Raw genomic sequence first — 55,951 nt, 5'->3', positions numbered from 1 at the left:
GAGTGCCATTAGCAAGCCGGTGACACGTTGGGCCAGCCAGTCGCGCAGACCGTAGTGCGCGCCAACGACGATGCGCTTGGAGCCGTAGTTAACAGACATGATGTTCAGTTCCTAGGTAGAAAAATGGGGGCAGAAGCAGAGAGTTGTAGCGTTCAATACAGCCCAAACAATTTGGCGCCGAAAACCACGGTCAGACCCAGGCTCAGCGCCAGGGTCCATTGGGCGGTGGAGCGGCCCGCTTCCTTGCTGACGGTGTGGAACAAATCCATGCGGATGTGGCGCAGACCTGCAAAGAAGTGGTGCAGGTAGGACCAGATCAGCAGCAGGGCCGCCAGCTTGACGAAAAAGCCGGGCACAAAGCCAATGCCGTTGTTGAAGGCAGAGGTAAACCGTGCAAAAGAAATCTCGGAGCTGACCGAGGTGTCAAACATCCAGATGATGAAAGGCATCAGCAAAAACATGAACAGCCCGCTGCCGCGGTGCAGTATCGAGACGATGGCAGCTACCGTCATGCGGTAGGTTGGCAAGTCTGTAAATGCGTTGATGTTTCGGAACTCGGGCCGCTTGGCCCGGGGTGTAGGAGTGAGCTCAGACATGGATGGGCTTTCAGTAGGTAACCGTATGTAATTATTGCTGGCGCGGATCAAAATTCTATTGCACTGCAGCAGGCTGACGCTGGACTTGCACCATTAACCTGGTCAATTTAGCGCATTTCGATAGTAATGCTTGCTGGTCAGGTACAAGCCCCGGCGCATTTCCATAGGCGCATCGTTGTAGGTGTAGGCGATGCGTTCCACGCTGAGCAGCGGGGTCTGTGCATCTGTTTTCAGCAGTTCGCATTGCTCGGCATCTGGCAACACGGCCCGGATTTTTTCCTCGGCGCGGACCATGCGGACATCAAATTCAGTCTCAAACAGCGCATACATCGGGCCGTTGTAGTCCCGTAGGCGCTCCGCGGTCAAGCCTTTAAAGGGCGCTGCCGGGAGCCACAGGTCTTCCAGGATGGTTGGCGTGGCGGCAAACGACAGCACGCGACGGACTTGCAACACGGCGTCACCGGTACGGATAGCCAAGGCTTTGGCCACCTCGACCGAGGCACGCGTGCGCTTGCAGTCGATGATGTGGCGCTGCGCCGGGCCCTCACTGCTGGGGTCGCCATTGTCGGGAATCAGCTTCAGAAATCGGTACTGGATCTGGCGCTCGGCATGGGTGGCAACAAAAGTGCCCTTGCCCTGGCGGCGGACCAGTAGGTTCTCGGACGCCAGTTCGTCAATCGCCTTGCGCACCGTGCCCTGGCTGACCTTGAAGCGACCGGCCAGCTCGATCTCGCTCGGGATGGCCGTGCTGGGCTTCCATTCGCCAGCTTGCAGGCTTTGCAGAATCAGCACCTTGATCTGCTGGTACAGCGGGCTGAAGGCCGGCGTGGGTTGTGCCGACGCAATGGATTCACCGCCCGCCGTACCGGGGGCGGCAGCGCTGTCGTTGTGCAAAGAGGGCGTGGCGGACATGGAAATGGCGTGTGGAAGTCAGCTGGGGGTCAGCTTGGATCTTAGTGCAATCATATCTTATATAAGACATAAGACAAATTGACTTCGCGACTATTTCGAGGGTAAACTCGGAGACATTCTGAAGGATTCAGCCTTTTGCTTGGGTCCCCGGACAGTCGCCGTTTTTACAACACTTCCTGGAGTTATCACCATGAGCAAAAAGCCCGTTCGCGTCGCCGTTACCGGAGCCGCCGGTCAAATCGGATACGCCATTCTGTTCCGCATCGCCTCGGGCGAAATGCTGGGCAAAGACCAGCCTGTGGTGCTGAGCCTGTTGGAAGTGCCGGTTGAGAAGGCCCAGCAAGCCCTGCAAGGCGTGATCATGGAGTTGCAAGATTGCGCATTCCCCCTGCTGGTGGGCATTGAAGCGCACAGCGATCCGCTGGCCGCGTTCAAGGATGTGGACTATGCACTGCTGATCGGTTCGCGCCCGCGTGGCCCCGGCATGGAGCGTGCCGAACTGCTGGCCGTCAACGCCGAAATCTTTACCGCCCAAGGCAAGGCCCTGGACAAGGTTGCCAGCCGTAACGTCAAGGTGCTGGTCGTCGGCAACCCCGCCAACACCAATGCCTACATCGCGATGAAGAGCGCGCCCAGCCTGCCACGCAAGAACTTCACCGCCATGCTGCGCCTGGACCACAACCGTGCCCTGAGCCAGATCGCCGCCAAGACCGGCAAGGCCGTGGCCGATATCGAAAAAATGACCGTGTGGGGCAACCACTCGCCGACGATGTACGCCGACTACCGCTTCGCCACCATCAACGGTGAGAGCGTCAAGACCATGATCAACGACGAAGTTTGGAACAAAGACACCTTCCTGCCCACCGTCGGTAAGCGCGGCGCGGCCATCATTGCTGCCCGTGGCGTGTCGTCCGCAGCGTCTGCTGCCAACGCCGCCATCGACCACATGCGCGATTGGGCCTTGGGCACCAATGGCAAGTGGGTCACGATGGGTATCCCATCGGACGGCCAGTACGGCATCCCCAAGGACACCATGTTCGGTTTTGCCGTGACCTGCGAAGGCGGCGAATACAAGCTGGTCGAAGGCCTGGAAGTGGACGCGTTCAGCCAGGAGCGCATCAACGTCACGCTGAAAGAACTGCAAGACGAGCAAGCCGGCGTCGCCCACCTGCTGTGAAATGACCCACCCCCGAAGCGCCTGCGGCGCCTCCCCCTCAAGGGGGCGCCACCAGCAGCCCGGCAAAGCCGGTTCTGCGGTGGCACGCGAGGGTGCCGCACGCGTTAGAGGGCCTGTGTAAATGCATCCGCGGGAAATCCTTCTAGGCGCCCAGGGCGCGACAGGCTTGTTACCTGTTTGCGACCACTACAGCGGTGTCGAAGCGCGGATGGTCAAGAGCCTGCAACTGCAGGCAGAAATGACCCAGGAGTTCGGCGTTTGCGTCTTTGACGTGACGCTGGACTGCGAAGACGGAGCTCCCGTAGGCGGCGAGCGTGATCAGGCAAATCTGGTTGCAGCCCTCGCCAGCCGCGCGCAAGCAGCTCCTGAATTGATAGCAAGAAAGCTGACGCGACGTGTAGGCGTTCGTCTGCATGCGGTGGACCACCCAGCCTTTTCGGCCGATGTGCACATCGTCGTGGGTGGGGCAGCCCAATCCTTGAGTTACATCATGGTTCCCAAGGTGGAATCGCTGGCCGATGTGCAAACTGCCGTCGCCGCCATCGATGCCGCCGTGCGCCCTGGCCAGCGGGACGGCGATTTGCCACTGCACGTGTTGATAGAGTCGCCAGCCGCGGCACACCGCGCGTTTGAGATTGCCGCCCATCCTAGGGTGGAGTCCCTCAGCTTCGGTTTGATGGATTTCGTGTCGGCCCACGCCGGCGCCATTCCCCACACGGCCATGGGCGTGCGCACGGCGGAGGATGGCCAGACGCTGGACCAATTCCACCATCCATTGGTCGTGCGGGCCAAGCTGGACATTGCCAGTGCCTGCCACGCGGCCGGCAAGGTGCCTTCCCACTGCGTGGTGACCGAATTACGCGATGCCAGCGTCGTTGAGCGCGCTGCCCAGACTGCGGCCACGTCCTTTGGCTACACGCGCATGTGGAGCATCCACCCGTCGCAGATCCGGCCCATCCTGCGGGCATTTACGCCGTCGGAAGCCGACATCGGTTTGGCCGCGCGGATCATCGCGCAAGCCAGCGCTGCTGATTGGGCGCCTATTGCGGTTGATGGCAAGTTGCATGACCGTGCCAGCTTCCGGTATTTCTGGCAGGTGCTGGAGCGGGCCTGCCAAACCGGTTGCGCACTGCCTGAGTCTGTGCGCCAGTATTTCCCGTCTCGGGTTCACCATTAAAAAAACGAGGACACATCTACATGACGAAACTATTCACACCTGGCCTGCTTCTGTTGGCAATGGCCGTGGCCTTTCCTGCCGCCGCGGCGGACAAAGCTGCCAGCAAACCGGTAGCAAAGGCCACCCATGCGCCTGCCAAGCACGCCGAGCCCAAGGTCCTGGAGCCGGTGGTCCTATCCGCCGAGCAACTGGCCATTTCCAATCGGGTGCTGGTCGGCAAGATCAACTGCGAACTGGGTGCCGTGGTCACGATGACGAACGATGAACATTCGCCTGGCCGTTTTTTCCTGGACATGGCCAGCAAGCGTTACGTGCTGCTGCCGGTGGTGACCAGCACCGGAGCCGTGCGGCTGGAAGAAGAGTCCAGTGGCGCGGTATGGCTGCAGCTGGGCAACAAGTCCATGTTGATGAACCAGAAAGAGGGCAAGCGCCTGGCCGATGACTGCATGAACCCTGACCAGTTGCTGGTAGCCCAGGCGCTGGAGCGCAACCCCCAGCCAGGTTTGCTGGACGCCCCCAAGGACGCGCTGGTGCCGATCGGCGCCGGTGGACCGGTGCAGGAATTGGTGCCCAACCCGGAGCCACCACCCAAGGCCAAGGGCAAGAAGAAATCAAAATAGATAGCAGGCTACGCCCATTCCACGAGGGCTAGCGAGTAATTTGTGTTGCATAAGAAGGAGTGAATACGATGTTGAAAGCCTACCGTGACCATGTGGCCGAACGTGCTGCCCTGGGCATCCCACCGCTGCCCTTGTCAGCCCAGCAAACCGCCGAGTTGATCGAGCTGTTGAAGGCGCCGCCAGCGGGCGAAGAAGCCTTTTTGGTGGAGCTGATCACCCACCGCGTACCCGCCGGCGTGGACGATGCGGCCAAGGTCAAGGCCAGCTACCTGGCCGCCGTGGCGCACGGCACGGAGATCTGCTCGCTGATCAGCCGCGCACGTGCGACTGAACTGTTGGGCACCATGCTGGGTGGCTACAACATCAGCCCGTTGGTCGATCTGCTGGACGACGTGTCCGTGGGCTCGCAAGCCGCCGAGGGCCTGAAGAAGACCTTGCTGATGTTCGACCAGTTCCACGACGTCAAGGAAAAGGCCGACAAGGGCAACGCCAATGCCCAGGCCGTGCTGCAAAGCTGGGCCGATGCCGAGTGGTTTACCAGCCGCCCGGAAGTGCCAGCCAGCATCACGCTGACAGTATTCAAGGTCGCCGGTGAAATCAATACCGACGATCTGTCGCCCGCGCCCGATGCCTTCAGCCGCCCCGACATTCCGATGCACGCGCTGGCCATGCACAAGAACGCACGCCCCGGCATCGTGCCCGAGGAAGACGGCAAGCGCGGCCCGGTCAAGTTCATTGAAAGCCTGAAGGCCAAGGGCAACCTCGTAGCCTATGTGGGTGACGTGGTGGGCACAGGCTCATCGCGCAAGTCGGCCACCAACTCCGTGCTGTGGTTCACCGGCGAAGACATTCCCTTTGTGCCAAACAAGCGTTTTGGTGGCGTGTGTCTGGGCAGCAAGATTGCTCCGATTTTCTACAACACCATGGAAGACTCCGGCGCATTGCCGATCGAGTTGGACGTGAGCCAGATGGAGATGGGTGACGTCATCGAACTGCGCCCCTACGACGGCAAGGCGTTGAAGGATGGCAAAGTGATTGCCGAGTTCACGGTCAAGAGCGAGGTGTTGTTTGACGAAGTGCGTGCTGGTGGCCGCATTCCGCTGATCATTGGCCGTGGCCTCACCACCAAGGCGCGCGAAGCGCTGGGCCTGCCGGTCAGCACGCTGTTCCGTTTGCCACACAACCCGGCCAATACGCACAAGGGTTTCACTCTGGCGCAAAAAATGGTCGGTCGCGCCTGCGGTCTGCCAGTCGTCAACGGCAACCAGCAAGGTGTGCGTCCTGGCACCTACTGCGAGCCCAAGATGACCAGTGTGGGTTCGCAAGACACAACCGGCCCCATGACCCGCGACGAGTTGAAAGACCTGGCCTGCCTGGGCTTCAGCGCTGATCTGGTCATGCAATCCTTCTGCCACACGGCTGCTTATCCCAAGCCCGTGGACGTGAAGATGCACCACGAGTTGCCTGACTTCATCAGCACCCGTGGCGGCGTGCCCCTGCGTCCCGGTGACGGCATCATCCACAGTTGGTTGAACCGCATGCTGCTGCCCGACACCGTGGGCACCGGCGGCGACAGCCACACCCGTTTCCCCATTGGCATCAGCTTCCCAGCAGGTTCCGGGTTGGTGGCGTTTGGCGCGGCCACGGGTGTTATGCCTTTGGACATGCCCGAGTCCGTGCTGGTCCGTTTCAAGGGCAAGATGCAGCCTGGTGTCACGCTGCGTGATTTGGTCAATGCCATTCCGCTGTACGCCATCAAGGCCGGTCTGCTGACCGTGGCCAAGCAGGGCAAGAAGAACATCTTCTCGGGCCGCATTTTGGAAATCGAAGGTCTGCCAGATCTGAAGGTAGAGCAGGCTTTCGAGTTGAGCGACGCCTCGGCCGAGCGCAGCGCCGGTGGTTGCACCGTGCACCTGAACAAGGAACCCATCATCGAATACATCAACAGCAACATCACGATGTTGAAGTGGATGATCGCGACGGGTTACTCCGATGTGCGCACCATCAACCGCCGCATCAAGGCGATGGAAGCCTGGTTGGCCGATCCCCAGTTGCTCAAGGGCGATGCGGATGCGGAATACGCTGCTGTTATCGAGATCGATCTGGCCGACATCCACGAACCTATCGTGGCTTGCCCCAATGATCCGGACGATGTGAAGACCTTGTCCGAAGTGGCTGGCGCTGCGATTGACGAAGTGTTCATCGGCTCGTGCATGACCAATATAGGCCATTTCCGCGCAGCGTCCAAGCTGTTGGAAAACAAGCGCGACATCCCGGTCAAGCTGTGGATGGCGCCGCCGACCAAGATGGACGCCAAGCAGTTGACCGAAGAAGGCCACTATGGGGTATTGGGCTCTGCAGGCGCGCGTATGGAAATGCCGGGTTGCAGCCTGTGCATGGGTAACCAGGCGCAGGTGAAGGAGGGCGCGACGGTGTTCTCCACCTCTACCCGCAACTTCCCCAACCGTTTGGGCAAGAACAGCAATGTGTACCTGGGTTCCGCCGAGTTGGCCGCCATCTGTTCCAAGCTGGGGCGCATTCCGACCAAGGTTGAGTACATGGCCGACATGGGCGTCTTGACCGCAGCCAGCGACAAGATTTACCAGTACCTGAACTTTGACCAGGTTAAGGATTACACCGATATGGCTAATACGGTGAAGGATGGTGTGCCGGCGTAAGCCTTCCACTTTTCGTTCGATCCCGAAGCCCCGTGGTGCAAGCTGCGGGGCTTTTGTTTTGTGTCACGGTTTTGTTTCCCGCCCGCATCAGGCCAGGGGTGGCCGTTTTGCTCCGTGTCCCCCGCCCTTCGGGCTCCTCCTTTACCTGCGCAAAACGGCCACCCCTGGCCTGATGCTCGAGGGTCGTTGGGGGCCAAGGCTGCGTGTAAAGCCAGTAACGCACTCAAACTCGGAGGATCAGTCGGCCTAGGCGTTTTGCGCAGGTTAAGGAGGAGGGCGAAGCCTGGGGGACACGGAGCAAAACGCCTAGGCCGACTGGTCCGGAGCCAGAGCCAACCGGGGCCGGTTAAACTGCGCCGTCATGAAAATGTCATGAATTTGTTGTTAGGTTGAAGGAATCGCGATGTTGTTTGGAAAACTCCTGCCCCGTGAAGGCAATTTTTTTGAGATGTTCAACCAGCACGCGGACCGCATCGTGGAGGCTGCACATGCGTTTTCCCGGCTGGTGGCCAACTACAACGACCTGGATTTGCGTGCCAAATACAACCAGGAAGTGGACGACGCCGAACGCGCGGCCGACCGTGTCACGCACGAGTGCAACAAAGCCATCCACATCACCTTCATCACGCCCATTGACCGCGAGCAGATCCACTCGCTGATCAACACCATGGACGACGTGGCAGACCTGATCCAGGACTCTGCCGAAACCATGGCCCTGTACGACGTGCGCCACATGACCGAAGAAATCGTGCGCCTGACCGACCTCAGCGTGAAATGTTGCGAGCGCCTGCGCGACGCGGTCAAGCTGCTGGGCCATATCGCCGAGCCCAATACCGCCGAAGCTGCGCTGAAAACCTGCGAAGAAATTGACCGCCTGGAGTCTGACGCTGACCGCGTGATGCGGACCGCGATGAGCAAGCTGTTCCGCGAAGAGCCAGACGTGCGCGAGCTGATCAAGCTCAAGGCGATTTATGAGCTGTTGGAAACCATCACCGACAAGTGTGAAGACGTAGCCAACGTGATCGAGGGCATCATCCTCGAGAACTCCTGATTTGTTACTGACAAGCACCGCTATGGAAATCGTACCAACGGCCCTGTGGGTAGTCGTGATGCTGGTCGTGCTGGCATTGTTGTTTGACTTCATGAACGGCTTCCACGATGCCGCCAATTCGATCGCAACGGTGGTATCCACTGGCGTGCTGAAGCCCGGGCAGGCCATTCTGTTCGCCGCATTTTTTAATGTGGTGGCCATCTTCATATTCCAGCTCAGCGTGGCTGCCACTGTGGGCAAGGGCATCGTGCAGCCCGGTGTTGTTGATACCCATGTCGTGTTTGGTGCGTTGCTGGGTGCCATTACCTGGAATGTGATTACCTGGTACTACGGCATACCCAGCAGTTCGTCGCACGCGCTGATTGGTGGCATTGTTGGTGCGGTGATTGCCAAATCGGGTGCGGGCACCCTGCTGTCTGCCGGTATTTTGAAAACAGTAGTGTTCATTTTCGTGTCGCCACTGCTGGGCTTTTTGCTGGGATCGCTGATGATGGTGGCCGTGGCATGGATATTTCGCCGGACCCGGCCGTCCAAGGTGGACAAATGGTTCCGGCGTTTGCAATTGGTGTCTGCCGGGGCCTATAGCCTAGGACACGGCGGTAACGATGCGCAAAAGACGATTGGCATTATCTGGATGCTGCTCATCGCGACGGGCTACACCGCGGCTGGGGCGACGTCGCCCCCCACCTGGGTCATTCTGTGCTGCTACACGGCCATCGGCGCCGGCACCATGTTCGGTGGCTGGCGCATCGTGAAGACCATGGGCCAGAAGATCACCAAGCTTAAACCGGTGGGCGGTTTCTGTGCGGAGACCGGTGGCGCCATCACGCTGTTCCTGGCGACCGCCATGGGCATCCCGGTGTCTACCACGCACACCATCACCGGTGCGATTGTGGGCGTGGGCTCCACGCAGCGCGCCAGCGCCGTGCGTTGGGGCGTGGCGGGCAACATTGTGTGGGCCTGGATCTTCACGATACCGGCCAGCGCCTTCATGGCTGCGGTAGCTTACTGGATCAGTCTGCAGATTTTTTAGTCAGGTTGGGCTGAGAAATCAGCTTGGCCTCTTCGATCTGGTACTCAAAGTAGCGCTGGAAGCTGAAGGCCAGACTGGCCATCAGCACCGTAGTGCCTAGCAGTAGGGATACGACTAAGGCGCCAATGGTCAGCCAATTGGTTTGCCCTGCAGGAGCCTCGGGCCCCGAGCCGGGGTTGAATCGGGCGTTCCATTTTTCGGCGGCCATCAGGCCGTAGACCAGCGCATTGATGGCGCAGGCAGCAATGGTTAGTCCCAGCAGGGGAATCAGTACCCAGCTCCATTGGTCTTCCAGACCGAATGTGCGGGCGCGGTACACACCGTAGATGCCCAACAGCGTAGGCAGGGGCAGCAGCCACAACAGGCGATCCGCGATTCCAAACAGGTATAGCCGGTGCAGGCCAAGCGGGCCGCCTGCAAAGGTCAGCCAAGTGGCCAGGGTTTTGTTTTTCATGTCCCGGATTGTGCCGGAGCCTGTGTGCTGCCCAGGCCGATGACGCGGTCCATCAACACCACGTCCAGCCAGCGGTCGAACTTCCAACCGCAGTTGGCCAGTACGCCAACCGGCTGAAAGCCGCAGGCCTTGTGCACACCTACCGAGCCCAGGTTCGCAGAGTCGCCGATCACGGCGATGAGTTTACGGACGCCGGCACGCTCGGCCTGCGCCATCAGCTCTTCCAGCAGCAGGCGACCCAGGCCTTTGCCCGCGGCGGCGGGGGCCAGGTAAATGGAGTCTTCAGCTGAGAAACGGTAGGCCGGGCGGGGCTTGAACCAGTTGCAGTAGGCAAAACCCAACACTTCACCCGCGGTCTCTACCACCAGGTAGGGCAGGCCTTTGGACAGCACGTCGGCACGCCGTGATGCCATGTCCTGCTCAGTGGGCGGCGTAGTCTCAAATGTGCCCGTGCCGTGCAGCACGTGGTGCGTGTAAATGGCGGAGATGGCGGCTATGTCGGAATCCCGGCTGGGACGAATCATTGTCATGGGGTGGTATCAGGTTATAATGGAGAGCTATTCAGAGTGTCACTGGCCGGGTGGCCAGTTGCGTGTCTCAACTTTGAATTTAATGGTTGAAATTAAAGAAATTAGTTTCGGCCACCCAAAGGATAAATCATGGTCGTCATTCGACTCGCCCGTGGCGGTGCAAAAGCACGCCCGTTTTTCAATATTGTTGTGGCTGACAAGCGCACACGCCGTGATGGTCGTTTCATCGAGCGCATCGGTTTTTACAACCCCATCGCAACCGCCAGCGAAGAGAGCATCCGCATTGCGCAGGATCGCTTGACTTACTGGAAGGGCGTTGGCGCCCAGGCTTCCCCCACTGTGGAACGCCTGATCAACCAAGCCGCCAAGAAGGCCGCTTAATAAGCCACTGTGCCGTGACGAGGGTCTAGCACCCTCCGACCGGCGCCTTACGCGCATGCTCACCGGACTCGAAGCTGCTGAATTACCAGCAGATGCCATTGAAGTCGGACGGATTGCGGACGCGTGGGGCATCAAGGGTTGGTTCAAAGTCCTGCCCTACAGCGCCGATCCCGAGGCGCTTTTTTCTTCCAAACGTTGGTTCTTGCTGCCCACCGAGCGCGGGGCGCAGACGTTCACGGGCGTCGCCAGCCTGTCCGTCAAGGAGGCCAAGGAACACTCCGATACCGTCGTCGCTACTGCCCATGGCGTGGATGACCGCACGGCGGCCGAGGCTCTGCGTGGCTCCCGTATTTTTGTCTCGCGCTCCAGTTTTCCGACGGCCGCCAAGGATGAGTACTACTGGGTCGATCTGATCGGTCTGGACGTCATCAACCGTGAAGACGTGCCCCTGGGCGTCGTCAAAGAGTTGTTGTCCACCGGCGCACAAACGGTGCTGGTGATGGAATACCAGGAAGACGGCAAAACTGCTGAGCGCATGATCCCGTTTGTCTCCGCCTACGTGGACGATGTGGACCTGAAGGCACGCCGCATCCGCGTGGACTGGCAAGCCGACTACTGAGTTTCCGCGTATGCGCTTCGACGTCATCACGCTGTTCCCGGAACTCTTCGCCCCGTTTCTATCGGTAGGTATCACCCGTCGGGCCTATGAGTCTGGCCAGGTGGATGTGCAATGCACCAACCCCCGTGACTTCGCCACCGGCAACTACCGCCGTGTTGACGACCGTCCCTTTGGCGGCGGCCCCGGCATGGTCATGATAGCGCAGCCGCTGGAGCTGGCCTTGGCCCACATCCGCTCCCAGCGCACCGACAGTGCACCCGTAGTGCTGTTCTCTCCCATAGGCAAACGGCTGGATCACGCTGCCGTACAACGCTGGTCCACCAGCAGTGGTGCCATCCTGGTGTGCGGCCGTTACGAAGGCATTGACCAACGGTTCATTGACACGCAGGTGGACGAGCAAATCAGTCTGGGCGATTTTGTGCTGTCGGGCGGTGAAGTGCCGGCTATCGCCTTGCTGGATGCTGTGGCGCGCTTGCAACCGGGCGTGTTGTCAGACTCTGACAGCCACCACATGGACAGCTTCAATCCCTCTTTGGATGGTCTGCTGGATTGCCCGCACTACACGCGGCCCGAAGAGTGGGCGGGTGTTGGTGTGCCGGATGTTTTGATGTCTGGCCACCATGGGCAGATTGAGCGCTGGCGCCGCGACCAGCGGCTCAAGCTGACGGCCCAGCATCGCCCCGATCTGCTGGACGTTGCCCGCGCTGCCGGGCTGCTCAGCCGCCAAGATGAGGCTGTATTGCGGGACCAGGGCTGAACTTGCTATAATGCAAGGCTAACCAGATCCTCTGTACGGCCAAAGTAGCGTATTTTCTGAATACCCTGACTTCGCGCCATTCGGTGCCGGCGCATGCAAGATCACGAAAGAAAATCATGAACCTGATCCAAATTCTTGAGCAAGAAGAAATTGCTCGCCTCGGCAAGACCATCCCCGAATTCGCACCTGGCGACACTGTTGTTGTCAGCGTGAACGTGGTCGAAGGCAGCCGCAAGCGCGTGCAGGCCTACGAAGGTGTTGTGATCGCCAAGCGCAATCGCGGCCTGAACAGCGGCTTCATCGTTCGCAAGATCTCCAGCGGTGAAGGCGTCGAGCGTACGTTCCAAACTTACAGCCCGCTGATCGCCGGCATCGAAGTCAAGCGCCGCGGTGACGTGCGCCGTGCCAAGCTGTACTACCTGCGTGACCGCAGCGGCAAGTCGGCACGTATCAAGGAAAAGCTGCCAGCCAAGAAGACAGCGGCTGTTTAATACAAGCCTTTGCCTTCAGCAAAACCGCCCGGCGCAAGCTTGTGGCGGTTTTTTTATGACTTCACCACCTTCACCCCCGCTGAACTTTGATCCGCGCCAGGTGCCGATCGTCGGCGTGGACGATCACCTGCCCAAAGTGCCGGCACAGGCCCTGCAGGCGCAGGCGCTGGTGCAGCGCTTCGCCAGCGCGCAGGCTTGGACGCCCGAGCTGTTGGCCGAGCCACGCTTCTCGCAGCGCGCACCCGTTCATGCGTCCGTGCTGATACCTCTGGTCATGCGCGACAGCGGCCTGACCGTGCTGCTGACCGAGCGCACCACGCATTTGTCCAGCCATTCGGGCCAGGTCGCATTCCCTGGCGGCAAGGCCGACCCCGAAGATGCAGACGCCGTGGACACTGCGCTGCGCGAGGCCGAAGAAGAAATCGGCCTGGAGCGCCGTTTCGTGCAGGTGCTGGGCTCCTTGCCCATCTACACCACGGGCAGCGCCTTTCTGGTGACCCCTGTCGTTGCCCTGGTCGATCCTGCCCACCGCGTGACGCCCAATCCGCACGAAGTGGCCGACGTATTCGAAATCCCCTTGAGCTTTCTGATGGACCCTGCCAACCACCGCCGCCACGCCGTGGAATGGGCTGGTGCCACGCGCGAGTGGCTGTCCATGCCCTACGTTGACGCCACCGCAGAGCGATTCGTGTGGGGTGCTACTGCGGGCATGTTGCGCAACCTCTACCGTTTCCTGCTCTCCTGAGCGCCTTGCCGCGCAGACCGTAGCGCAGTTGCATGCTGTCCTCACGCGATTGGGCGCTGTGTGGGTCGCTATCATTGCCCCATGAGTTTTCTCTCCATACTATTTGCGTTGCTGCTGGAGCAGGCGCGGCCCTTGGGGCAGGGCAACCCCGTGCATTTGGGCGTGCGCAGTTGGGTGCGCTGGGTCATTCGCAACCTGGATACCGGCAAGCCCCACCACAGCTGGCTGGCATGGTGGATTGCTGTCGTCATCCCCGCCGCACTGGTGTTCGGCGTGCACTGGCTGCTGGTGTGGTCCATAGGCTGGATTGCCGCTGCCGTGTGGAGCATTGGCATTTTGTATTCGACGCTGGGCTTTCGCCAATTTAGCTACCACTTCACGGCCATCCGCGATGCCCTGTTGGCCGGTGATGAAGAAATGGCCCGCAAGGAGCTGGCGCAGTGGATGCGTATGGACGTCAGCGCATTGCCGCGCAGCCAGATCGTGCGCCACGTCATCGAGCATTCGGTGCTGAACGCGCACCGCCATGTGTTTGGTGTGTTTGCCTGGTATTCACTGTTGGCTGCCCTGGGATTGGGTCCGGCAGGCGCTGTGCTGTACCGCATCGCTGAGTATGTTGCCCGCTACACCAACCGGCCCACCCGCCCGTCCAGCGCACCACTGAGCGATGCGCTCAAGACCACATCCAGCCAGGCCTGGTATGTGATGGACTGGGTGCCCGCGCGCATCACGGCGCTGGGCTTTGCCTTTGTCGGCAGCTTTGAAGAGGCGGTGGACAGCTGGCGCCAGCGCGAGGCGCAGTTCCCCGGCGACAACAACGGCGTAGTGTTGGCTGCAACGGCCGGCGCGTTGAACGTCAAATTGGGTGATGCCGAAAGCCCCGGCGCGGGTGCTACACCGCAACCGGTGCACTTGCGTGCGGTGGTGGGGCTGGTCTGGCGGACTGTCGTGATGTGGATTGTGTTTTTGGCGCTGTTGTCGTTGGCTCGGTTGTTGGGGTAGGGAGTTTTACTGGGTGGTCTTCCTTGCAGGAGGCTTCCTCACACCACCCCCTATCCCCCCCCGCCCCTTTCCACCCTCGCCAGGGCGGAAAGGGGAGCCGAACAGCCATATTTGGCCGCGTCTTCAAAGGTGGCACGTTCAACGTGTGAGATTCCAATAGCGGCCGGTGTTGGCTATCGAGCGTGTACGTCCCACCTTAAAAAACAAGGCCGAATACGGCTGTTAGGCTCCCTCTTTCGCCCCGGCGGGGGCGAGAGAGGGCGGGGGAGAGAGGGGGGGGTGTGAGGAAGCCTCCTGCAAGGCAAACCATCCAGTAAGACCCAAAAAAACTAGTACCGCTTCTCCGACAACTCCGCAAACAACCCGCTATAAATTTTGTAGCGAGTCGTGCTTATTTCATGAGGGCTAGGGGCCGAATGACCATCCGATGCCTTCTGCAGCGCAGCAATCACCCCGCAGCCCGGTTCGTGCAGATGGCTGCAGTTGTAGAACTTGCAGTTCGACGCGTGGGCCTTGATGTCTGGCATCAGGCTGGCCAGGTGCATGGGCTCAATATGGTTCAAGCCGAATTCCTGAAAACCCGGTGAATCGATGACGGCCGTGGTGCGTGCCGCTGCATCCAGCCAGTAAAGCGTGGTGCTGGTGGTCGTGTGCTTGCCGGAGTTCAGCGCGGTGGATATCGCATTGGTCAGCACCTGCGCGTTGGGGATCAAGCGGTTGATCAGCGTGCTCTTGCCCGAGCCCGACGGACCCAGCACCAGCGTTGTCTTGCCGGCCAGCACCGCATCTAGATGGTGCTCAGTCTGCGGGTGTTCGTCGGCCTTGGGTTTGAGCGCCATCGGCAGCACCGTGTAGCCCATGTCGCGGTACACGCCCATGCGTGCCCATGCGCGGCCAAACGGTTCGGCCAGATCGCTCTTGTTCAGCGCGATGATGGGGCGTATGTGCTCGGCCTCAGCCGCGATCAGTGCGCGCGCCAGCTGGCTCTCCGAAAACTCGGGTTCGGCTGCGATCAGTATCAGCACCTGGTCCAGGTTGGCGGCGAACATCTTGGTCCGGATCTCGTCCTGCCGGTAGAACAGGTTGCGCCGCGGCTGCACCTTTTCAATCGTGCCCTCGTCCTCGCTGGCCTGCCACAGCACGCGGTCGCCAACGACGGTCTGGCTCTTCTTGCCACGCGGGTGGCAGATCAGCCGACGCCCGTCGGGCGTTTCCACCCACACGTGGCGGCCGTGGCCTGCAATGACCAGGCCGGGTTCCAAAGGGGAGTGTGTTGTGGTTGCTATCATTAGTGTAGCTGGTTACGCACGCTGCACGAGGGCTACAGCCCGATTTGGCATATGGATTGGTTGCATATCAGGCGACCACAGGCTGGTTCAGAATACGGCCCAGCCGCTCCGTAGCCGGCGGGTGCGAGTAGTAGAACTGCACATAGACCGGGTCGGGTGTCAGCGTCGACGCATTGTCTTCAAACAGCTCGAGCAGTGCGCCTGCCAGCGCCGGGCCGCTGGTCTGTGTCACCGCGTAGGCGTCGGCCTCGAACTCGTGCTTGCGCGACAGCTGCGCGAACAGCGGCGCCATGAAGGTGCTCAGCAAAGGTAACACCATCATGAACAGCAGCAGGGCCAGCGCGTCGTTGGCCCCATTCAGGTTGGGCATTACCCCAAGACCGGTGAAAAACCACACCTGCTGGCTGAGCCAGCCCAGTGCGAAGAAGCCCAGCAGGCTGATCGCAAACATGGAAGCTATGCGCTTGACGATATGGCGGTGCTTGAAGTGGCCCAGCTCGTGGGCCAGCACGGCATCCACCTCAGTTGGGCTCAGCTGCGCCAGCAGCGTGTCGTAGAACACCACCCGTTTGGAGGCCCCGAAGCCGGTGAAGTAGGCATTGGCGTGGGCGCTGCGCTTGCTGCCATCCATGACGAAAAAGCCTTTGGAGGTGAAGCCGCAGCGCGCCATCAACGCCGACACGCGCTCCTTGACCCGCGGGTCTTCCAGCGGCTGGAATTTGTTGAACAGCGGTGCGATCCAGGTCGGGTAGATCAGCAGCGCCAGCAGGTTGAAGCCCATCCACACGCCCCAGACCCACAGCCACCACCACGGGCCGGTGGCGCCCATCATCCAGATGACCAGCGTGATGAAGGGTAGCCCAATCACTGCGGACAGCAGCAGCGATTTGGCGAAATCCTGCAACCACAGCTTCAGGCTGGTCTTGTTGAAGCCGAAACGCTCTTCGATGACAAAGGTCTGGTATAGCGTGAACGGCAAATCGAGCACGCCGCCAATTGCCACAAAAGCCACCAGTACAGCCACTTGCTGGGCCATGCCGTGGCCCAACAGATCGACCAGCGCCTGGTTCAACGCCGACAGGCCGCCCATCAGCGTCCACGCGACGGCAATTGCTGCGCCCCAAGCCAGCTCTAACAGCCCGAAGCGCGTCTTGGTGATGGTGTAGTCCGCGGCCTTCTGGTGGGCTGCCAGCGTGATCTTGTCGGCAAAGGCGCTGGGCACGGCACCGCGGTGCTGCGCCACATGGCGAATCTGGCGACTGGCCAACCAGAATTTGAGCACCAGGCTCAAGGTCAGGGCCAGCGCAAAGGCAATGGTGGTATTCAGGGAGGCCGCGTTGCCGGCGAAGAGGTCATTCATGGCGTAGGAGTTTAGGCCATCAGCGACAATTGGCCCATGGATACACCCATCAACCCCCCTTTAAGCAAATCCGACAAAAACCTGGTCTGGCTCGACTGCGAAATGACCGGCCTGGATCCCGAAGCCGAACGCATCATCGAAATCGCTGTCATCGTAACCGGCCCCAACCTGGAGAACCGTACCGAAGGCCCGGTATTCGTCATCCACCAGAGCGACGCCCAACTGGACAAGATGGACGCCTGGAATAAGGGCACGCATGGCAAGAGCGGCCTGATAGACAAGGTGAAGGCGTCGACCGTAACCGAGGAGCAGGCGCAGGACGCGCTGATCGCCTTCTTGAAGCAATACGTGCCGGCCAATGGCTCGCCAATGTGCGGGAACTCCATCGGGCAGGACCGGCGCTTCCTGATCAAGTACATGCCCAAGCTGGAGGCTTTCTTTCACTACCGCAACCTGGATGTCAGCACGCTGAAGGAGCTGGCCAAACGCTGGAAGCCCGAGGTGCATGCATCCTTCAAGAAACAGCAACGCCACACAGCCCTGGCCGATGTGCACGAGTCGATTGATGAGCTCGCGCACTACCGTCAGCACCTGATGAAGCTCGATTAGCCAGTCGCCCATCAAAAAAATTAGGTAGAAACCCGAATTCATGCCATAATCGGTGGCTGCGCTGCAATCAGTGGCGCATATTTGTACATCTCCCTTCATTCACCGGGTTCGCAAAGTCGGGCCCCAAGCGCTGAACAGTTTTTCAGACGCAGGTTTCGTTTGATGGTTGATGTTTTTTAACCATTGACGGAGCAGCCGCATACCCTGCGGCACTCGCGTGTGAGTAAAACAATGACTGACGCTTTTGAAGTGACAGGTGCGTTTGCGCCTGCCGAAATCCTCTCTACCCCCTCTTTTGCCGGCGATGCTGTAGTTACAGCCGACGCCAGCACGGACATCGACGCGACTGAAGTTGCCGAAGTGCCAGAAGTACCGAATGGCTTTGTGACCCTGGGCCTGGCGCCAGAACTGGTCGCCGCCGTCAAGGACCTGGGCTACACCCAACCTACATCGGTTCAGCTGAAGACCATTCCCTTGGCGCTGCCAACCGATGGCGCTGACCAGCAAGCGAAAAAGTATATTGACCTGATGGTCTCCAGCCAGACCGGCAGCGGCAAGACCGCAGCCTTTTTGCTGCCCGTGTTGCACACGCTGCTGAAGCAATTGGCCCAGGCCGAAATTGACGAGCGCGCTGCGTTCGACCGCGAAGTGGCGGAAGCCGTTGCCCGTGGCGAAGCACCACCCAAGCGCCCCAAGCGCAAAGACCCTACCAATGCCCGCAACTTCAAGGCCCCAGCACCTGGCGCCCTAATCGTTTGCCCAACCCGCGAGCTGGCCCAGCAAGTGGCTAACGATGCGATCGACCTGGTGCAACATTGCCGCGGTCTGCGCATTGCCAACATCGTGGGCGGCATGCCCTACCAATTGCAAATCGCCAAGCTGCAAAACGCCAATCTGGTCGTGGCTACACCTGGCCGTTTGCTGGATCTGCAACGCTCCATGCAAATCAAGCTGGACCAAGTTCAGTTCTTGGTAGTTGACGAAGCCGACCGTATGTTGGACCTGGGCTTCTCCGATGACCTGGCAGAAATCAACCAGCTCACCATCGGCCGCAAGCAGACGATGATGTTCAGCGCAACCTTCGCTCCACGTATCCAGCAGTTGGCTGCCCGCGTGATGCGCGAACCCCAGCGCGTGACCATCGACAACCCGCAAGAAAAACACGTCAACATCAAGCAAGTGCTGTTCTGGGCCGACAACGCCCAACACAAGCGCAAGCTGCTGGACCACTGGTTGCGCGATACCGGTATCAACCAGGCTATTGTGTTTGCCAGCACCCAAATCGAGTGTGACGGCCTGGCCAACGACCTGCAGCAAGATGGCTTTGACGCCGTGGCCCTGCACGGTGCCCTGAGCCAGGGTCTGCGCAACCGCCGCCTGATGGCGCTGCGCAATGGCCAAGTCCAAATCCTGGTAGCGACCGATGTGGCTGCCCGCGGTATTGACGTGCCCACCATCACCCACGTGTTCAACTTCGGCTTGCCGATGAAGGCCGAAGACTACACCCACCGCATTGGCCGTACCGGTCGTGCCGGTCGGGATGGTCTGGCTATCACCTTTGCCGAAATGCGCGACCGCCGCAAGATTTTCGACATCGAAGCCTACACACGCCAGCCTATCAAACCTGAAACGATTCCGGGTCTGGAGCCACAACAACGCGCACCTGAGTCGCGCCCCAGCTTTGCTGGCCGTGCCAACCCAGGTGGCGGCTTCGGCGGCGACCGCAAGTTCAGTAATGGCCCCCGTGAAGGTGGCTTTGGTGGAAATCGTGGCCACGGTGGCGGCGGCGGTTTCGGTGGACGCCCACCGGCTGCAGGCCCCCGTGAATTTGGCAACAGCGCACGTGACTTCGGCGGTGCAGCCAAAGAAGGCTTCAGCTACGAACGCAAGGGTGGTTTCAACGACCGCTTTGCGGGCGGCCAAGGTGCTCCACGCGGTGATGCACGTCCTCCCCGTGGTGACTTCGCTCCCCGTGGTGATTTCCAGGCTCCACGTGGCAACTTTGACGCCCCCCGTGGTGACTTTAGTGCACCGCGCGGCGATTTCGCTGCCCGCAAGCCCGCTTTCAGCAAGCCCATGGGTGTGAAGCCCGGCAATGCCGGCAAAGTGTTTGTACCCCGTGATGCCAAGAAGCGTGTTGCCCGCACGTTCGATTGACCTGCACTGTTGGCGGGTCGGCCGTCACCCAACAAAAAAGGACCCACCGGGTCCTTTTTTTATGCCTCCGAAGCGTTCAGGCCATCCCGTTGCGGCTTGCCAGTTCCACAAACAGGCCGGAGTGGTCGAGGTCAGCCAAGCCATGCTCGATCCCTTGGGCATACAGCTGCTCAAACAGCGCCGTGATCGGCGCGTCGAACCCGACTTCACCGGCCGTGGCCATAGCATTGCGCAAGTCCTTGAGCTGTACCGACATGCGGCCTCGCGGCGTGAAGTCACGCTCCACCATGCGCTGGCCGTGTACTTGGAGGATGCGGCTATCTGCAAACCCTCCGGCTATGGCCTCCTTCACCTTGCCCATGTGCGCGCCGCCGCGCTCGCACAAAAGCAGAGCTTCGGCCACGATGCCAATCGTCGCACCCACAATCATCTGGTTGGCGAGCTTGGTCAATTGGCCCGCGCCAGTGGGACCGACATGGGTTGCCCGGCCGAATACATTTAATATCGGCAATGCTCGCTCAAAGCTGCTGGCCTTGCCGCCAACCATGATGGCCAGCGTACCGTTGTCGGCGCCTATGGTGCCGCCAGACACCGGCGCATCCAGGTAGGCGATATGCCGCTCGTTGAGTCGGGCGGCGTGGTCGCGGGCTTCGGCTGGCCTGATGGAGGACATGTCGACGAGCAGGCTATTGGCGGGTATCGCATCGGCCACGCCCATGTCGAACAGGACCTGGCCGACGACGGCGCCGTTATCCAGCAACGTGATGACCAACTCTGAATCCCGCACGGCATCAGCGGCGTGTGCGTGAACGACAGCCCCGGCGCTGGCGAGGCGTTGCGCCTTCTGCAGTGTGCGGTTCCAGACGTGGACCGTGTGCCCTGCCTCGCACAGGCGCCGCCCCATAGGAAAACCCATGAGGCCGATACCCAGTACTGCAACTTTCATGCTGTCGTCCTCCGCATGGCACCAGAATACTCCCGCCATGCGGTCATCTGGTGTCAGTTAGGCGGGGATTGCTGTCAGGTGACTGACGGGCTAGGGCCCACGCCTTGCCTACATCAGCAAGTGTTCGCCCGCGTTGTCACCTCCCAGCGTCACGTAGTTAACCTTGCGGATATCCATCAGCTTTTTGCCACCCGAGTAGCTGATCGAGCTTTGCACATCCTGCTCCATCTCCACCAAGGTGTCCGCCAGCTTGCCCTTGATAGGCTCCAGGATGCGCTTGCCTTCAACGTGTTTGTACTCGCCCTTGTTGAAGTCGCTGGCCGAGCCGTAGTACTCTTTGAACAGCTTGCCGTCCACCTCAACGGTTTTGCCGGGAGACTCTTCATGGCCGGCAAACAGTGAACCAATCATGACCATGGTGGCGCCAAAGCGGATGCTTTTGGCAATGTCGCCATGGTCGCGGATACCGCCATCGGCAATGATGGGTTTAGTCGCCACACGGGCACACCATTTCAATGCGCTCAGCTGCCAGCCTCCGGTACCAAAACCGGTCTTGAGCTTGGTGATGCAGACCTTACCCGGCCCAATACCAACCTTCGTAGCGTCCGCACCCCAGTTTTCCAGGTCGATCACCGCCTCAGGCGTGGCCACATTGCCAGCAATGACAAAGCTGGCGGGCAGCTTGCCCTTGATGTAGGCAATCATGTTCTTTACGCTGTCGGCGTGGCCGTGGGCGATGTCGATGGTGATGTATTCGGGCACAAGGCTTTGGGCCACTAGGGCGTCTACTGTGGCGTAGTCCGGCGGCTTGACACCCAGTGAGATGGATGCGAACAGGCCCTTGGCCTTCATGTCTTTAACGAACTGCAGGTTGTCAAAGTCAAAGCGGTGCATCACATAGAAGTAACCGTTCTGCGCCAGCCAGACGCAGATGTCTTCACTGACCACGGTTTTCATATTGGCGGGAACTACAGGGATGCGGAACTTGCGTCCCCCCAGCTCTACGCCGGCATCGCACTCCGAGCGGCTCTCCACGCGGCACTTGCGGGGCAACAGTAGGATGTTGTCGTAGTCAAAAATTTCCATGGTCCAAGCTCCTTCAGTCTGATTTCAAGAATAGGCGCTTGGACGGGACCCGGCATAAAAAAACCGGGTCCCAATTGCTTGGGCCCGGTGACTGATTGTATACAACTTCGCCAGCGCGTGTGCAAATCACCGTCTACATGTGGCCGAGCAGCGCATCCTTAACCTTGGCATCGGCCGGAAAGTCGCCCATCCAGACCCCCATCGCAGCCCTGAATAACTCGGCTTCGCGGTAGGGTTGGCCCTGCAGTTTGCCGCCCAGGTAGATGACCAGGCCAGAAATGGGGACCCAGTCCATGGTCATGACTTCGCCGGGCTTCAGCACACGGTTGGCCTTGAAGATTTCACCAATGCTCATCAAGCCGGGTATCAATTTGGCGCGATCGCTCTTGCCCGCGACATCGTCAACGCTACGGTTGAACATCTTGACGATGGGGCCGGTGTCCACTTCCTTGACCGCGGTCAGCACCAACCGTTTAGGGCCAGGCACAGCCAAAAGCTCATCCATGGTCTTGAACTTCTGCTTGGCGTAGATCTGTACTGCATAGGAGGGTATCTTCCCATTCGAGACCAAGCCTGCGCCGTTAAGCACCAGGGTATTGTTGTAAATGGTGAGAGACTCTTCTACCTTGACACCGCCTATATCGAGCGTGGCCGCGTACACGGCCGCGTCCAACAGCAGGGCAGTGTTTGCAAGCAGAAGTAACTTGAGGAGCTTGTTTGTAAATAGCATTCAGCGTAGCGCCTTATCATGGTATAGCCGCAGTGATGATACTGGGTGCCAGTGACTTTTGGCGCACATTCGGGAAGACACCTAGACCGGGGTCATACCAGTGACCACGTCCTTCCTACAATCAACCATGTTTTCTACACCCGCTTTCGCTGCCGACACGTCTTCCCCTTTGCTGGCCACGCTGAACCCCGAGCAGTGCGCTGCCGTGACCCTGCCGGCCGAGCATGCGCTGATACTGGCCGGAGCAGGCTCCGGCAAGACCCGCGTGCTGACCACCCGCATCGCCTGGCTGCTGCAGAACGGTTATGTGGGCCCGGGCGGCATTCTGGCGGTTACCTTCACCAACAAGGCCGCCAAGGAGATGATGACGCGGCTCTCAGCCATGCTGCCGGTCAATGTGCGTGGCATGTGGATCGGCACCTTCCACGGCCTGTGCAACCGCTTCCTGCGTGCCCATTACAAAATGGCCAACCTGCCGCAGGCCTTCCAGATCCTGGACACGCAGGACCAGCTCAGCGCCATCAAGCGCCTGTGCAAGCAGAACAATATCGACGACGAACGGTTTCCGGCCAAGCAATTGCAGTGGTTTATCGGCGGCTGCAAGGAAGACGGTTTGCGTCCAAGCATGGTGGAAGTGCGCGATGAGGAGACCCGGCGCAAGGTTGACGTTTACCAACTGTATGAGGAGCAGTGCCAGCGGGAAGGGGTCGTGGACTTTGGTGAAATGATGCTGCGCTCCTACGAGCTGCTGCGCGACAACGACCCGATCCGCGAACACTACCAGCGGCGCTTTCGCCATATCCTGATTGACGAGTTTCAGGACACGAACAAGCTGCAATACGCATGGATCAAGATGCTGGCGGGGCAGGGCGGTAACGCTAGCCCGGATGTGGCGGGCGGCGCCGTGCTGGCCGTGGGTGATGACGACCAGAGCATCTATGCCTTTCGCGGTGCGCGGGTCGGCAATATGGCCGACTTCGTCACCGAATTCAACGTGCAGCACCAGATCAAGCTGGAGCAAAACTACCGCAGCTACAGCAACATCCTGGACTCGGCCAATGCGCTGATCAGCCACAACAGCAAGCGCCTGGGCAAGAACCTGCGCACCGACCAGGGAGCCGGCGAACCCGTGCGGGTCTACGAAGCTCCAACCGACTTCGCCGAAGCCCAATGGATGGTCGATGAGATGAAGCAATTGGTGCGCGACAACGGCACCGAGGCCGGATTTGAGCGCAAGGAGATCGCGGTGCTCTACCGCAGCAATGCGCAAAGCCGGGTGATTGAGACCGCATTGTTCAATGCCGCCTTGCCGTACCGTGTGTACGGCGGCCTGCGGTTTTTCGAGCGTGCCGAAATCAAGCACGCGCTGGCCTACTTGCGCCTGCTGGAAAACCCAAACGACGACACCAGCTTCATGCGGGTCGTCAACTTTCCGGCGCGTGGCATTGGCGCTCGCAGCCTGGAACAGTTGCAGGATCTGGCACGCGCCCAGGGCTGTTCGCTGCACGATGCTGTCAGCGTTCTGCCCGGGCGTGCCGGGGCCGTGATTGGCGGCTTCGTCGCCAAGATGGATGTGCTGCGCGAGCAGACGGCAGGCATGAACCTGCGCGACATCATTGCGCACACGCTGGACCACAGCGGCCTCGTCGAGCATTACAAAGCCGACCGCGAAGGCGCGGACCGGCTGGAGAATCTGGACGAACTGGTCAATGCCGCTGAGAGCTTTGTGATGCAGGAAGGTTTTGGCCGCGACGCCGCAGCCATGGCAACAGGGGTGACGGCGGGCCAGAGTCCAGTGAGCCAGGGCCTGGACCCAAACGCCCCAGACCTGCCGCCCGACGTGCTCGGTGATACCGGCGAGACGTTGTCCCCATTGGTGGCCTTTCTGACCCACGCCGCCCTGGAGGCCGGTGACAACATGGCCCAGGCCGGGCAAGACGCCATCCAGCTGATGACAGTGCATTCCAGCAAGGGTCTGGAGTTTGACGCCGTCTTCATCACTGGCATGGAAGAGGGCCTGTTTCCACATGAGAATTCGATGAATGACCGCGATGGCCTGGAGGAAGAGCGTCGCCTGATGTACGTGGCCATCACCCGCGCACGCAAGCGCCTGTACCTGAGCCACTCGCAGTCACGCATGCTGCACGGCCAGACGCGCTTCAACATGAAGAGCCGGTTCTTCGAAGAGCTGCCCGAGGCCGCGCTGAAGTGGTTAACGCCCAAGAACCAGAGTTTCGGGCGGAATTGGAACGCTGGGTCTGCTATGGAATCAGGAGCTGGTTACGCACGCCCTACGGGGGCTAGCGGCCTATTTGGTCAAACTGTTCCGCGCAAGGAGGAGCCCAATAAGCATGGCCTGCGCTTAGGGCTGCTGGTGTTCCACGCGAAGTTTGGAGAAGGCACGGTGCTGACGCTGGAGGGTGCTGGGGACGATGCACGGGCCCAGATCAACTTCCCGCGCCACGGGACCAAATGGCTGGCGCTGAGTGTGGCCAAGTTGACGCCTGTCCCGTAGATATAGACGCCCAAAAAAACAAAGCCCGGCAAGGCCGGGCTTTTGGGAGAAGCTAAAAAGCTTAGCGCGCGTTGGGGTTCGTAACCTGCAGCAGCTTGGTGACGTCCTTGTCGTTAGGCAAGGCATAGTCATAACCACGGATGATGCGGCTGTCTTCGGTGCGAACAAATTTCAGACTGACATAGGTGAAATTTGCGGCGGCCGAGTAGGTGCCAACCAACACCATACTGGCGCTGTGGCTGCGCGCGATGTCCTTGATCTCGCGGGACAACAGCAGTTCACCGGTTTCTTCGCGGATGAACACATCGCCACGCAGCTTCATTTCCTTGACATTGAAACCGTTGGCCGCCATTTGCGAAGCGTATTGCTCTGACAGTGTGCGGCCCAGTGGAGCTGTGCGGCGCATGTCGTTGACGTTGACGATAGTAGCAACCAATACAGGTGTGTCACCTAATGGGCCGCGATCATAGTTGCCAATCAAGTTATTGACCGCATCTCTGTTTGTACCCAAGAATTTGCTGCCTGCCGCTTCGTCATATGAGGGGTCAACCCGCACGCTATTGGGCGCGCCACAGGCAGCCAAAACACCTACGGCTGCCAGTGCAGAAAGAATCAGTTTTAAGTTCATGGGCCTACTACCTTATACATACGGAGTGATCGCATTTGCATCTGGGCCTTCTCGGCCGCCGCCTGCGCACTGACTGCCGGATCGGGAGACGTTGCGCAACCGACCAGCAACACAGCGCCGACACCGATTGCCACCTGCATCAAAGTTTTGGGAATCAAGGTAGCCCCCTTATCCAAGGTTATTAAAACGAGACGCCATTTTCTGCGCCATCAACAGGATTCATTATCAATCGACCTCGTCAATAAAAACAAGACAAATCAATACCTTCTACCGCTTTTTTCATGTTGTTTAGGTGATTTGTTGTGGCTTTGGCAACACAAGAAGCATCAGCCACCGTATTCGCGTTCCATGCCTTTGTCGCCTTTCTGGCCACTGATCTGCCAGGCCGTGCGCTCTCCGATCAAGCGGGCCAAAAACTCCAGTTCGGCGTCGGAGTGGTTGATGGCGCGGGCAGGGGTCAGCGCAGCGCGGCCGTCCAACAGGGGTTCGCCCCAGACGGCCTGGTGGTAGCTTGATTCGGAGACTTCGCGGTCCTCACCCGAGGCCAAGTCCACGACCCCATAGCAATTGCAAAAATAGGTGCGGCTATTGCCCTGTCTGGAGGGAAACACCTCGGTGTAGACGCCGGTTCCGCGTATGCCGGCGGTCAAGGTCGGCGTGAGGATCTGGCGGCTGGTGCCCTTGCCCCACACGCTGACCACGGCACCGGTCAGCAGGCGCAGCAGGCTGACAGCGTTCAGCGAGGGGCCGCGCTCAACCATCAGACTGGAGTTCTGGCGTACGTGAAATGCGGAGTTACCGACAACGAAAATCAGCGTAGACCGTGGCCCGGTGACGATTTCATCGCCGGTTTGCACGGACTGGCCGGCCAACAGGGCCTGGCCATTGACGGTTGCGTCTCCGCGCAACTCCACCACATTGCCTCGGGCCTGTGCATGGGCCGCACCCAGGCTACCCACAGCCGTCCACGCGGCTGCGGCTTGCAAAAAGCCACGGCGTTGGAACCACAGCAACTCGTCCTCGTTGCGGCCTTCTAGATAGTGCTGTGTCATGTGTCGTCCCCTGGGATGCTTTCAAAGCTGTCTTGAAATGTGAAGTAAATGGATGCAAACACCATCGTTGCCAGCAGAACAGCGGCAGGGTAGGCCATTGCGGCTACCGCTTCGACCCCGCCTATGGCTGCAACCAGCATGCTCATGATGATGCCAAATCCTAGAAAAACACCCATCCAGACCAACCCGTAGATCACAAACGCCCGAAAATTGCCGGCGACAGCCGCCAGCGCAAAGAACAGGCTTTTGACCGGTGGCGTGCCATGCCAGTGAACCAACGCCGCCGCGTGGCAGAACAGTAACGTGAGCGGCATGTTCAGCGCCGATGCCAACAACATCGCGAACTGGAAGTCCATGGACTGGCGCGCTTCGACCGACGGCACCTCTCCCAGCAGCATCAGCTTGGCAAAGTTGCCGCCATCCACCAAAGGCGTGCAGCACAAGATGAGGACGATACCTGCGGTGTAGAGGGCACCCAAAATCAGCATGAAGCGCCGTTGCTGGCTACCGGCACGAAAGGCGGTAATCAGAATAGTTGGCATCGGGAACTTGCCATGGCTGGCTTCCCGCGTTGCTGCCAGCAGGCCAAAGGTTACGCCCGGCATCAATACAAAGGCCAGCACGCTGCCGACAATGGGCACCACATTGAGCACGGACATCACGGCCAGGAAAATGAAGAACAACCCCGACAGCGCCAGCGGTTGTCTGAAAAAAGTTTTTATGCCCAACTTGACCCATTGGGCGCCCCGGCTGGCCGGGACGATGTGTAGTTTCATGCAGTGGTGGCGTCGGAAGATGTCAATGGATGGAGGATACGCTGGCGCAGCACCCGGTGGAAATGGTCGGGGTCGTGGGCCTGCAGCACCGCGGCCTCGCGGGGCAGGTGCAAGTCCCACAGCCGCGAGATCCAGAAGCGCAGCGCAGCCGCCCGCACCATGGCGGGCAGCAGTTGGCGCTCCTGGGCCTGTAATGGCCGCACGGCGGTGTAGGCCTGCATGAATGCCTGTGTACGCTCGGCGTGGCGCGCGCCGCTGGCCAGGTCTATGCACCAGTCGTTCAGGCATACGGCAAGGTCGAACAGCCAGCTGTCAACGCCAGCGAAGTAGAAGTCAAAGAAACCGGTGAGGACGGGCTGCGCTGCTTCGCCTTCGGGTGTCTCGAACATCACGTTGTCGCGGAACAGGTCGGCATGTATCGGTCCGCGCGGCAATGCTGTGTAAGCGGCGAATGTGGCCACATGGTTCTGGTAGGCCACTTCACTGCGCAGCAGGGCTGCCTGGTCCGCTGGCATGAAAGGCAGGATGACCGGCACAGTCTCGTTCCACCAGTCCAGCGCACGCAAGTTGGGCTGCTGCATGGTGAAGTCGCGCCCGGCCAGGTGCATGCGTGCCAGCATGGTGCCCACCTGCCTGCAATGTTCGGGGGTGGGGGCCAGTTCGCTCTTTCCCCGCAGGCGGTTGACCACAGCGGCGGGCTTGCCCTTGAGCGCATGCACCACATCGCCGTCGCGGTTGGTGGCCGGGTCGGGCACCGGAATGCCGTGGTGGGCCAGGTGCTTCATCAGCCGCAGGTAGAACGGCAATTGATCCATGCTCAGCCGCTCGAACAGTGTCAGCACATAGGCGGCCTGGTCGGTGGTGACAAAGTAATTGGTGTTTTCGATACCACCTGCGCACCCCGCCATGGTCTGGAGGGTTCCCAATTGAAGGCCTTGCAAGAAGTCCCTGGCCTCGTCGAAAGAGACCTCTGTGTAAACCGCCATGTGTCAGTGAGCCCGAAAGTCAGAAGCCTGCCCTGGTTCAGACGGGGCAGGCCGGGTGATGGAAGGTGGAGCGACGTGCGCGTGCGGATTGTAGAGTGGGCAACCGTGGGGGCAAAGAATTCACGGGCAGAATGCATGCATGACTGATAAGAAAACCTTGCTGCTGGTGGACGGTTCCAGCTACCTCTACCGCGCATTCTTCGCCGGCGGCGAAACCTTGAGTACCACGCTGCCCGATGGCACCGTCCAGAAGACCGGCGCCATCCGCATCATGATCAACATGATGCAAAAGCTCAGCAAAGACGTGCGGGCCGACTACACGGCCTGTGTGTTCGATGCCAAGGGTCCGACCTTTCGCGACGCGCTGTACCCCGAATACAAGGCCAACCGGTCACCGATGCCGGATGACCTGCGCTCGCAAATCGAGCCTATCCACGAAGTGGTCAACCTGCTGGGCTGGAAGGTGCTGGATGTGCCCGGTGTGGAGGCGGATGACGTGATCGGCACGCTGGCGCACTGCGCGGCCCAGCAAGGCGTGAACGTCATCATCTCCAGTGGCGACAAGGATTTGAGCCAGTTGGTCAACGAACACATCACCGTCATCGACACGATGAATGACCGCCGACGCGACGTTGCCGGCGTCGAGGCCGAATTCGGTGTGCCACCCCGGCTGATGCTGGATTACCAGACGCTGGTTGGCGATGCGGTGGACAACGTGCCGGGCGTGCCCAAAGTTGGCCCCAAGACGGCAGTAAAGTGGTTGCTGGAATATGGTTCACTGGAAGCGCTGGTTGCACGTGCCCATGAGATCAAGGGCGTCGTTGGCGAGAACCTGCGCAACTCGCTGGAGTGGCTGCCCAAGGGACGTGAGCTGCTGACCATCAAGACCGATTGCAGCATGGACGGCCACCTCGCCGGCCTGCCGTCGCTGGAAGAGATGGCCATACGCGGGCAGGACAGCGCGGCGCTGCGGGCTTTTGGCGAGCGTTACGGATTCAAGGGCCTGGTCAAGACGCTGGACAGCCAGGCCGTGTCCCCCGAATTGATAAAGGAAAGTCAAAGTAGCCGTGGCAGCACCGGCGCTGCACCGGGCTTGTTCGACGAAGCGCACGACATGGGCGGCACGCGCAACGCCACCAACCTGGTCTACGACACCATCTTTACTTGGGAATCGCTCGACGCGTGGTTGGTGCGCCTGCAAGCCGCGGAGCTCGTCGCCATCGACACCGAAACCACGTCGCTGGACGAAATGCGCGCCGAGATTGTTGGCATCTCCTTCAGCGTCAAGCCGGGCGAGGCAGCGTACATTCCGCTGACCCACCGATACCCCGATGCCCCCGCGCAGCTGAACCGTGAAGAAGTGCTGGCCAAGCTCAAGCCATGGCTGGAAAACCCGGCCGCCAAAAAGCTGGGCCAGCACATCAAATACGACCGCCATGTGTTTGCCAACCACGGCATAGACGTGCAGGGCTACGCGCACGACACCATGCTGCAGAGTTATGTGCTGGAGGCGCATATGCCCCACGGCCTGGCCAACTTGGCCGAGCGCCACGTGGGCCGCAGCGGCATCAACTACGAAGACCTGTGTGGCAAGGGCGCGGGTCAAATTCCGTTTGACCAGGTCGAGATTGCCAAGGCCGCCGAATATTCATGCGAAGACTCGGACCAGACGCTGGACGTGCACGGCGCGCTGTGGCCCAAGCTGGAGGCCGATGCCAAGCTTAAGTTCATTTATGAGTTGGAAATGGCCAGCAGCGAGACGCTGTACCGCATCGAGCGTAGTGGCGTGCTGATCGACGCCCCCATGCTGGCCGCACAAAGCCACGCCTTGGGCCAGCGCATTCTGCAACTGGAGACCGAGGCATACGAGATTGCGGGCCAGCCCTTCAACCTCGGCAGCCCCAAACAGCTGGGAGAAATCTTCTTCGACAAACTGGGAATGCCAGTCGTTAAAAAAACCGCAACCGGCGCGCGCAGCACAGACGAGGAAGTGCTGGAGAAATTGGCCGAAGACTACCCACTGCCCGCCAAGCTGCTGGAGCACCGCAGCCTGTCCAAACTGAAGGGCACCTATACCGACAAACTGGCCCAGTTGGCATTGCCGCGCACCGGCCGTGTACATACCCACTATGCGCAGGCCGTTGCCATCACCGGGCGCCTGTCCAGCAACGACCCCAACCTGCAAAACATTCCGATCCGCACACCCGAGGGGCGCCGCGTGCGCGAGGCCTTTGTGGCACCGCCGGGCAGTGTGATTGCCAGCGCCGACTATTCGCAGATCGAGCTGCGCATCATGGCCCACATCAGCGGTGATGCGGCTTTGCTCAGCGCCTTCCACAGCGGGCTGGATGTTCACCGCGCTACCGCCGCCGAAGTGTTTGGTGTGGCCGTGGACCAGGTGAGCAGCGAGCAGCGACGCTACGCCAAGGTCATCAACTTCGGTCTGATCTACGGCATGAGTGCTTTTGGTCTGGCGCGCAACCTCGGCATTGACAACACGGCTGCCAAAAATTACATCGCCCGCTACTTTGAACGCTATCCCGGCGTCAAGACTTACATGGAAACCACGCGCGAGCTTGCCAGAAAGCAAGGCTATGTGGAAACCGTGTTTGGCCGGCGCCTGCAGCTGGCCGGCATCATGAACGCCAAGGGCGCGCAATTGGCTGGCTTGGAGCGTGCCGCCATCAATGCGCCGATGCAGGGCACGGCGGCGGACCTGATCAAGCTCAGCATGAACAAGGTGCAGCAGGTGCTCGATGATGAAAAGCGCGCCACCAAAATGATCATGCAGGTGCACGATGAACTGGTGTTCGAGGTGCCCGAGGGCGAGGTTGATTGGATCAAGACCGAGATCCCACGGCTCATGGCCAGCGTGGCAGACCTGAAGGTTCCACTGTTGGCCGAGGTGGGCGTCGGCCCAAATTGGGACAAGGCGCATTGATTCCCGTAGACTGTGCTTTCCCCCAACAAAAACCTGATTGAAGGATTTAAGCGATGCTGACTCCAGACCAGAGAGACGAATTCAATGCCCTGCTGCCCGGCAAATCGACCGACACCGGCGCCACCCGCCGCACGGCGCTGAAGACCGCACTGGGCGTGGGTTACGCGGCTACCGCAATGCCCATCATGGCGCAGACGGCAATCAAGACGCCCGATACCGGCCTGGTGACCGGCACACCGGTATTTGAGGTGGAAAGCTACCCCGTCCCGTTTTATTACGCAGCCCCCGCTGGCAAGAAGAACCTGCCCGTCATCTTGGTGGTGCAAGAGATCTTTGGCGTGCACGAATACATTGCCGACACCTGCCGCCGCTTTGCCAAGGCGGGCTACCTGGCTATTGCCCCTGACTTGTACGCGCGCCAAGGTGACGCGAGCAAGTACGCCGACATCAGCAAGCTGATGTCCGAGGTGGTATCCAAGGTTCCTGATGCGCAGGTCATGGCTGATCTGGACGGCGCCGTCCAGTGGGCCGGCGAAAACGGTGGCAATACCAAGCGCGTGGGCATCACCGGGTTTTGCTGGGGCGGCCGCATTACTTGGCTGTATGCTGAGCAAAGCAAGAACGTGAAGGCAGGCGTGGCCTGGTATGGTCGGCTGGTTGGTACTGCGTCTGCCACAACGCCCAAGCATCCGGTGGAGTTGGCAACCGATTTGAAGGCGCCCGTGCTGGGTCTGTATGGCGGGCAAGACGGAGGCATCCCGCTGACCACGGTCAATGAGATGAAGGACGCGCTGGCCGCCGCTGGCGCCAAGGGCAACAAGGCCGCCAAGGCCTCGGAGTTTGTGGTGTACCCTCAAGCCCCGCACGCCTTTCATGCGGACTACCGCCCCAGCTACCGCAAGGAAGCTGCGGAAGACGGATTCCGCCGCGCGCTGGAGTGGTTCAAGGGTCACGGCGTCTAAAGGTCGTCTGCTGCCCCGGCGCAGGATTTTTTACCTGCGCCACCTGAACCGCCCCCTGGGGCGGTTTTGTTTTTATTTATATGTGTTTTGGGGCTGTAGCCCCCGAGGGATGAGCGTAAGCAGCTATGACTTTGATAGCAATATTGATAGGAACCCTGGTCGCTGGCATTGGCTCCGTGTGGCTGGCCGCAGCCTTGAGCTTCGGCATCTTGGCCCGCTACACGCAGCACATGCTGAGTTTGGCCGCTGGCGCGCTGATGGCCACAGCCTTCTTGCACCTGCTGCCCGAGGCGTTCGAGGGCGCTGTGCGTCCTGGCGACCTGTTCCTGACCCTGTTGCTGGGCCTGGTGTTTTTCTTTCTGCTGGACAAAGCCGAACTGTGGCACCACGGCCATGAGCACCACCACCCCCAACGCCGCGACGGCGACCACGACGCCGAAACCCATCGTGGTCACGAAGACCATGCCCACCACGACCCTGCACACCACGCCCATGCCTCCCAGGGACACGCGGGCCACAGCCATGGCGGTGCGTCGTCCCAGCCCGGCAGCTGGGCCATCCTGACCGGCGACAGCGTGCACTGTTTCGGCGACGGCATTCTGATTGCCTCTGCCTTCATGGCCGACATGCGCCTGGGTGCCATCGCCGCGCTGGCCGTGTTGGCCCACGAGGTGCCGCACCACATGGGCGACCTCTTGGTGTTGCGCTCCGGCGCCAGCAACAAGCGCATGGCCCTGGTCAAGGTGTCGCTGGCGGGTGCGGTCACCGCGCTGGGCGGGCTGGTGGGGTATTGGCTGGTGGATTCACTGCACGACTACCTGCCGTACTTTCTGGTCGTGGCGTCCAGCAGCTTTGTGTATGTGGCGCTGGCGGATTTGATTCCTCAGCTGCAGAAGCGGCTGTCTTTGAGGGAGACGGTGGCGCAGGTTACGTGGTTGGGGTTGGGGATGGGGTTGGTTACGGTTATGAGTCGGTTGGCGCATCATGGGTAGGCTTACTGCTGCTTTTTCCAACTTCGTTATTTCCTCACCTTCCCCACTCTCCCCACTCTCCCCACTCTCCCCACTCTCCCCCGCCCTCTCGCCCCGCCGGGCGAGAGGGAGCCTTAACAGCCGTATCTGGGCTTGTTACCGAAGGGGACACCTACAGGGTGAGGCTAAGACCGCTGTTGCAGTGATTGCAATTGCAACGTGCCGTGTTGCACGGCCTTCCCCGGGAAGGCCGTTCAGGCCAGTTGCCCTAGCGGGCTGCCCGTGTTGGCCAAAGCGCGTGTACGTCCCACCTTTGAAGACGCGGCCAAATATGGCTGTTCAGGCTCCCCATCGCCCGGCGGGGCGAGGGGGCTGGGGGGAGTGGGGAAGGTGAGGAAAAAACGAAGTTGGAAAAGCCAAAGTAAGCCGCGAAACCAACGTCAAACAGAAAGAAATCTCACCCCTGCGCAACAGGCCGGGAAGGATCGCAACACCACTCACTCCAACTCCCCGCAAACAACGCCGTCCGCCCCAACCCAGCAACCTCCATTGCAATGATGTTCGGCACCGCGCTAACCCCGCTACCGCAGTGGTGCACCACCGTCTCCGGCGAGCGGCCGCCCAGCAGCGCATCAAACTCTGCACGCAACTCCGCAGCCGGCCGAAAGCGCCCATCTGCACCAATGTTCAGGTTGAATGGCCGGTTCAGCGCGCCAGGGATGTGCCCCGCCACAGGGTCCAGCGGCTCCACCTCGCCGCGAAAGCGTGGCGTGGCGCGTGCATCGATGATGGTCTGACCACCCGGTCCGGCAGACTTGCCAACCTTGCTTGCTACAGTATCAATAGCGACTAATCTAGTCTTGGCAAGGGCTAGAACGTAATTTGATGCATGGCATTCAGCTGTGGGGCCGCTTTCTACTGACCCACCAGCCGCTTGCCAGGCTTGCAGACCCCCATCCAGCACGGCCACGTTTTCATGGCCGGCCCACTTCAGCATCCACCACAGGCGGCCGCAGTAATTCGCGCCCTGGCGGTCATAAACGACGGCCTGCTGCGTGTTGTCAAAGCCGACCGAACCCAGCCACGCGGCAAAGGTCTCGCGCGCGGGCAGCGGGTGGCGCCCGCCAGATGCGCTGCTGCCGGGCACGGGTTTGCCTGTAATCGGGTCTTTGGCGGCGCTCAGGTGTTTGTCCAGATGGGCGTAGACGGCGCCGGCGATGTGGGCCTCGGCGTACATCGCCTCACCGGCCTGCGGGTCGGTCAGCAGAAAGCTGCAGTCAAACACGGTATGGGGTTGGCCGCTGGCACGCAGGGCCTGGAGTTGGTCAACCGAGATCAGGGTGGTGTAAGCCATAAGTACCTTTCTTAACGCAGAACTTGAGTGCCGCAGGGCCGCCCCAAGGCACGAGCGCCCCCTTGGGGGGCAGCGACCCGCGCAGCGGTGGAGCGTGGGGGCCACATCTTCAGTGATCTTCGGCCGGGGTGTTGGGCAGGGCGCGCGAGCGCAATATGGTCGCAAGAATACCGCTGGCCACGATGACGGCAATGCCTGCCCAGCCGATAGGTGCTATGCGTTCGTCAAACAGCGTCACACTGTAGATGGCGGAGAACACAATGCCGGTGTACTGCATGCTGGCCACGACCAGCGTGGCGCCAGAGCTGTAGGCGCGGGTCATGCACCACTGACCCAGCGAAGCCAAAACCCCAATCGGTACCACCCAGGCCGCAGCCGTCCCGCCGACCTGAGCCCACGGCGTAAACCCGGTGTAGACCGATCCGACCGCACCCACCACGGTGGTGCCAATGGCGAAATAGAAGACCGTGCGCAACTCGGGCTCGCCTGCCTTGCCCAGCGCCGTCACCTGCAAGTAGGCCAGCGCCGCACCAATGCCCGACAGCAGACCGATGACGCCAGCAAACAACTGGTCCTGGTCAATCGTGGGTCGTAGCGTCATGATCACCCCAGCAAAACCTAGCAGCACGGTACCCATCAGCGGGCCCTGGCGCTGGGGTTGGCCGTAGAGCAGGGCACCGCCGACGATAAAGGCTGCGACCCACACGCCGCTCATGTAATTCAGCGTCATCGCCGTGGCAAGCGGCAAGTGGGCAATGCCGTAGAACCAGGCGCTCAATGACAGTACGCCCACGGTGCTGCGCCACAGGTGCATCATCGGCACGGGGGTTCGCAAGGGGGTGCCGCGGGCACGCAGCACGACTGCCATGAAGACTATGCTGACGATGCCCCGGTAAAACACCAGCTCCATCGTGCCAAAGCTGGAGGACGCGAACTTGATTCCGACTGCCATCGTGGCAAACAGAAACGCGCCCAATACCATCCACAAGGCTTGCACTATGTGGCCCCCACGCTCCGCTGCGGCGCGGGTCGCTGCCGCACGCTCACACCTTGCCCATTTGGCGGCGGTACCAGCTATGGAAGTGCGGCATGCCGTCTTCCATCGGCGTCTGGTATGGCCCTGCCTCATCATCGCCGCGGGCGTAGAGCGCTGCGCGGCCGGCATCCATACGTTCACCGATCTCGTCGTCTTCCAGGCAGGTTTCGTTGTAGGCGGCTTGCTGGGCTTCGACAAACTCGCGCTCGAACGCGGCAATCTCTTCGGGGTAGTAAAACTCGACCATGTTCATGGTTTTGTTAGGCCCCATGGGGTGCAGCGTGGACACGGTCAGCACATGCGGATACCACTCCACCATGATGTGGGGGTAGTAGGTCAGCCAGATCGCACCCTGCTGGGGCGGCACGCCATTGCGGTAGTCCAGCAGCGCCTTTTGCCAGCGCGCGTAAACGGGCGAGCCGGCACCGGCATCGGCACGGGCCAGTTGCGCGGCTGCGCCTACCGTTTGCACCGAGTAGTTGTCGGCAAACTGCCAGCTGAGGTCATCGCAAGTCACGAATTTGCCAAGGCCGGGGTGGAATGGGCCTACGTGGTAGTCCTCCAGGTAGACCTCGATAAAGGTCTTCCAGTTGTAGTTGCACTCGTGCATGACCACCTTGTCCAGCACAAAGCCGTCAAAGTCCAGCGCCGCGCGTGGGCCCATGCCGGCCAGATCAGCCGCCACATTGCGACCGTTTTGCTCAAACAGCAGACCATTCCACTCCTGCAGCGGGTAATTCTTGAGGTTCAGGCAGGGGTCTTGCTCGAAGTGGGGTGCACCGATCAGCGTGCCGGCCGGGGCAGGGGTGCCGCCGGAATGTGGGCCGTTGTGGGCGCCGGTGTTGGCGCCGCTATACGTCCAGCGGTGCAGCGGGCACACGATATTGCCGCCTGCGCTGGCGACGCGGCGGCCGTTGTCGCTGGCAGGGTGGATCAGTGAGTCACGGCCCTTGAGCATCAGCGCCTGGCGGTGGCGGCACACGTTGGAAATCAGCTCCACAGCGCCGGCGGCATTGCGCACCAGGGCGCGCCCCTCTTGTTCTTGCGGCAAGGCGTAGTAGTCGCCCACGTTGGGCACACTGAGAGAATGCCCCACATAGCGGGGCCCGTTCTGGAAGATAGTTTGCATCTCGCGCTGGTACAGCGCGGTATCAAAGTAGCTTGAGACTGGTAGTTGTGACGGAGTGCCTGTAGTTGACTCTGTCGAAACCCGCATGGTTAGCGGCTTTGCGGGTTTTTTGACTCTCGGGGAGTAGTCACTTCTGCACATTGTTTGCACAATTCTCGGTCCTATAGATGCAAAACCCCCGTTGCCGGGGGTTAGCTGCCCCCGTTACCGGGAGGCGTTGAGGCAGCTACCTTGAGAGCTGCCTAGGGGTGTGGATTGTACCCCGGGGCACAATGCCCCTGTGCTCCAGGCCCCGCCAAGCGCCTAAAATCGCGTTTTGCAGATTTCTGCCCCATTCCTATTCCACCCGTCCATGCCCAAGGCCCCCGCCACATCCGATACCGCTACCCCAGTCGTTCCAGCGGCTGCAGCCGCCGCCATGCCCGCCACCTATGAGGCCGCACTGGGTGAGCTGGAGCAACTGGTGGGGCAGCTTGAGTCGGGTGCCATGCCGCTGGACCAGTTGCTGTCGGGTTACCAGCGTGGCGCGCTCCTGCTGCAGTTTTGTCGCGACAAGCTGCAAGCCGTCGAAGACCAGATCAAGGTCTTGGACGACGGCACGCTGAAGGTCTGGAAGCCACAATGAGTGTTATGACCGCTGAAACCGCCACTCCCGCGCCCCCGCACGCTGCTGCACGCCAACCGCAGGGCTTTGACCTGGATGCCTGGAGCGCCATCCGCCTGGCCCAGGTCGAGCAGGCTCTGAGCCGCTGGGTTACAGCCGACGTGCCGCAGGGCTTGAGCCATGGCGCACCGGCGCAGCTGGTCGAAGCCATGCGCTACTCTGTGCTGGACGGCGGCAAGCGCCTGCGCCCGCTGCTGGTGCTGGCCGCGCACGAGGCCGTGTGCCAGGGTGACGGCGCCACTACCCGCGAGGCCGCACTGCGTGCCGCCTGCGCCGTGGAACTGATCCACGCCTATTCTTTAGTCCACGACGATATGCCCTGCATGGACAACGACGTGCTGCGCCGGGGCAAACCCACGGTGCATGTGCAGTTTGGCGAGGCCAGCGCACTGCTGGCTGGCGACGCACTGCAGGCCCTGGCCTTTGAGTTTCTGACCCCGCAAGACGGCTCGGTGCAGCCTGCCACGCAGGCCCGCCTGTGCGGCCTGCTGGCGCGCGCCGCCGGTAGCGCGGGTATGGCCGGCGGCCAGGCCATCGATCTGGCCAGCGTAGGACTGCCCTTGACCGAATCGCAATTGCGCCAGATGCATGAACTCAAGACCGGCGCGCTACTGCAAGCCAGCGTCGTCATGGGTGCCCATTGCGGCGCACCCGGCGCCCAGGCGCTGCAGGCCCTGCAGAGCTATGGCGCTGCCATGGGTCTGGCCTTCCAGGTTGTGGACGACATCCTGGATGTGACGGCCGACTCCACAACCTTGGGCAAGACCGCCGGCAAGGATGCCGACAACAACAAGCCCACCTATGTGTCGCTGATGGGTTTGCAGGCCAGCCAAGCCTATGCGCAGCAGCTGTTGAGCCAGGCGCTGACTGCGCTGGACGCCAGCGGGTTGGCCCACACCGACGCTCTGCGTGCGCTGGCCAACATGGTGGTCAACCGTGCACACTGATGACCGATTGCCTTCAATAAATCAGCCGCTAGCCCTCGTCCACCGTGCGTAAGCAGCTACTAAAAATATAGCAAATGTCAAACCATAAATACCCCCTGTTGCAGACCATCAATGACCCGCAGGACCTGCGCGAGGTGCCGCGCGCCCAACTGCGCGAACTCAGCGACGAGTTGCGGGCCTACCTGCTGGACAGCGTCGCGCAGACCACGGGACACCTCAGTTCCAACCTGGGCACCGTGGAACTGACGGTGGCCTTGCACTATGTCTACAACACGCCCGAAGACCGCATTGTTTGGGATGTGGGCCACCAGACCTATCCGCACAAGATACTGACCGGACGGCGCGACCGTATGTCTACGCTGCGCCAGTTGGGCGGCCTCAGCGGCTTCCCGCAGCGCAACGAGAGCGCCTACGACACCTTTGGCACGGCGCACTCCAGCACCTCCATCTCGGCAGCATTGGGTATGGCGCTGGCTGCCAAGCACAAGGGCGAAAATCGCCACGTGGTTGCCGTCATCGGCGACGGTGCGATGACGGCCGGCATGGCCTTTGAGGCACTGAACAACGCCGGCGTGTCGGATACCAATTTGCTGGTCATCCTGAACGACAACGACATGAGCATCAGCCCCCCGGTGGGCGCGCTGAACCGCTACCTCGCCCAGTTGATGAGCGGCCGCTTCTACGCTGCTGCCAAAAACGCCGGCAAGACCGTGCTGAAGGGCGCACCACCGTTGTTTGAACTGGCCAAGCGCATCGAAGAACACGCCAAGGGCATGGTCGTGCCTGCGACATTGTTCGAGAAATTTGGCTTTAATTACATCGGCCCCATCGATGGCCACGATCTCGATTCGCTGATCCCCACGCTGGAAAACATCAAGCAGTTGAGTGGTCCGCAGTTCCTGCACGTGGTGACCAAGAAGGGCAAGGGCTATGACTTGGCCGAGGCCGACCCGGTGGCCTACCACTTTCCCGGCAAGATAGACCTGGCAGTGGGCGTGCAAAAGCCCGCCGTGGCGCCCAAGACCACGTTCAGCCAGGTGTTTGGCCATTGGCTGTGCGACATGGCCGAAGCCGATCCGCGCCTGGTCGGCATAACACCGGCCATGCGTGAAGGATCGGGCATGGTGGAGTTTCACAACCGCTTCCCGGACCGCTACTACGATGTCGGCATCGCCGAGCAGCACGCGGTGACCTTTGCCGCCGGCATGGCTTGCGAAGGCCTTAAGCCCGTGGTGGCGATCTACTCCACATTCCTGCAGCGCGCCTATGACCAACTGGTGCACGACGTAGCCATCCAGAACCTGCCGGTCGTGTTTGCGCTGGACCGCTCCGGTCTGGTCGGTGCAGACGGCGCCACGCACGCCGGCGCATACGACATTGCCTACCTGCGCTGCATACCCAACATGAGCGTGGCCTGCCCGTCGGACGAGAACGAATGCCGCCGGCTGCTCAGCACCGCGTTCGCGCAAAACCACCCGGTAGCCGTGCGCTACCCGCGGGGCGCTGGCGTTGGTGCGGTACAGCAGGCTGGACTGGAAGGCTTGCCGTTTGCCAAGGGCGAGATTCGCCGCCAGGGCAAGGGCATTGCGATACTGGCCTTCGGCACCGTGCTGCATCCGGCGCTCGAAGCCGCGCAGGCCCTGGGCGCCACCGTCGTCAATATGCGCTGGGCAAAGCCGCTGGACACCGAACTGCTGCTGCAGGTGGCGCGCAGCCACGATGCGTTGGTCACTGTCGAAGAGGGCTGTGTGATGGGCGGTGCCGGCAGTGCCGTGCTCGAGGCTTTGGCCGCTGCCAATATTGCTGTGCCCGTACTGCAGTTGGGCCTGGAAGATACTTTCATCGAACACGGTGACCCTGCGCGTTTGCTGGCCTTGCAGGGGCTGGACGCTGCCGGTATTCAGGCTTCGGTCGCACGCCGCTTTGCTGCACTGCTGACACCGGTTGCGCGGGTGGCCTAAGGTATTGGCCTACCGTCTCCCACCGCGTGTAGATTTCTGCTTGTAAGTCCCATTGCTTTCAGAATCCTGAAGGGCTGCGTTTGCGGCGGTTTTCGAGGGAAAACCCCCACGGTTGCCACAAGGCAGCTTCCTACAATCCCGTTTGACTCATGCCAGTCCTTGCTGCACGGAATTCCCGCGCACCGAGATTGTTGAAAACCTATCTGGAGTACACGAATGGATCGTCGTTCAATCATCAAAAACGTTGGCATCGCCGGCGTTTTGGCTGCGGGTGTCGCACCCGCCGTGCATGCGCAGGCCGCTGTGCGTTGGCGCCTGTCGTCGAGCTTCCCCAAGGCCCTGGACACCATTTTTGGCGCTGCAGAAGTGTTTGCCGCCAAGGTCAAGGCTATGTCGGGCGGCAAGTTTGAAATCTCTACCCACGCGGGCGGCGAAATCACGCCACCGTTTGGTGTCGTCGATGCCGTGCAACAAGGCTCCGTTGAGTGTGCACACACCGCGCCGTACTATTTCTTCGGCAAAAATGAAGTGTTTGCGCTGGGTTGCGCCATTCCCTTCGGCCTGAACAGCCGCCAGATGACGGCCTGGATGTATGAAGGCAATGGCCTGAAGCTGATGCGCGAGTTCTACGCCAAGTACAGCATGACCAGCTTCCCCATGGGCAACACGGGTGCCCAAATGGGTGGCTGGTACCGTAAGGAGATCAAGTCGGTCCAGGACATCAAGGGCCTGAAAATGCGTATCGGCGGTTTTGCCGGCAAGGTGCTGTCGCCCATGGGCGGCGTGCCCCAGAACATCCCCGGCGGTGAAATCTACACCGCGCTGGAAAAGGGCACCATCGATGCGGCCGAGTGGGTGGGTCCGTACGATGACCAGAAGCTGGGCTTCAACAAGGTCGCCCCTTATTACTACTACCCCGGATGGTGGGAAGGCGGTCCCCAGCTGGATCTGCTGATCAACCAAAAGGCCTTTGACGCACTCTCGCCCGAGTACAAAGCGATTGTGGAAGCCGCAGCCGCCTACGCCCACACCGACATGCAGGCCAAGTACGACGCCCGCAACCCTGCTGCGCTGAAGCAGTTGGTGGGTGCTGGCACCAAGCTGCGCCCCTTCCCGAACGATGTGATGGCGCTGGCGTTCAAGGAAGCAATGGCACTGTATGCCCAGCTGAACGACACCAACCCCGACTGGAAGGTCATCTACGCGGACTACGCCAAGTTCCGTGCCGATTCCAACCTGTGGTTCCGTTTTACCGAGGCACGCTTCGACAGTTTCATGCAGTCGCAAAAGTTGTAAACGCTTGGGGACAGATCGTCAGATCTGTCCCCAACGGATGAGGGGCAGCAGCCCAACAAAAAACCGCGCACCGCGCGGTTTTTTTATCAGTGTTTGTTCTGGGGCGTCAGTAGCAAGTCAAACCTGCACAGACCGCTGCTTCAGCGTTTGTTCAATGCGCTGAAATTCGTTCAGCATCGCGGGGGAGATAGCGTAGAAGCAGGCCAGCTTGTTGGAAAAGGTCCGGGTGTAGAGGCGGGGCGCAATCAGCCACTCCAAGCCCCGCACGCGTATCAGTTTGGCATAGGCCAGCTCATGCAGTTCTACCCGCTTGCGCCAGACCCAGGTCTGTTGCAGGCCGGTCTCGTCCAGCGTGGTCAGGCCATTCAGGATGTGCCACACGGTGTACGACATCATGCCCAAGGCCGCCACCAGCCAACCGCTGGAGCGCAGCGACCAGTCCAGTACGCCGGTGCTCCACATATGTGCGGCCCAGGCCAGCGCCATGGCGATGAGCCCAGCGGCCAACAGCTTGAATGGGCGAGAGAACGCCGGGCAAACCATGGGTCCGCCCGGTAGCTGAAAGGCAAATGCCGGGGTGAGTGCGGGAGCGGCCAGCGCCATCGTCATTTCTTGAACAGTTCGTCGATCTTCTTTTGCTCGTCGTCGGCCGCTTTCTCGGCGGCAGCGCCTTCCAGTGGTGCAGAGCCTGGGGCCGGCGCTTCACCGGGCTTCATGTCGGCGTTCGGTACAGGTTCTTCGGCCGGCATTTCGATCTTGACCTTGTCAATGTCGATCTCCACCTTTTCATCCAGGAACATGGTCACCGACTGCGGTACAAAGATCACGACGATGACCAGGATGACCTGCATCAGCACCCACGGTATGGCGCCCATGTAGATGTCGTTGGACTTCACTGGCACCGGGATGCGCTTGTCCTTGAACAGCGTGTCGGCAATGCCGCGCAGGTAGAACAGTGCAAAGCCAAACGGCGGGTGCATGAAGCTGGTCTGCAGGTTGACGCACAACAGCACGCCGAACCAGATCAGGTCGATGCCCATCTTGTCGGCCACCGGTGCCAGCATGGGCACGATGATGAACGCGATCTCAAAGAAATCGAGGAAGAAGGCGAGGAAGAATACGAACACGTTGACCACGATCAGGAAGCCAATCTGCCCGCCGGGCAGGCCGGTCAGTAGATGCTCAACCCATTTGGCACCGTCCACGCCCTGGAACACCTGGCTGAACACCCGTGAACCGATCAGAATGAATACCACCATGGCCGTCAGGCGCATGGTGCCGCTCATGGCGTCCCATAGCAGGGCTTTGGTCAAGCGCTTGGACATGGCGGCCAAAATCAACGCGCCGACAACGCCCATGGCACCCGCTTCGGTGGGGGTGGCAACAGCGGAGTTCTGGAATGGCAGGCCACCCATGGAGCCCAATACCATGAAGATCAGCACGGCCGAGGGGATGATGCCGCGCAGGCATTTCTTCCACAGCGCCCAGCCGTTCAGAGTGCGCTCGGTGACAGGAATGGCGGGCAGGTAGTCCGGCTTGATTCGGGTCAGCGCAAAGGTGTAGATCGCAAACATGGCCACCTGCAGGATGGACGGACCCCAGGCGCCCTTGTACATATCGCCCACAGGTCGGCCCAACTGGTCAGCCAGCACCACCAGCACCAACGACGGAGGCACCAGCTGCGTGATCGTGCCCGACGCCGCAAGCACGCCGGTGGCGTAGCGCATGTTGTAGTTGTATTTCATCATCACCGGCAACGAGATCAGCGCCATGGCAATGACCTGGCCTGCCACGGTACCGGTAATGGCACCCAGGATGAAGCCCACGATGATCACCGAGTAGCCAATGCCGCCGCGCTTGGGCCCAAACAGCTGGCCCATGGAGTCCAGCATGTCTTCTGCGAGTCCGCACTTCTCCAGAATGGTCCCCATAAAGGTGAAGAACGGGATGGCCAGCAGCAATTCGTTGTTGAGGATGGAGAAAATTGCAATTGGCAGGTTGCCCATGAAGGCAGCCGGAAACCATCCCATCTGGATGGCAAAAAACCCGCTGGCCAGGCCTAATGCGGCCAGCGAAAATGCGACTGGAAAACCAATCAGCATGATGACGATCAAGCCCGCGAACATGATCGGGGGGAAATGTTCCATTTGCATATCGAGTTCCTGAGTGTCTTGTTCTGGTGCGTGCGGCTATTGCAGAGGCTTTTCGTAGTGCGTGTCCATTTCGTACTTGCCTTGCAGGTAGGCCACGCGCTTGACGATCTCGGAGAGCCCTTGCAACAGCATCATGCCAAAGCCAAGGGGCAGGGCCATCACTGCCGGCCAGCGGATCAGGCCGCCGGCGTTTTGCGACATTTCGCCGGAGGTGTAGGTATTTAGGAAATAGCCCCAGGACAGGACCATCAGCAGCGTCACTACCGGCAGCAGGAAGACGGTCAGGCCAAACAGGTCGACATAGACCGGGCCATTGCCCTTGAGCTTGCCGTAGATCAGGTCCACCCGAACGTGTTCGTTTAGCTTCAGCACGATCGGCGCGCCCACCATGACCATGTAGGCAAACAGGTACCACTGGATTTCCATATAAGAGTTGGAGCTCCAATCCCAGCCATAGCGCACAAAGGCGTTCAGTGCGCTGATCAGTGCTGCAAACAGCACTGTCCAGGAGGCTAGAACGCCAAACTTTTCACTGATCCAATCCATTCCCTGCGCGAGCTTCAAGAGTGCGGTCACTGTGTTTCTCCATCTACTTGATTGTTAACGGGCAGGCGTGGGCATTGCCCCGCTTGCGACCCGCCAATGGTGCCCGAAACGGCTGTAAAAAACCTGACACGTGGACTTGGTGTTTACCCTTGCGATGGCTTGGGCTTTGCTAAGAACGGGGTTGTTTTGCCGGCTTCGCTGCGTGTGGGGGCGCACAGACCCTGGGCCGCAGCCTACCTAGGATGGGTGGCATGAACCGACAGACCGTCCATAGAGTAAATTTTGTGTTGTATTCGCCGCACCAGCTGGTGACCAGCGATGGCGCTGGCTTTTGGTCGAACGACCAGGGTTGGGTGGAATTCAAGGCCGCTACCAAATTCACTGCGGAAAGCGTGCCGTTTTGCAACCTGCCAATTTCTGACGGCCAGGACGCGAAATGGATTATGTGGGAACCGGAGCGCTCGACCGTGCATGCAGACACTGCATCGTCTGTGCAAATTTGTTTTCCCCTCTCTGCCTAGTCAGTAGCTAGCAGCGCATTTTTTCTAACTTTACTTCAGCGAGATAGCCATGCCAGATAACACCAAGCCTCCTTTGACCAGCGTTGATACCTTGCGCCGCGACGCCCGAGCGCATATCGAGCAGGGGGCAGTCACCGCCGACTACTCTGCTGACCGCGCCAAAGTCATCCAATTGCTTAACGAAGCCCTGGCTACCGAATTGGTCTGCGTGCTGCGCTACCGCCGCCACCACTTTATGGCCCGCGGCATCCATGCGCGGGGAATTGCAGAAGAATTTTTGGCACACGCGAACGAGGAACTAGGACACGCCGATTTGTTGGCAGAACGTATTGTGCAATTGGGTGGCGAACCCGATTTCTCCCCGGACAGCTTGAGTGGCCGCAGCCACGCCGAGTATGTGGCTGGTGACACGCTCGTCGACATGATTCGCGAGAATCTGGTCGCTGAACGTGTGGCGATTACGAGCTACCGCGAAATGGTGCGTTACCTCGGCCATGACGACCCTACTACCAGCAACATGTTGAAGTCCATTCTTGCAGTTGAGGAAGAACATGCTGACGAGCTTGCCGACCTGCTGGAGGATTTGCCACAATCCGAGCATTAGCCGCCGTGCGCGTGCAGTCGCGCGTTGTCGGCACTTGCACAAGGAGTTGCGATGACCGCTACCAGTAGCACAAGCCAGCATCAGCGCATGGAGCACGACTCCATGGGAGACATCGCGGTTAGCGCTGATGCGCTGTGGGGCGCCCAGACGCAGCGCTCATTGCAGCACTTTGCAATCTCCACAGAGCGAATGCCGCAGGCTTTGGTGTTTGCATTGGCACGCACCAAGCGCGCCGCTGCCCATGTGAACTGCGAGCTGGGCCTGCTGGATGCCGCGGTAGCCGACGCCATCGCGCAAGCGGTAGGCGAAGTGTTGGCGGGCGAGCACGCTGATGCGTTTCCGCTATCGATCTGGCAGACAGGCTCTGGCACGCAAACCAATATGAACATGAACGAGGTTTTGGCCAACCGCGCCTCGGAAATGCTGGGTGGTCAGCGGGGCATGGGCCGGCTGGTGCACCCCAATGACCATGTCAACATGGGCCAGTCGTCCAACGACATCTTTCCCACCGCCATGCATTTGGCAGTGCTGATGGAAATGACAGAGAGCCTGCTGCCGGCACTGGATGCGTTGCAGTCCACGTTGATTGCGAAAGCGGATGCGTTCGCCACCATTGTCAAGATGGGGCGCACCCATTTGCAAGATGCCACACCCATCACGCTGGGACAGGAGGTATCGGGTTGGGTTGCGCAACTGGTGCACGCGCAGGAGGCCATCGAGCGCAGCCTGTCGCCGTTGATGGAACTGGCCGTAGGCGGAACGGCGGTGGGCACCGGCTTGAACACCCACCCCGAATTTGGTGCGCGTGTAGCGGCGCGGCTGGCGTGGGAGTCGGGCTTGGCACTACGCAGTGCTGACAACCACTTCGCAGCGCTGGCCGCCCACGACGAAATGGTCAGCGCGCATGGTGCGCTCAAGACACTGGCCGTTGCGTTGATGAAGATTGCCAATGATGTGCGCTGGCTGGCAAGTGGCCCGCGGGGAGGTTTGGGCGAATTGCGCCTGCCGGAGAACGAGCCAGGCAGCTCCATCATGCCCGGCAAGGTCAACCCGACGCAGTGCGAAGCATTGACCATGGTCTGTTGCCAGGTCATGGGTAACGACGTCGCACTGGGCATCGGCGGTGCCATGGGCAACTTTGAGCTCAATGTGTTCAAGCCCTTGATCATCCACAATTTCTTGCAAAGCGTGCGCCTGTTGTCCGACGCCATGCTCAGCTTTGATCGCCATTGCGCCCAGGGGCTGGAGCCGGACCGTGCGCGGATTGCTGAGCTGGTGGCCCATTCGCTGATGTTGGTTACCGCGCTGGCCCCGCACATTGGCTACGACAAGGCGGCTGCTGTTGCCAAGCACGCACACCAATACGGCACGTCGCTGCGCGATGCCGCATTGGCGCTGGATGCGGTCAGCGCCGCTGATTTTGACGCCTGGGTGGTGCCGCAGAGCATGGTTTGACTGCGCGCACACCGCGTTGGGAAAACGGGTGAAATCTGCTGAAGTACACGCTGCAGTCACTGCTGCATAGTGGGGCAGTGGTTCCCACGCTATGGAGCGTATACGCACCCAGCGTCACGACCACGTTGTTATAGACAACGCCATTCGTGACCACCGAGTCCGCGTATGGGCTCATCAAAACCGCGTAACCATACTGCTGGGTGCCAAATAGATCGGGTTCGTTCGCACTGCAGCCGTCAGGGAGACTAGCTTTGTAAGAAAGTGTTGTAGAAATAGCAATTACGGCGTGTTGCGCCCAGAATCGCTTGTAACCATGCAGCACACCTTCTACCTGTACGTCCTTGCGGCGTTGTCATTGGTTTTTGCGTTGCTTGCGCTGCATTTGGCCTTGCGGCTGCGGCGGGTCACCGAGCGCAATACACGTCTCAAGAAGTATTTGTTCAAGTTGAAGGATGCCGAGCGCGCATTGCGAAAGAGCGCCTTTTTAGACCCATTGACGGGGTTGGCCAACCGACTTTTGCTGATGGATCGTTTCGAGGTGGCCATGCGCCACGCGCGCCGCAACCGAAGGAAGTTTGCTGTGCTGATGCTGGACCTGAACAAGTTCAAAGCCATAAACGATACCTTCGGACACGCGGCGGGCGATAAAGTCCTCGTCACGGTTGCCCAGCGTCTGGTTTCCATGGTCCGTGAGTCCGACACTGTCGCCCGACTCGGTGGAGATGAATTCGTGTTGATCGTCGAGTCGATCACGGAGCGATCACAACTGGAGACATTGGGCAACAAGCTGGTAGACGTGTTGTCGCAGAACCTGGTGCTGGATTCTGGCGTCACCGTAGCGGTGGGGGCAAGTGTTGGTTATGCCTGGTACCCACGGGACGGCGACAACCTGCGGGACATTCTGGACGTGGCAGACCAGGCGATGTACACCTGCAAGACGTCGGGGCTGATGCCACTTGCTTAGTGCCTCGTCGCGCCCTCGTGCTGGGCATGAAGACCGCCGCAAGAGTCTCCCCATGGTTGGCTTTTGGCAAAACGCGGTAAGCTCCACCCCCGCCCTGATCCCCGTGGGCATACCCCTCGACTTTCATGACCACCGAAAACAAACTTCCACATGACCGTGACGTGAACAAGGTTTTGGGGGATTTCGTCGTACCCAGCTACGCGCCTGATCAGCCGCTTAGGAAGTGGGCGCCGCTGAAATGGGCTGTGCGCAGTGCGATTGCATTGGCGCTGCTGAGTCTCGCATTGGGTTTGTGGTCCAACGTGCGCTGGGCCAGGGACGCGGACGCGCGCTTGCAGGTATTGGAGGCTGCTTCGCCACCTGCCAAGCCGCAGCGCTATGACGATGAGGAGCTGCGAGGCCTGCCGCCAGTGGTGCAGCGCTACCTGTCGCAGGCGCTCAACATGTACCAGCCCATGGTTCGCAAGCTGTATCTAGAGCAGACGGGCACCTTCAACCGCAGCAGCACCCCCGGCACCGAGCAGTGGGAGCCGTTCGCCGCCCGCCAGCGCGTTGCGACCAAGAGACCCGGTTTTGTATGGGATGCGGCGGTCAAGGTCTCGCCCGGCATCACGGTGCGCATCGTGGACGCGTATGTGGCGGGAGTGGGCACATTGCAGCCCTCGGTGTTTGGCTTGATTGATGTGGGTGGTGTCGAGGGCAATGCGGATATTGCGCGCGGGGAGCTGATCCGTTACTTTGCCGAGAGTGTCTGGTACCCCACGGCACTGTTGCCCAGCCAAGGCGTGCAGTGGAAGGCGGTGGATGCGCATTCGGCGCAGGCCACATTGACCGACGGTTCGCTGACGGTGAGCCTGGTGTTTACCTTCAATGCGGACGGCTGGGTGGAGTACATCCGCAGTACCGAACGCAGTGCGTTGCTAAACGGTGCGATGGTGCCGATGCCGTGGGAGGTACGTCTGTCCAGCTACCAACTGCACAGCGGCATGCAGGTGCCAATGCAGGCCGAGGTAGCGTGGATCGTGCCCGGGGGACGTTGGCCTTACTGGCGTGGCAGGGTCGAGAAGCTCGATTACGAGATGCCCCGTTAGATGTCACGCGTTACTGCGTTATTGGCCTGCCAACAGCAGTAACGGTGCTTCCGCGGTTAGATTTTTGTTGGTGGCATCAAGGCTCTGGCGGCAATTTTCCGTCGCGCTGCGACCGGCCATTGCATTACAGCGCATCAACGCGGCCGTGTGTGTGGCCATAGCCTGGCGGCGCACTTCAGCAGCCTTGGTGGCACTGCTGACTACGGCGTAGAAGACCACTAGCAAACCCACCACCAGAACCGCGACCAAGGGCACGGTCCACACGGGCTCCGATACGTTGTTGTGCGTCAACTGCATGATATATCCCTTCAAAATTTGCTATGGTTGTGATAGCGGGTTACGCTTGTCCTACACGGGCTACAGGCCTATTGGCCTATGGTTTTCTTGACCCAGCCGAGATATGCGTCCATCCAGCTTTGCAGAAACTTGCGGCTGCCTTCGCCTATACGCCCGCTGTCGTCAAACAGATCGTCCTTGGCCTGTATATAGGCCTCGGGCTGACCTAGCGTGGGCACATCCAGATAGGCCAATACATTGCGCAGGTGCTGCTGCGCCATCGCAGTGCCCATGGCGCCGACCGATACGCCAAGCACCCCGGCTGGTTTGCCCGCCCACGCGCTCTTGCCATAGGGGCGTGAGGCGTGGTCGATGGCGTTCTTCAGTACGCCGGGGATGGAACGGTTGTATTCGGGTGTGATGAACAGCAGGCCGTGCGCTTTTTTGATCTCTTCCTTCAGCCGCTGCACGGACGCTGCGGGCCGGTCATCGTCGTCCTGGTTGTAGAGTGGCAGATCATCGATCTCTGACTGCTCAAACGTGAACTCCTCCGGGGCCAGCAGAGCCAAGCCGTGGGCCAGTTTGCGGTTAAACGATTCGCGGCGCAGGCTGCCGACGAAGACGGCAATGGTGTACTTCTGCATGGTGGCAAGTCTTAGCTTCTAAAGACTCCATGCTGCGCCCTCGCGGCGGCGCTTACCGTGCTGTAGCGCACTCACCCACCGTCAGCAAATAATTGTTTAAGGCTTGTTGAGAATCGCGTCACGCAGAGCGCGCAGCAATGCCTTCAGCGCCAGTACCGACGCCTGCATGGTGCGCCACGGGGCGGACGCCTTCATCTGGGCAATCAGGCCATCTTTCCAGGGCTTCCAGCGACCGTAGAGCCGCGCGAACCAGGGCAGTTGCATGAGAGCCGGCTGCGTTAATGCAAACAGCCGAGCCACGGCCGCCGTGCCCAGCATCTTGGCCGCCAGCACCACGGTGAGGCCCAGCACGGTGTGGCCGTTGCTTATCCAGTACAGTGCCAGCAGCTTGATCGGCAGCAGCATTAGTGCGGGCACAAAAAAGGCCAGCAACGCGGCGTAGGGTGGCAGGCGGGCGATCAGCGCCTCCATGCGCGCCCACAGTGGAAGGCGGGAGAGGCGGCCTATCAGCCGTTGCAGCGGCTCCCAACCCCATTCCTCAAAGATCAGCACCAGTGCCAGCACCGGCCCGAGTGACAGGTTGAACAGGCGTCGCAGCAGTCGTTTGAGGTGGGACATAGGCTGCTTAGTGTGCCGGATTCACAGCCCGGTGCAAAGCCACACGCTGCGAACGGCTATGCCGGTGCGAGCCAATGGTTGGCGGTCCAGATGCCGGCCACGGTCAGCAACAGCGAGCCGGCCACATGCACACCGGCTGTGCCCAACGCTAGTGCGTAGCGTTGCTGCAGCAGCATGGTGACCACCTCGGCGCTAAAGCTGGAGAACGTGGTCAGACCACCCAGAAAACCAGTCACCAGGGCCAGGCGCCACACCGGGTCCAGTTGCGGCATGGCCTGGAACACCGCGACACAGATACCGATCAGGTAGCCGCCGACCAGGTTCGCCGCCAAGGTACCCCAGGGAATGACAGCGCTGCTGGGGCTGAGCCACAGGCCTAGGCCCCAGCGCCCTAAGGCGCCGACGCTGGCTCCGACACAAATCGCAAGGATAGAAATCATGGTCCCAGTTTACTGACTTGCTTCTTTTTGCCCATCACCCGGTCGGGCAGTATGGCGTGTCGGTCATGCTTTGCAGCACAACGGGTTGAAGCCCACCGAGGGTGTAATTCCCAAGGCTGAGGGGTTGGGGTAACAATAGCAGCATACGAGCAAATTCTCGCCAAGAACACGCCAAGTGCCATGCCATGAACCTGCGGTTTGTTGAAGCTTTCTACTGGGTCGCCTCGCTCAAGAGCATTTCGCGGGCGGCCGACAAATTGTTCTTGACCCAATCGGCCATGTCCAGCCGCATCTCCACGCTGGAGGAAGAGCTGGGGGTGCTGCTGCTGGACAGGCGCGATAAGCAGTTCAAGCTGACCACGCCCGGCGTGCGTTTCCTGGCTTATGCGCAACGTCTTTTGGAGCTACAGCGCGAGGTCAAGGCCGAGATGGGCTCGGGGGCGCCGATGGCCGTGTCCATGCGCATTGGCGCCATCGAATCTGTATTGCACTCGTGGCTGATACCGTGGCTGGAGAAGCTGCGCAACGACCAGCCTGGCTTGGAGTTGGAGCTGACGGTGGAAACTACCCCCATTCTGATGGACCACATCCAGCGCGGCACGCTTGACCTGGTGTTTGCGGTGCTGCCCGCATCGGCCGACGGCGTGCGCAATCGCGCGCTGCCGGCGATGGAAATGGCTTTCGTGGGCCATCCTGTGTTGCATAAAAAAAGAAAGTATCGGCTCGATGAACTGGCCGAGATGGAGTTGTTGACCTTCCAAAAGGGCTCGCATCCTCACGTCGCGCTGCTGGATCTGTTCCGCCAGTACCGGATGGAGCCCAAAAGGGTGCATGCCATCTCGTCGATTTCGGCCATGGTCCAACTGGTGCAGGGTGGCTTCGGTGTAGCCCTATTGCCCCGCGTCGCATTGCAGCGCCTGACGGGCTTTGCCAGTCTCAAGTTGTTGACATGCGATGCCAAATTGCAGGCGCTGCCCATACATGCCAGCTACCGCACCGACCCCTCATCGAATGCAGTAGAAACGGTCGTCAAGTCCGCGATGGCCTTTGTCGACGGTGCATACGGCGCACCAAAAAAGACGACAAAGGGTAAACCCTAGCCATCGAAAAAATCGATGGTAATAGCAATATATTTCTAATTTGCGGAACACAGCATGCGCTTCCACAATTCGCCCATCGTCATCGAATTGGCATGTGAATTGAGGAAGTCCCGTGAGCTCTGTGTCGCAATCCATCGCATCGGTTTTCAGCGCTGAAGCAGCCAAAAGCGCACAGCGGGTGCGGTCCCAAATCCGTAGCGGCGCCTGGCACTCGCATACCAGCGGCCTGGCCAGTGACCACGTGCAGGGCAATGTCGTCATATTGCCCGAAGTGCTGGCAACTGACTTCATGCGCTACTGCCAGCGCAACCCCAAACCTTGCCCGCTGTTGGCCGTGTCCGAGCCCGGTAACCCCTCGTTGCCCAGCCTGGGAGTAGACGTCAATATCAGCACCGACCTGCCGCGCTACCGCGTCTGGCACCACGGTGTAGTTGTCGATGAGCCAACAGACATCTGCGCCATTTGGCGCAACGACATGGTGAGCTTTGTGCTGGGCTGCTCGTTCTCGTTCGAGCAAGCTTTGCTGGAGGCGGGCTTGCCACTGCGTCATATCGAGCAGGGCTGCAACGTGGCCATGTACCGCACCAATATCCAGACCCAGCCGGCCGGCGTGTTCAGCGGCCCCATGGTGGTGTCCATGCGGCCCATGAAAGCTGCAGCAGCCATCCGTGCCGTGCAGGTGACGTCGCGCTTCCCGAATGTGCATGGCGCTCCGGTGCACCTGGGAGACCCGGCGCTGATCGGCATCCGTGACTTGTCCACACCCGATTACGGCGACGCGGTCGAAGTGATGGCCGACGAGATCCCGGTGTTCTGGGCTTGCGGCGTTACGCCGCAAGCCGCACTGGCGCAGGCCCGCCCCGCGCTATGCATCACGCATGCGCCGGGCGCGATGCTGATCACCGATTTGCTAAACCAGCAACTCGCTTCGTTTTGAAGCCACAACTCCGGAGGTCCCTTGAAAACATCTGCACTGACTTTGGCCCTTGTCCTTACCGCGACCCTTGCACCTTCAATGGTTTGCGCGCAGGTGAAGTGGGACCTGCCAACCGGATATGCCACCAATACGTTCCAGACCGAAAACGTGCAGCAGTTTGCCGATGATGTGGCCAAAGCCACGGGTGGAAAACTGAAGATCACAGTGCACGCTGGCGCGACACTTTACAAAATGCCTGAGATCAAGAAGGCCGTTCAGTCGGGCCAAGCCCAGGCCGGAGAATTCATCCTGTCCGCTTATTCGAATGAAAATCCCCTCTTTGGCGTGGACTCCATTCCCTTCTTGGCTTCCAGCTACGGCGCTGCTACCCGGCTGTACATAGCGGCGAGGCCGGCCACCGAAAAGTTGTTGGACAGCCAGGGCATGAAGCTGCTGTTTTCCGTACCGTGGCCCGGCCAGTCTCTGTATTCCATCAAGCCCATCACCAGGCTAGAGGACTTCAGGGGTACCAAGATGCGAACCTATAACCCTTCAACGACCAAAATCGCAGAAATGTTGAAAGCCCAACCTGTGACCATCCAACTGGCAGAACTGGGTAAGGCTTTGGCAGCCGGTTCAGTTGACAACTTTTTGACATCCAGCGCCAGCGGCATCGACAGCAAACTCTACGAGCAAGCCAAGTACTTCTACATTGTGAACGCATGGTTGCCCCGCAATGCGACGGTAGTCAACAAGAAGGCTTTTGAAATGTTGGACAAATCGACGCAAGACGCTGTGGTAGCGGCTGGCAAAGCGGCGGAAGAGCGCGGCTGGGCTATGAGCAGAAAAATAGATGCAGCCTATATCAAGGAGCTGAATAAGAAGGGCATGACAACAGGCCTGTCGACCGACGAAGTGCGTGAAGGCATGAACACCATTGGCGACACCATGGTCAGGGAGTGGATGGCCTCAGCCGGCCCAGACGGCATTGCGATCATTGAAGCCTACAAAAAACGTTGATCCATATTTCAAACTGAGCTGAACCCGAGACTTGATCCGTAAGGTCAGTTATTCGGAAATTATCTTTACAAGGAGCTATCAAATGAAGAAATCTCTATGGGCCCGCGTGGCCACGGTTGCAGCCGGTGTCTGCATCAGCTGGAGCGTGCAGGCGCAGCAAGAGGTCAAGATCGGTGTCATTTACCCGCTGACCGGCCCAGGCGCTGCGGTGGGTGCTGAGCTGCGCAATGCGCTGGAGCTGGCAGCGGACGTCATCAACAACGGCGCGCCCGGTATTGCCGACCTGCCGTTTTCCGCCGGCAAGGGCCTGCCCAATCTGAAGGGTGCCAAGATCAAGCTGGTCTTTGCCGACCACCAGGCCAACCCGCAGATCGGTGCGACCGAGGCTGAGCGCCTCATCACGCAAGAGAAAGTGGTGGCCATCGTCGGTGCCTACAACAGTGCGGTCACTGCGACTGCCAGCCAGGTGGCCGAGCGCGCGGGCGTGCCTTTCCTGAACCCCGAGTCGTCGTCGGCCTCGCTGACGCAACGTAACTTCAAATGGTTCTTCCGCACCACGCCCCATGACGACCTGTTCGTGCACAACGCCTTTGAATTCTTGAAAGAGCTGGAGGCCAAGAAGGGCATCAAACCCAAGACCGTGGCGTCGCTCAATGAAAACGGTTTGTGGGGCTCCGAGACCACCAAATTGCAAACCAAGTTGGCGGCAGAGTTTGGCCAAAATCTGGTGAAGCAAGTGTCCTACGCGGCCAAGACCACGCAGCTCACCTCCGAAGTGCAGACCTTGAAAGCGGCCAACCCCAATCTGCTACTGCAATCGTCCTACACCGCGGACGCCATCATGTCCATCAAGACCTACAAGGAACTGGGCTTCCTGCCCGACATGATCCTGGCCAACAACGCTGGCTTTACCGACACCGACTTCATCAAGACGCTGGGCAAGGATGCCGAGTACATCATCACCCGCGAAGTGTGGGCGCTGGACCTGGCCACGCGCAATCCGCTGATCAAGCAGGTCAATGACTTGCTCAACAGCCGTTACAAAATCAACTTCACCGGCAACTCGTCGCGCACCTTCACCGGCCTGATGGTGATGGCCGATGCCATCAACCGCGCAGGCTCTACCGAGCCAGAAGCCATTCGCAAGGCTTTGGTGGCGACCGACATACCCGGCAACAAGCTGATCATGCCGTGGAAGGGTGTGAAGTTTGATGCGACAGGGCAGAACACCTTGGGCCAGGGCATTCTGGTGCAGATCATTGACGGCAAGTACAACACGGTGTGGCCATTCAACATGGCCGCGAAGGATGTGGTGTGGCCCATGCCGAAATGGGACCAGCGCAAATAAGCGCAAGTCTTTAGAACCGATCCCAAAGAGACTTTTTTCATGACTACCGAAATTCTGTTGCAGACACTCGCTTCGGGTGTGCTGATAGGCTTGATTTACGCGTTGGTTGCCATCGGCCTGACCATGATTTTCGGAGTCATGGACATTGTGAACTTTGCCCATGGCGAGTTCCTGATGCTGGGCATGTACTCCAGCTTCTGGCTGTTCTCGCTGTATGCGCTGGACCCGATGCTGACGCTGCCTTTGACCGTGCTGATGCTGTTTGCCTTCGGCGTGTTGCTGTACAGATTGGTCATCGTGCGCATCATGCAGGCGCCCATGCTGTCGCAGATCTTTACGACCTTTGGCATCATGATCCTGCTGCGCGGTGTGGCGCAGTTTTTCTGGAAGCCCGACTTCCGCTCGATCGAAAACTCCGCCGTCAGCGGTACCGTCAAACTGTTTGATATCCAGCTCGGCATGCCGCAACTGGTGGCGGGTGTTGGGGCTGTTGTCATCACCGGCCTGATCTATTTCTTCCTGAACAAGACCCGCCTGGGTGCGGCGCTAGAGGCAACGGCGTCCGACAAGGAAGCCGCCCGCCTGATGGGCATTGATTCGCACAAGATGTTTTCGCTGGCCTGGGGCATTGGTGCCG

General features: G+C 60.2%; 55 protein-coding genes (2 of these 55 only partly in view). 31 read left to right on the top strand and 24 right to left on the bottom strand.

All coding sequences use genetic code 11. From position 1 onward, the window contains the following. The 3 genes from sdhD to AC097P_RS11675 form a co-directional block, all read right to left on the bottom strand. On the bottom strand, positions 1-99 hold the start of the coding sequence (gene sdhD / locus AC097P_RS11685; RefSeq protein WP_479610589.1) for a succinate dehydrogenase, hydrophobic membrane anchor protein. 267 nt of this gene lie to the left of the window's left edge; only the first 99 of its 366 coding nucleotides appear in the window; its start codon is at positions 97-99; its stop codon lies beyond the left edge, outside the window. 53 nt (positions 100-152) lie between these two features. Further along, positions 153-596 carry a succinate dehydrogenase, cytochrome b556 subunit gene (sdhC, locus tag AC097P_RS11680; protein ID WP_479610588.1) on the bottom strand — a complete coding sequence of 148 codons (444 nt, stop codon included), beginning with the start codon at positions 594-596 and terminating at the stop codon, positions 153-155. 102 nt (positions 597-698) lie between these two features. Further along, complete coding sequence (locus AC097P_RS11675; RefSeq protein ID WP_479610587.1) at positions 699-1,508, bottom strand: GntR family transcriptional regulator; 810 nt, start codon at positions 1,506-1,508, stop codon at positions 699-701. Positions 1,509-1,698: 190 nt separating this feature from the next. Between AC097P_RS11675 and AC097P_RS11670 the strand changes: the two genes are divergently transcribed. The 6 genes from AC097P_RS11670 to AC097P_RS11645 all read left to right on the top strand — a co-directional run bounded on the left by AC097P_RS11670 (position 1,699) and on the right by AC097P_RS11645 (position 9,244). Further along, positions 1,699-2,685, top strand: a complete 987-nt coding sequence (locus AC097P_RS11670) for a malate dehydrogenase (protein WP_479610586.1) — start codon at positions 1,699-1,701, stop codon at positions 2,683-2,685. 121 nt (positions 2,686-2,806) lie between these two features. Continuing rightward, positions 2,807-3,862: an HpcH/HpaI aldolase/citrate lyase family protein gene (locus AC097P_RS11665; protein ID WP_479610585.1), complete on the top strand. Its 1,056-nt coding sequence runs from the start codon at positions 2,807-2,809 to the stop codon at positions 3,860-3,862. A 20-nt stretch (positions 3,863-3,882) separates the two neighbouring features. Then, positions 3,883-4,482: a hypothetical protein gene (locus AC097P_RS11660; protein ID WP_479610584.1), complete on the top strand. Its 600-nt coding sequence runs from the start codon at positions 3,883-3,885 to the stop codon at positions 4,480-4,482. Positions 4,483-4,550: 68 nt separating this feature from the next. Beyond that, positions 4,551-7,160 (top strand): bifunctional aconitate hydratase 2/2-methylisocitrate dehydratase, encoded by a 2,610-nt coding sequence (locus AC097P_RS11655; protein ID WP_479610583.1) that lies wholly within the window; start codon positions 4,551-4,553, stop codon positions 7,158-7,160. Positions 7,161-7,563: 403 nt separating this feature from the next. Continuing rightward, a complete protein-coding gene (locus AC097P_RS11650; RefSeq protein ID WP_479610582.1) occupies positions 7,564-8,211 on the top strand; it encodes a DUF47 domain-containing protein in 648 nt (215 codons plus the stop codon). Between the two features lie 22 nt (positions 8,212-8,233). Then, positions 8,234-9,244, top strand: a complete 1,011-nt coding sequence (locus AC097P_RS11645) for an inorganic phosphate transporter (protein ID WP_479610581.1) — start codon at positions 8,234-8,236, stop codon at positions 9,242-9,244. Here the strand turns inward: AC097P_RS11645 and AC097P_RS11640 are convergent. Together AC097P_RS11640 and AC097P_RS11635 are read right to left on the bottom strand one after the other, a co-directional pair. Next, complete coding sequence (locus tag AC097P_RS11640) at positions 9,225-9,698, bottom strand: hypothetical protein (RefSeq protein ID WP_479610580.1); 474 nt, start codon at positions 9,696-9,698, stop codon at positions 9,225-9,227. The genes AC097P_RS11645 and AC097P_RS11640 overlap by 20 nt on opposite strands. Continuing rightward, positions 9,695-10,228 (bottom strand): N-acetyltransferase family protein, encoded by a 534-nt coding sequence (locus AC097P_RS11635; protein WP_479610579.1) that lies wholly within the window; start codon positions 10,226-10,228, stop codon positions 9,695-9,697. The genes AC097P_RS11640 and AC097P_RS11635 overlap by 4 nt, the downstream gene beginning before the upstream one ends. Before the next feature lie 129 nt (positions 10,229-10,357). Between AC097P_RS11635 and rpsP the strand changes: the two genes are divergently transcribed. The 6 genes from rpsP to AC097P_RS11605 all read left to right on the top strand — a co-directional run bounded on the left by rpsP (position 10,358) and on the right by AC097P_RS11605 (position 14,223). Next, complete coding sequence (rpsP, locus tag AC097P_RS11630; RefSeq protein ID WP_209396792.1) at positions 10,358-10,609, top strand: 30S ribosomal protein S16; 252 nt, start codon at positions 10,358-10,360, stop codon at positions 10,607-10,609. Between the two features lie 55 nt (positions 10,610-10,664). Beyond that, positions 10,665-11,228 (top strand): ribosome maturation factor RimM, encoded by a 564-nt coding sequence (gene rimM, locus AC097P_RS11625; protein ID WP_479610578.1) that lies wholly within the window; start codon positions 10,665-10,667, stop codon positions 11,226-11,228. Positions 11,229-11,238: 10 nt separating this feature from the next. Continuing rightward, positions 11,239-11,985, top strand: coding sequence for a tRNA (guanosine(37)-N1)-methyltransferase TrmD (gene trmD / locus AC097P_RS11620; RefSeq protein WP_479610577.1), 747 nt, complete (start codon positions 11,239-11,241; stop codon positions 11,983-11,985). Positions 11,986-12,101: 116 nt separating this feature from the next. Continuing rightward, entirely contained in the window at positions 12,102-12,476 is a 375-nt protein-coding gene (gene rplS, locus AC097P_RS11615; RefSeq protein ID WP_295777684.1) for a 50S ribosomal protein L19, read from the top strand. Between the two features lie 55 nt (positions 12,477-12,531). After that, complete coding sequence (locus tag AC097P_RS11610) at positions 12,532-13,221, top strand: CoA pyrophosphatase (RefSeq protein WP_479610576.1); 690 nt, start codon at positions 12,532-12,534, stop codon at positions 13,219-13,221. 81 nt (positions 13,222-13,302) lie between these two features. Further along, positions 13,303-14,223, top strand: a complete 921-nt coding sequence (locus AC097P_RS11605) for a CobD/CbiB family protein (RefSeq protein ID WP_479610575.1) — start codon at positions 13,303-13,305, stop codon at positions 14,221-14,223. 329 nt (positions 14,224-14,552) lie between these two features. Here AC097P_RS11605 and rsgA read toward each other — a convergent pair whose 3' ends face one another. Together rsgA and AC097P_RS11595 are read right to left on the bottom strand one after the other, a co-directional pair. Then, on the bottom strand, positions 14,553-15,512 hold the full coding sequence (gene rsgA, locus AC097P_RS11600) for a ribosome small subunit-dependent GTPase A (protein WP_479610574.1): 960 nt from the start codon (positions 15,510-15,512) through the stop codon (positions 14,553-14,555). Between the two features lie 67 nt (positions 15,513-15,579). Beyond that, the gene (locus AC097P_RS11595) at positions 15,580-16,872 is read right to left on the bottom strand and encodes a M48 family metallopeptidase (RefSeq protein WP_479610573.1); all 1,293 of its coding nucleotides are present in this window, start codon (positions 16,870-16,872) and stop codon (positions 15,580-15,582) included. 36 nt (positions 16,873-16,908) lie between these two features. On the opposite strand from AC097P_RS11595, the gene orn reads away from it, so the two are divergent. Both orn and AC097P_RS11585 read left to right on the top strand, forming a co-directional pair. After that, entirely contained in the window at positions 16,909-17,481 is a 573-nt protein-coding gene (orn, locus tag AC097P_RS11590) for an oligoribonuclease (protein WP_479610572.1), read from the top strand. 231 nt (positions 17,482-17,712) lie between these two features. Further along, complete coding sequence (locus AC097P_RS11585) at positions 17,713-19,638, top strand: DEAD/DEAH box helicase (protein ID WP_479610571.1); 1,926 nt, start codon at positions 17,713-17,715, stop codon at positions 19,636-19,638. 76 nt (positions 19,639-19,714) lie between these two features. Here AC097P_RS11585 and AC097P_RS11580 read toward each other — a convergent pair whose 3' ends face one another. From AC097P_RS11580 to AC097P_RS11570, 3 genes are all read right to left on the bottom strand, one after another. After that, the gene (locus AC097P_RS11580) at positions 19,715-20,584 is read right to left on the bottom strand and encodes an NAD(P)-dependent oxidoreductase (protein WP_479610570.1); all 870 of its coding nucleotides are present in this window, start codon (positions 20,582-20,584) and stop codon (positions 19,715-19,717) included. Between the two features lie 108 nt (positions 20,585-20,692). Further along, positions 20,693-21,670 carry a GMP reductase gene (locus AC097P_RS11575; protein ID WP_479610569.1) on the bottom strand — a complete coding sequence of 326 codons (978 nt, stop codon included), beginning with the start codon at positions 21,668-21,670 and terminating at the stop codon, positions 20,693-20,695. A gap of 133 nt (positions 21,671-21,803) precedes the next feature. Next, complete coding sequence (locus AC097P_RS11570; RefSeq protein WP_479610568.1) at positions 21,804-22,400, bottom strand: chalcone isomerase family protein; 597 nt, start codon at positions 22,398-22,400, stop codon at positions 21,804-21,806. 127 nt (positions 22,401-22,527) lie between these two features. Here AC097P_RS11570 and AC097P_RS11565 point away from each other — a divergent pair, with 127 nt between their 5' ends. Next, positions 22,528-24,915 (top strand): UvrD-helicase domain-containing protein, encoded by a 2,388-nt coding sequence (locus AC097P_RS11565; protein WP_479610567.1) that lies wholly within the window; start codon positions 22,528-22,530, stop codon positions 24,913-24,915. Positions 24,916-24,976: 61 nt separating this feature from the next. Here the strand turns inward: AC097P_RS11565 and AC097P_RS11560 are convergent, their stop codons facing one another. From AC097P_RS11560 to AC097P_RS11545, 4 genes are all read right to left on the bottom strand, one after another. Beyond that, a complete protein-coding gene (locus tag AC097P_RS11560; protein ID WP_479610566.1) occupies positions 24,977-25,543 on the bottom strand; it encodes a FlgO family outer membrane protein in 567 nt (188 codons plus the stop codon). 326 nt (positions 25,544-25,869) lie between these two features. Then, positions 25,870-26,595, bottom strand: a complete 726-nt coding sequence (locus tag AC097P_RS11555) for a FecR family protein (RefSeq protein ID WP_479610565.1) — start codon at positions 26,593-26,595, stop codon at positions 25,870-25,872. Continuing rightward, positions 26,592-27,371 carry a BPSS1780 family membrane protein gene (locus tag AC097P_RS11550; RefSeq protein ID WP_479610564.1) on the bottom strand — a complete coding sequence of 260 codons (780 nt, stop codon included), beginning with the start codon at positions 27,369-27,371 and terminating at the stop codon, positions 26,592-26,594. The genes AC097P_RS11555 and AC097P_RS11550 overlap by 4 nt, the downstream gene beginning before the upstream one ends. Next, positions 27,368-28,357, bottom strand: a complete 990-nt coding sequence (locus AC097P_RS11545) for a homoserine kinase (protein ID WP_479610563.1) — start codon at positions 28,355-28,357, stop codon at positions 27,368-27,370. The genes AC097P_RS11550 and AC097P_RS11545 overlap by 4 nt, the downstream gene beginning before the upstream one ends. A 139-nt stretch (positions 28,358-28,496) precedes the next feature. Here AC097P_RS11545 and polA point away from each other — a divergent pair, with 139 nt between their 5' ends. The 3 genes from polA (at position 28,497) to AC097P_RS11530 (ending at position 33,252) form a co-directional block, all read left to right on the top strand. Continuing rightward, entirely contained in the window at positions 28,497-31,298 is a 2,802-nt protein-coding gene (gene polA / locus AC097P_RS11540) for a DNA polymerase I (RefSeq protein WP_479610562.1), read from the top strand. Between the two features lie 53 nt (positions 31,299-31,351). Next, positions 31,352-32,260 (top strand): dienelactone hydrolase family protein, encoded by a 909-nt coding sequence (locus AC097P_RS11535; protein WP_479610561.1) that lies wholly within the window; start codon positions 31,352-31,354, stop codon positions 32,258-32,260. A gap of 125 nt (positions 32,261-32,385) precedes the next feature. Next, positions 32,386-33,252, top strand: a complete 867-nt coding sequence (locus tag AC097P_RS11530; protein WP_479610560.1) for a ZIP family metal transporter — start codon at positions 32,386-32,388, stop codon at positions 33,250-33,252. Between the two features lie 436 nt (positions 33,253-33,688). On the opposite strand, the gene AC097P_RS11525 is transcribed toward AC097P_RS11530, so the two are convergent. From AC097P_RS11525 to AC097P_RS11515, 3 genes are all read right to left on the bottom strand, one after another. Next, positions 33,689-34,585, bottom strand: a complete 897-nt coding sequence (locus AC097P_RS11525) for a sulfurtransferase (protein ID WP_479610559.1) — start codon at positions 34,583-34,585, stop codon at positions 33,689-33,691. A gap of 109 nt (positions 34,586-34,694) precedes the next feature. Then, on the bottom strand, positions 34,695-35,582 hold the full coding sequence (locus tag AC097P_RS11520) for a DMT family transporter (protein ID WP_479610558.1): 888 nt from the start codon (positions 35,580-35,582) through the stop codon (positions 34,695-34,697). Positions 35,583-35,628: 46 nt separating this feature from the next. Continuing rightward, on the bottom strand, positions 35,629-36,837 hold the full coding sequence (locus tag AC097P_RS11515; RefSeq protein ID WP_479610557.1) for an aromatic ring-hydroxylating oxygenase subunit alpha: 1,209 nt from the start codon (positions 36,835-36,837) through the stop codon (positions 35,629-35,631). Positions 36,838-37,102: 265 nt separating this feature from the next. Here AC097P_RS11515 and xseB point away from each other — a divergent pair, with 265 nt between their 5' ends. The 4 genes from xseB (at position 37,103) to AC097P_RS11495 (ending at position 41,618) form a co-directional block, all read left to right on the top strand. Then, entirely contained in the window at positions 37,103-37,375 is a 273-nt protein-coding gene (gene xseB / locus AC097P_RS11510; RefSeq protein ID WP_479611063.1) for an exodeoxyribonuclease VII small subunit, read from the top strand. A 5-nt stretch (positions 37,376-37,380) separates the two neighbouring features. Beyond that, positions 37,381-38,361: a polyprenyl synthetase family protein gene (locus AC097P_RS11505; RefSeq protein ID WP_479610556.1), complete on the top strand. Its 981-nt coding sequence runs from the start codon at positions 37,381-37,383 to the stop codon at positions 38,359-38,361. Positions 38,362-38,435: 74 nt separating this feature from the next. Continuing rightward, on the top strand, positions 38,436-40,322 hold the full coding sequence (gene dxs, locus AC097P_RS11500; RefSeq protein WP_479610555.1) for a 1-deoxy-D-xylulose-5-phosphate synthase: 1,887 nt from the start codon (positions 38,436-38,438) through the stop codon (positions 40,320-40,322). Positions 40,323-40,538: 216 nt separating this feature from the next. Then, entirely contained in the window at positions 40,539-41,618 is a 1,080-nt protein-coding gene (locus AC097P_RS11495; RefSeq protein WP_479610554.1) for a TRAP transporter substrate-binding protein, read from the top strand. Between the two features lie 117 nt (positions 41,619-41,735). Here the strand turns inward: AC097P_RS11495 and AC097P_RS11490 are convergent, their stop codons facing one another. The 3 genes from AC097P_RS11490 to AC097P_RS11480 are packed head-to-tail and all read right to left on the bottom strand — an operon-like array spanning position 41,736 to position 44,347. Then, positions 41,736-42,227 carry a hypothetical protein gene (locus tag AC097P_RS11490; RefSeq protein WP_479610553.1) on the bottom strand — a complete coding sequence of 164 codons (492 nt, stop codon included), beginning with the start codon at positions 42,225-42,227 and terminating at the stop codon, positions 41,736-41,738. Next, positions 42,224-43,771, bottom strand: coding sequence for a TRAP transporter large permease (locus AC097P_RS11485; protein ID WP_479610552.1), 1,548 nt, complete (start codon positions 43,769-43,771; stop codon positions 42,224-42,226). Before AC097P_RS11485 ends, AC097P_RS11490 begins: the two co-directional genes overlap by 4 nt. Positions 43,772-43,807: 36 nt before the next feature. Continuing rightward, positions 43,808-44,347 (bottom strand): TRAP transporter small permease subunit, encoded by a 540-nt coding sequence (locus AC097P_RS11480; protein ID WP_479610551.1) that lies wholly within the window; start codon positions 44,345-44,347, stop codon positions 43,808-43,810. A gap of 540 nt (positions 44,348-44,887) precedes the next feature. Here AC097P_RS11480 and AC097P_RS11475 point away from each other — a divergent pair. The 4 genes from AC097P_RS11475 (at position 44,888) to AC097P_RS11460 (ending at position 48,952) form a co-directional block, all read left to right on the top strand. Continuing rightward, positions 44,888-45,442 carry a ferritin-like domain-containing protein gene (locus tag AC097P_RS11475; protein ID WP_479610550.1) on the top strand — a complete coding sequence of 185 codons (555 nt, stop codon included), beginning with the start codon at positions 44,888-44,890 and terminating at the stop codon, positions 45,440-45,442. Between the two features lie 51 nt (positions 45,443-45,493). Further along, entirely contained in the window at positions 45,494-46,897 is a 1,404-nt protein-coding gene (fumC, locus tag AC097P_RS11470; RefSeq protein ID WP_479610549.1) for a class II fumarate hydratase, read from the top strand. A gap of 313 nt (positions 46,898-47,210) precedes the next feature. Then, positions 47,211-47,861, top strand: a complete 651-nt coding sequence (locus AC097P_RS11465) for a diguanylate cyclase domain-containing protein (RefSeq protein ID WP_479610548.1) — start codon at positions 47,211-47,213, stop codon at positions 47,859-47,861. A gap of 125 nt (positions 47,862-47,986) precedes the next feature. Then, positions 47,987-48,952 carry a DUF6920 family protein gene (locus AC097P_RS11460; RefSeq protein ID WP_479610547.1) on the top strand — a complete coding sequence of 322 codons (966 nt, stop codon included), beginning with the start codon at positions 47,987-47,989 and terminating at the stop codon, positions 48,950-48,952. A gap of 18 nt (positions 48,953-48,970) precedes the next feature. Here the strand turns inward: AC097P_RS11460 and AC097P_RS11455 are convergent, their stop codons facing one another. From AC097P_RS11455 to crcB, 4 genes are all read right to left on the bottom strand, one after another. Continuing rightward, positions 48,971-49,249 carry a hypothetical protein gene (locus tag AC097P_RS11455; RefSeq protein WP_479610546.1) on the bottom strand — a complete coding sequence of 93 codons (279 nt, stop codon included), beginning with the start codon at positions 49,247-49,249 and terminating at the stop codon, positions 48,971-48,973. A gap of 68 nt (positions 49,250-49,317) precedes the next feature. Continuing rightward, on the bottom strand, positions 49,318-49,872 hold the full coding sequence (locus AC097P_RS11450) for an NADPH-dependent FMN reductase (RefSeq protein ID WP_479610545.1): 555 nt from the start codon (positions 49,870-49,872) through the stop codon (positions 49,318-49,320). Positions 49,873-49,968: 96 nt separating this feature from the next. Next, the gene (locus AC097P_RS11445; RefSeq protein WP_479610544.1) at positions 49,969-50,490 is read right to left on the bottom strand and encodes a hypothetical protein; all 522 of its coding nucleotides are present in this window, start codon (positions 50,488-50,490) and stop codon (positions 49,969-49,971) included. 56 nt (positions 50,491-50,546) lie between these two features. Next, positions 50,547-50,930: a fluoride efflux transporter CrcB gene (crcB, locus tag AC097P_RS11440; RefSeq protein ID WP_479610543.1), complete on the bottom strand. Its 384-nt coding sequence runs from the start codon at positions 50,928-50,930 to the stop codon at positions 50,547-50,549. A 185-nt stretch (positions 50,931-51,115) separates the two neighbouring features. On the opposite strand from crcB, the gene AC097P_RS11435 reads away from it, so the two are divergent. The 5 genes from AC097P_RS11435 to AC097P_RS11415 form a co-directional block, all read left to right on the top strand. Beyond that, positions 51,116-52,030 (top strand): LysR substrate-binding domain-containing protein, encoded by a 915-nt coding sequence (locus tag AC097P_RS11435; RefSeq protein ID WP_479610542.1) that lies wholly within the window; start codon positions 51,116-51,118, stop codon positions 52,028-52,030. A 121-nt stretch (positions 52,031-52,151) separates the two neighbouring features. Further along, the gene (locus tag AC097P_RS11430) at positions 52,152-52,967 is read left to right on the top strand and encodes a putative hydro-lyase (protein ID WP_479611062.1); all 816 of its coding nucleotides are present in this window, start codon (positions 52,152-52,154) and stop codon (positions 52,965-52,967) included. 78 nt (positions 52,968-53,045) lie between these two features. Continuing rightward, positions 53,046-53,966, top strand: coding sequence for a TRAP transporter substrate-binding protein (locus AC097P_RS11425; RefSeq protein WP_479611061.1), 921 nt, complete (start codon positions 53,046-53,048; stop codon positions 53,964-53,966). An 82-nt stretch (positions 53,967-54,048) separates the two neighbouring features. Then, complete coding sequence (locus AC097P_RS11420) at positions 54,049-55,314, top strand: ABC transporter substrate-binding protein (protein WP_479610541.1); 1,266 nt, start codon at positions 54,049-54,051, stop codon at positions 55,312-55,314. 39 nt (positions 55,315-55,353) lie between these two features. Next, positions 55,354-55,951, top strand: partial view of a branched-chain amino acid ABC transporter permease gene (locus AC097P_RS11415; RefSeq protein WP_479610540.1) — the 5' portion only. The gene runs 269 nt beyond the window's last position; the window shows 598 of its 867 coding nt (coding positions 1-598); its start codon is at positions 55,354-55,356; its stop codon lies beyond the right edge, outside the window.

The organism is Rhodoferax sp. ZS1R8, from assembly GCF_056521325.1.
The sequence above is the reverse complement of the archived record's forward strand: the minus strand, read 5'-3'. Positions and strand labels throughout refer to the sequence as shown.

What these genes read in the sequence shown, in the direction of transcription:
- AC097P_RS11545 (WP_479610563.1), bottom strand. Translation starts at nt 28,357, where the DNA reads ATGGCGGTTTACACAGAGGTCTCTTTCGACGAGGCCAGGGACTTCTTG.
- AC097P_RS11465 (WP_479610548.1), top strand. Translation starts at nt 47,211, where the DNA reads ATGCAGCACACCTTCTACCTGTACGTCCTTGCGGCGTTGTCATTGGTT.
- AC097P_RS11445 (WP_479610544.1), bottom strand. Translation starts at nt 50,490, where the DNA reads ATGTCCCACCTCAAACGACTGCTGCGACGCCTGTTCAACCTGTCACTC.
- AC097P_RS11475 (WP_479610550.1), top strand. Translation starts at nt 44,888, where the DNA reads ATGCCAGATAACACCAAGCCTCCTTTGACCAGCGTTGATACCTTGCGC.
- AC097P_RS11550 (WP_479610564.1), bottom strand. Translation starts at nt 27,371, where the DNA reads ATGAAACTACACATCGTCCCGGCCAGCCGGGGCGCCCAATGGGTCAAG.
- rplS (WP_295777684.1), top strand. Translation starts at nt 12,102, where the DNA reads ATGAACCTGATCCAAATTCTTGAGCAAGAAGAAATTGCTCGCCTCGGC.
- rimM (WP_479610578.1), top strand. Translation starts at nt 10,665, where the DNA reads ATGCTCACCGGACTCGAAGCTGCTGAATTACCAGCAGATGCCATTGAA.
- rsgA (WP_479610574.1), bottom strand. Translation starts at nt 15,512, where the DNA reads ATGATAGCAACCACAACACACTCCCCTTTGGAACCCGGCCTGGTCATT.
- rpsP (WP_209396792.1), top strand. Translation starts at nt 10,358, where the DNA reads ATGGTCGTCATTCGACTCGCCCGTGGCGGTGCAAAAGCACGCCCGTTT.
- AC097P_RS11660 (WP_479610584.1), top strand. Translation starts at nt 3,883, where the DNA reads ATGACGAAACTATTCACACCTGGCCTGCTTCTGTTGGCAATGGCCGTG.
- AC097P_RS11575 (WP_479610569.1), bottom strand. Translation starts at nt 21,670, where the DNA reads ATGGAAATTTTTGACTACGACAACATCCTACTGTTGCCCCGCAAGTGC.
- AC097P_RS11635 (WP_479610579.1), bottom strand. Translation starts at nt 10,228, where the DNA reads ATGACAATGATTCGTCCCAGCCGGGATTCCGACATAGCCGCCATCTCC.
- sdhC (WP_479610588.1), bottom strand. Translation starts at nt 596, where the DNA reads ATGTCTGAGCTCACTCCTACACCCCGGGCCAAGCGGCCCGAGTTCCGA.
- AC097P_RS11560 (WP_479610566.1), bottom strand. Translation starts at nt 25,543, where the DNA reads ATGAACTTAAAACTGATTCTTTCTGCACTGGCAGCCGTAGGTGTTTTG.
- fumC (WP_479610549.1), top strand. Translation starts at nt 45,494, where the DNA reads ATGACCGCTACCAGTAGCACAAGCCAGCATCAGCGCATGGAGCACGAC.
- AC097P_RS11515 (WP_479610557.1), bottom strand. Translation starts at nt 36,837, where the DNA reads ATGCGGGTTTCGACAGAGTCAACTACAGGCACTCCGTCACAACTACCA.
- xseB (WP_479611063.1), top strand. Translation starts at nt 37,103, where the DNA reads ATGCCCAAGGCCCCCGCCACATCCGATACCGCTACCCCAGTCGTTCCA.
- AC097P_RS11420 (WP_479610541.1), top strand. Translation starts at nt 54,049, where the DNA reads ATGAAGAAATCTCTATGGGCCCGCGTGGCCACGGTTGCAGCCGGTGTC.
- AC097P_RS11565 (WP_479610567.1), top strand. Translation starts at nt 22,528, where the DNA reads ATGTTTTCTACACCCGCTTTCGCTGCCGACACGTCTTCCCCTTTGCTG.
- AC097P_RS11425 (WP_479611061.1), top strand. Translation starts at nt 53,046, where the DNA reads ATGGTTTGCGCGCAGGTGAAGTGGGACCTGCCAACCGGATATGCCACC.
- AC097P_RS11485 (WP_479610552.1), bottom strand. Translation starts at nt 43,771, where the DNA reads ATGCAAATGGAACATTTCCCCCCGATCATGTTCGCGGGCTTGATCGTC.
- AC097P_RS11555 (WP_479610565.1), bottom strand. Translation starts at nt 26,595, where the DNA reads ATGACACAGCACTATCTAGAAGGCCGCAACGAGGACGAGTTGCTGTGG.
- AC097P_RS11530 (WP_479610560.1), top strand. Translation starts at nt 32,386, where the DNA reads ATGACTTTGATAGCAATATTGATAGGAACCCTGGTCGCTGGCATTGGC.
- orn (WP_479610572.1), top strand. Translation starts at nt 16,909, where the DNA reads ATGGATACACCCATCAACCCCCCTTTAAGCAAATCCGACAAAAACCTG.
- AC097P_RS11535 (WP_479610561.1), top strand. Translation starts at nt 31,352, where the DNA reads ATGCTGACTCCAGACCAGAGAGACGAATTCAATGCCCTGCTGCCCGGC.
- AC097P_RS11675 (WP_479610587.1), bottom strand. Translation starts at nt 1,508, where the DNA reads ATGTCCGCCACGCCCTCTTTGCACAACGACAGCGCTGCCGCCCCCGGT.
- AC097P_RS11495 (WP_479610554.1), top strand. Translation starts at nt 40,539, where the DNA reads ATGGATCGTCGTTCAATCATCAAAAACGTTGGCATCGCCGGCGTTTTG.
- AC097P_RS11580 (WP_479610570.1), bottom strand. Translation starts at nt 20,584, where the DNA reads ATGAAAGTTGCAGTACTGGGTATCGGCCTCATGGGTTTTCCTATGGGG.
- dxs (WP_479610555.1), top strand. Translation starts at nt 38,436, where the DNA reads ATGTCAAACCATAAATACCCCCTGTTGCAGACCATCAATGACCCGCAG.
- AC097P_RS11670 (WP_479610586.1), top strand. Translation starts at nt 1,699, where the DNA reads ATGAGCAAAAAGCCCGTTCGCGTCGCCGTTACCGGAGCCGCCGGTCAA.
- AC097P_RS11450 (WP_479610545.1), bottom strand. Translation starts at nt 49,872, where the DNA reads ATGCAGAAGTACACCATTGCCGTCTTCGTCGGCAGCCTGCGCCGCGAA.
- AC097P_RS11460 (WP_479610547.1), top strand. Translation starts at nt 47,987, where the DNA reads ATGACCACCGAAAACAAACTTCCACATGACCGTGACGTGAACAAGGTT.
- trmD (WP_479610577.1), top strand. Translation starts at nt 11,239, where the DNA reads ATGCGCTTCGACGTCATCACGCTGTTCCCGGAACTCTTCGCCCCGTTT.
- AC097P_RS11605 (WP_479610575.1), top strand. Translation starts at nt 13,303, where the DNA reads ATGAGTTTTCTCTCCATACTATTTGCGTTGCTGCTGGAGCAGGCGCGG.
- AC097P_RS11525 (WP_479610559.1), bottom strand. Translation starts at nt 34,585, where the DNA reads ATGGCTTACACCACCCTGATCTCGGTTGACCAACTCCAGGCCCTGCGT.
- AC097P_RS11655 (WP_479610583.1), top strand. Translation starts at nt 4,551, where the DNA reads ATGTTGAAAGCCTACCGTGACCATGTGGCCGAACGTGCTGCCCTGGGC.
- AC097P_RS11490 (WP_479610553.1), bottom strand. Translation starts at nt 42,227, where the DNA reads ATGACGATGGCGCTGGCCGCTCCCGCACTCACCCCGGCATTTGCCTTT.
- AC097P_RS11585 (WP_479610571.1), top strand. Translation starts at nt 17,713, where the DNA reads ATGACTGACGCTTTTGAAGTGACAGGTGCGTTTGCGCCTGCCGAAATC.
- AC097P_RS11595 (WP_479610573.1), bottom strand. Translation starts at nt 16,872, where the DNA reads ATGAATGACCTCTTCGCCGGCAACGCGGCCTCCCTGAATACCACCATT.
- crcB (WP_479610543.1), bottom strand. Translation starts at nt 50,930, where the DNA reads ATGATTTCTATCCTTGCGATTTGTGTCGGAGCCAGCGTCGGCGCCTTA.
- AC097P_RS11640 (WP_479610580.1), bottom strand. Translation starts at nt 9,698, where the DNA reads ATGAAAAACAAAACCCTGGCCACTTGGCTGACCTTTGCAGGCGGCCCG.
- AC097P_RS11505 (WP_479610556.1), top strand. Translation starts at nt 37,381, where the DNA reads ATGACCGCTGAAACCGCCACTCCCGCGCCCCCGCACGCTGCTGCACGC.
- polA (WP_479610562.1), top strand. Translation starts at nt 28,497, where the DNA reads ATGACTGATAAGAAAACCTTGCTGCTGGTGGACGGTTCCAGCTACCTC.
- AC097P_RS11435 (WP_479610542.1), top strand. Translation starts at nt 51,116, where the DNA reads ATGAACCTGCGGTTTGTTGAAGCTTTCTACTGGGTCGCCTCGCTCAAG.
- AC097P_RS11610 (WP_479610576.1), top strand. Translation starts at nt 12,532, where the DNA reads ATGACTTCACCACCTTCACCCCCGCTGAACTTTGATCCGCGCCAGGTG.
- AC097P_RS11650 (WP_479610582.1), top strand. Translation starts at nt 7,564, where the DNA reads ATGTTGTTTGGAAAACTCCTGCCCCGTGAAGGCAATTTTTTTGAGATG.
- AC097P_RS11665 (WP_479610585.1), top strand. Translation starts at nt 2,807, where the DNA reads ATGCATCCGCGGGAAATCCTTCTAGGCGCCCAGGGCGCGACAGGCTTG.
- AC097P_RS11645 (WP_479610581.1), top strand. Translation starts at nt 8,234, where the DNA reads ATGGAAATCGTACCAACGGCCCTGTGGGTAGTCGTGATGCTGGTCGTG.
- AC097P_RS11455 (WP_479610546.1), bottom strand. Translation starts at nt 49,249, where the DNA reads ATGCAGTTGACGCACAACAACGTATCGGAGCCCGTGTGGACCGTGCCC.
- AC097P_RS11570 (WP_479610568.1), bottom strand. Translation starts at nt 22,400, where the DNA reads ATGCTATTTACAAACAAGCTCCTCAAGTTACTTCTGCTTGCAAACACT.